We start from the raw sequence: 57,671 nt of genomic DNA on the forward strand, positions 1-57,671 counted from the left end.
TAATGAGGGGAGACTTGTCGTCGAAAGGGACGGCGTTCTTGTTGACGGTGATGCCAGCCAGGTCGAGGGCTTCCTGTGCATCCTTGCCGGTGACATTCTTGTTGCGCAGATCGATCAGCATCAGATGGTTGTCTGTCCCGCCGGAGATGATATTGAAGCCCTGTTTCACGAGCGCAGCAGCGAGCGCCTGGGCGTTCCTGATGACCGCCTTCGAGTACTCGATGAATGGGGGCTGAAGGTTCTCGTTGAAAGCGACGGCCTTCGCGGCGATGACGTGCATCAGCGGTCCCCCCTGAATTCCGGGGATGACCATCGAATCGAGCAGTTCCGACATCATCTTTGTCCGGCCGGATTTCGGGGCCACCAGTCCGAACGGATTTTCAAAATCTTTGCCCATCAGGATGAGTCCGCCGCGTGGACCCCGCAGGGTCTTGTGCGTCGTGGACGTGACGACGTGGCAGTGCGGAATCGGGTCGTTCAACAACTTGCTGGCGATGAGGCCGGCAGGGTGGGCAATGTCCGCGAACAGAAATGCGCCGACCTGGTCCGCAATTGCGCGGAAGGCCTTGTAGTCGATGTTCCGCGAATACGCGCTCGCGCCGACGGTGATCATCTTCGGGCGTTCGCGTTTGGCGACGGTTTCAACATCGTTATAGTCGATGATCCCTGTTTCTTTCGAAACACCGTACGACGAAAAGTTGTACAGCTGTCCAGAGAAGTTCACGGGAGAGCCATGCGTAAGGTGGCCTCCATGAGAGAGGTTCATCCCAAGGACTTTGTCCCCGGGTTTGAGGAACGTAAAGTAGACCGCCATGTTCGCCTGGGAACCCGCATGAGGCTGAACGTTTGCGTAATCGGCCCCGAACAGTTTCTTGGCCCTGTCGCGGGCGAGATTCTCTGCAACATCGACATACTCGCACCCCCCGTAGTACCGCTTGCCGGGATATCCTTCGGCATACTTGTTCGTGAGTACGGAACCGAGTGCTTCCAGCACTGCGTAGCTGACGAAGTTCTCTGATGCGATCAGCTCGAGCTTGGAATTCTGCCGGTTCACTTCACTCTGGATGGCATTGAAGACTTCGATATCGCTTGATTGGAGATGTCGCATAGGTTCTGCTCGTTATTCAAAGATGGTGTGTCGTGAACGAACTGTTCGGGGAAGCCCGGCTCCGGCGGGTGTATGCTCAAACGATTGTGCTGCCGGCGTGTCGCGATGCGGGGTGATCCGTCAAAGATCTGTTAACGTGTGAATCTTGTCCACTCTTCGTGCGTGGCGGCCCCCCTCGAACGATGTCGAGACGAAGACCTTGACGATATCTGCGACCGCTTCCCAGCCGGTGAGGCGCTCGCCGATCGTCAGAACGTTTGCGTTATTATGCTGACGTGCCAGCCGTGCTGCGGAAACGGATTCGCACACTGCCGCCCTGACCCCCTTGTGCTTATTCGCCACGATGGACATGCCGATACCCGTGCCGCACACGAGAATGCCGCGTTCGCATTCGCCGCGGCTTACGGCCTGGGCGGCAAGATGCCCCCATTCCGGATAATCAGTTGCATCGTTCGTGGCCGGTCCGAAGTCAGCGTACGGAAGCTTCAGCTCATCCAAGAGCTTCTTGATGCTTTCTTTGTACTCAAATCCGGCGTGATCGCTCGCAAGGGCAATCATGGTGGTTTCCTTACCCTGAGGAGTTCCTATTCGTCTTCGACTTTCATGAACCACACTTCGCTGGCGCTTACCCCCACGGTGAGCCGCACGATGGTGTCCCGCTGCAAATTGTTGGAGGTCGTCCCCCGTGTTCCGAGATGCAGGTTCACATCGAGCCTCGCCTCGGGACCGATGGGAATCCCCAGGCCGCCCGTCACGAACATTTCGTTGATCGGCGTGCCGTTGAAGACATACGAGGTCGCGTTGTAGTACATGCCGCCCCTGTACGCAACTCTCTTCCAGAATGATTCGAGATTGCCACCGGGCAGAGCTTCGAATCCGGCGCCGATCCGGGTCGTGTTTCTGAATCCCGGCAGCGTGTTCCCCTGGAATTTCGCGTTCTGCCATTGCTGGTGATACACATCTGCCGTGAAGACAAACCGGTTCGCGATCGAGTAGGAAAGCCCCAGTCCGTAGGCAATGGGAAGATCGGTCGTGCCGGCGGCCGCATAGGTGGTGTCGGTTGACGACGATGACGTGAGCACGCTTTCGTGGTTGACAGAGAGCGTTGTCGGGGTCGAGAGAATGAACCCAAGCGTGAGAGGCTGCAACGCCGACGAGCCGAGGAGATCTCCGATTCCTTCATAGATTCCCCCGAGGACAACATTGAATCCGGAGTAGAAATCCGATCGTTGAATCTCGCTGTTCGTGAACGACGCATCGAGAAACTGAAAGTTGCCTGTCTGACGAATTCGGCCGTAGATATAATTGAGTTTCGCTCCAAGCGTCAGCTTGTTCACCGGCGAAACGCTTCCGCCGAACGAGAGAACCGAGAGACCGCCTGTGCCGTAGAAGTCCTGCTGTACCACTGAGTCCTGCGTCTGCGTCGCGTAGTTGACCGTGGAATAAGGGGAGGCCTCGATAAGAGTGGCAATCTCGTATTCCTTGTCTATCGGGATGCCGAACGAAGCTCCCTTGAATGCTCCCCGCGCAAAACGCCCGTTGCCTAAAGCGTCCGTGGAACTGAAATTCATGAACTCATACCCGCCTGCGAACCGAGTGTATTTGATCTTTCCAATGCCCGCCGGGTTCAAGAGGTTGAGGAACCCATCACCCGTGAGTGCGATCCCCGCGCCGCCCATCCCATCCAGTCGGCTGCCGCCATAGCGGACAAGATCTCCGACCCCGAACCGGGAATAGGTAGAGCCCCCTGCCACGGCCTGACTCACGACGGCTGCCGAGGCAAGCAGGGCAAACAGGGAGAGGTTTCTCAACGTTCGTAATTTCTTCATTCAATATCCCTCATTGAAGGATCGAGTAGATAATTGTAAGCTTGGGCTTGATGGCCTTGGTCGATTGAGCGCCATAGAACGAGAAGAGATCAAGGGCGAAGCTCTCATCATAGCCCGCAATTGCGATACGTTTCACTTTTGCTCCACGGACCCAGCGCTGAACGAACGATCCGACGGGGAACTGATAGATCTTCGAAGCGCCGGACTGCACCGGGGAGCCGATCTCGGCGATGTAGGAGAGCGTGATCCCATCGTCCCCCGTGAAGAAGGCAAAGACCGAATCGGCTGTGAAATAGTTGAACTTTGAACGCGTCGCGTCGAGCGTCAATTCCAGAGTGGCTTTGTGAATCGCAGCATGGGCCGGGAGGGTGCTGACATCGAATTCGACGTACCCGCGGCTGGCCCCGCCCTCCTGCACCCAAAGATGTGTGCTGTCAGACGCCCAGCCCGCATTGATCCCTGTCGTCACAGTCCGGTGCGTGCCAGTGATGACCTTCAGCGTATCGATGTTCCCGGCTTTGTTCCTGAGCCGAAGGAGGAGTTGGGGGCCGAAGGAAGCATCTGAGGTTGTGAATGAACCAAAGCCCTTCACGACGCGGCTGTTGGTAGGCCGAAGAAGAACGCCGAAATTACTGATGACCGAATCGCCATAGGCTCCCCAGGATCGGATCATCGCCGTGTCGAGGGGGATGCTCAGCGTCGAAGTATCGCCGATCGAGCTGGAATTCCAGACTCCGCTCGAAGCCGTATTGTAGAAGCCGGCGGCTCTGAGTGTATCGATCGTCAGGGAATCGCTTGCCCAGTTCATGAGAATCTGATGAACCGACATGGAGAAGGGGGCGAGCGAGTCGCCGAAGTGATAGATGGTTCGCAAGTTCAATTCCGCACTCACGATCGGAAGCGTCTTGATCGAATCGGGAAGAAGGGCGAACCGGTACAGGCCCCAGCACTGGAGATTGTCGACGTTTCCGATAAGCACTCTCGGAGCGCTGGATGTCGCGACAATGACGGGTCCGTTGAAGCTCCTGGTGCAGGAAACGACGGCCGTGTCGAGGCGCAGAAAATCATCCTGGGGAAGGAGCTTGGCTCCCACCGTGGTCGGGGTTTCCGTGCAACCGGCGAGGAACAGGAGAACAAGGACTGCGAGAAGCGGAATGGCAATATGAGATCTCAACTCTTCAACTCCATACTTGATCATGAGCCATGCAGACGCGCGTGATGGCGCTGCGACAGCACTTCTTTTATTTGAAGCCAGGCTTCGTAGGCGTCACTGGCAACGAAATCGGGAGCGTTGGAATCTCCGCAGTCTCCCCGTTCAACGGATCCGTACCCTGTGAGCACGAGTGCCGTCTTGCAGCCTGCTGCCTTGCCGGCCAGCATATCGATACACCGGTCGCCGATGACATACGAACGGGAAAGCTTGATGCCGAATTCTTCTGCCGCCTTCTTGAACATCCCGGGTTTTGGTTTTCTGCAATCGCAATCCTTCTTGTACGGCGTCTGCCCGTATTCCGGATGATGGGGGCAGTAGTAGATTGCATCAACCCGGGCTCCCTCGTGGGCGAGCATGGTTATTAGACGCTTGTGGATGCCTGCAAGGTCCATCTCCGTAAACAGCCCCCGTGCGATTCCGGATTGGTTTGTGATGATAAAAACCTTGACTCCGAACTCGTTTGCCTCTCGAATGGCCCGGGCGGCATTGGGGATGAGGTGAAGCTCTTCAGGACGGGATAAGAAATCCAGCTCGGTGTTCAGAGTGCCGTCGCGGTCGAAGAAAAGTCCAACCTGTTCAACCTTCACGCGCTTATTGCTTAAGAAGTTCTTTGTAGAGGTTTACGTAGTGTTTGGCCGAATGCTCCCAGGAGAAATCCTTGGCCATACCATTCCGCATCAACTTCTTCCACTCCTCTGGTTGCTGATACACCTTGAGGGCCCGTTGAATCGCCTTGAGCAATTCCTTCGCATCATACTTCTCGAACTTGAACCCGGTCCCTTTTCCACTGCCCGAATAGTCCTCTACGGTATCCTCGAGCCCGCCGGTAGCCCGGACCACCGGGATCGTTCCGTATCGCATGCTGTACATTTGATTCAGGCCGCATGGCTCGTACCGCGAAGGCATGACAAAGATGTCACTTCCCGCCTCAATCAAGTGCGCCAGCTCCTGGTCAAACCCGAAATACACGCCGATATGCTCCGGGTATTTCTTCTGCAGGGCCTCGAAATTCTTCTCCGTGGCCTTGTCGCCGTCTCCGAGCAGGACAAATTGCACGTTCAGCTTCACCAGCTCATCCATGATCTCAATGACGAGGTCGAATCCCTTCTGTTCTACGAGGCGCGAGATGGCCCCAATTACCGGAGCCGTTTCCTTGAATGGAAGCTTCAGCTTCGCCATCAGTGCGCGCTTGTTGTCGATCTTCGCGTCCAGCGACTTCATATCGTACTTTCGGTAGATGAGGTCGTCCGCCGCTGGATTCCAGATATTATAGTCAATTCCATTCAATATCCCGTGGAGGTCCTTCTTCCGCTTGGCGAGAAGGCCGGTCAGCCCTGCGCCGAATTCCTCCGAAGTCGAGATCTCTTCCGCATAGCGCCGGCTGACCGTCGTCACGGAATCTGAGAACTGGAGGCCGGTCTTCAGGAAATTGAACTTGCCGTACGCTTCCACGCCTTCAACATTGAAGAGGTTCTTCGGCAGGCCCGTTTTCGGGAATGCATCGGGAGGAAAGGCTCCCTGGTACGCCATGTTGTGGATGGTGAAAACGGTCTTGATAGGTTTCAGAAACTGGTCGTTGCTGTAAAGCGTTTTCAGATAGGCAGGCACAATTCCCGTTTGCCAGTCGTTGCAATGGATGATGTCTGGCTGCCACCCCAGACGCTTCAGGGTTTCGAGAACACCGCGGCAGAAGAAGATGAACCGCTCATCGTTGTCCTTGTAGTCCTTCCGGCCGACCGGGCTCTGGTAGATGCCATCGCGGCCAAAGTAGTTTGCATTATCAAGGAAGTAAACCTGGACCTTTTCTTTGAGGTTGCTGATGAAGGACGACTTGACGTTGGCGAGTTCGGTCTGTTTTCCGACCGGGATGGGAATCTCTTTGAGACGTATGATGTCGTGGAGTTTGTATCGCCGCTCGCTTATAAACCGGTAGCGGGGCATCATGATGCGTATTTCATGCCCCAGCTCTTTGATAGCCTGAGGCAGCGCACTGGATACGTCGGCTAAGCCTCCGGTTTTTGCAAAGGGGTCGACCTCACTCGACAAAAACAAGACGTTTAGCGGTTTAGACATTGAGCCCCATTTTCAAAAAATTGATGAAATCCAAGTAAATTTACACAAGTTTTAGCTGTTACGCAATCAAAAAAAAGTGCTTGTGATGAGTGTACGGGTTCCATAACGTTTTTCGCAAAGTCAGCACGTCCTGAACTCGTGACCGCAATCAATTGAGAGATCGTCCAATGTGACGAACGGGAGCATTGCCAATGTACATTCCGTGACACGAGAATTCTCATTCGAGTTGCGCGCACTGATAATGAGGAGATCAGGTCGCACGTCCTGCAATTGGATACGTCCCAATCACACCGCTTGAGTTTGACGTGCGGCACACAGAGCCAAAAAACACTTGACTCTCGTGCCAGAGGTCTCTATATTGCACTGTCGAATTTATCAAGTAAGGGAGAGTTCTATAGCGGATTTGTTAAAGGTTAGTTTCTGAGCAGGCATCGAAGAAGGTCCTTGCTCCGAATCTAAAGTTGTGCAAGACCACAAGCCTTTATCAAATCCGGTGTTCTCCATCAACAGTGTAGCCGGATGAGATGGCTTTTTCCTATCTCGTTCGGCTTTTTCTATTTATATGAGATACATCAAAACACTCCTGATAATTTTGCTTCTTGCCGTACCGGCGTCTGCTCAGCAGGCGAAGGACCTCCGCGTTCTTAGCGAAACGCCTACGTCCATCGTTGTCGAATTTACTCCTTCGTTTGCGCACCGTGTTGTCCCGGGTAGTGACGGGAAGCGATACACTATCTACGATTTCAGCGGCTCGGTCTCGGACCAGGGCACGCCAGGCTCGCCCCTGTCTCCATACCGGCCGGTGATCATCAATATGCCCGCCCGGCGATTCTCCCTCCAGATCATCGCTCAGGATTACGACGATCTTTCCGGAGTCAATCCTGCCAGCCACCCCTATTGGAAACCGCTCAAAGAGTTCGGATTGAGCCCTGTCTACTCAGCGCTGAATCCTCGATTTATGACAACCGAGCGTGTGCCCGGGCAGGTCGCAGGACTCGCCAACATCCGTCAGGCGCGGGGCACGACCTTGGGGACCCTGAAGATCTCTCCCGTTCAGATCATTCCGGGGAAGAACGAAGTGCGCCTCTATCGACGTATCGTTGTACAGATCGATTTTGCGGCAGCAAGCCCGGGCGGGTTCCCGATCTCCGCGTTCTTCAAGGGGCCGTTTCCGTCGGCCCTACAGTCGGGTGCCGTCTCGAAGGGGCAGAATGTCGCCGGTGATTCCCCGCTTGCGCAGGGCGACTGGTATAGAATGGATGTGAACGAGACGGGGATCTACAAGATCGATCAGTCATTCCTGTCGAAGGCCAGTATCTCGCTCAGTTCGATAGGGAACATCAACTCGATCAGGATTTTCGGGAATGGCGGCTTCGAACTTCCGGAGGACCTGAATGAAACGAGGCCGAACGGTTTGGAGGAGATTCCGCGGCTGGTCGTGGATAGAAACTCCAACGGTGTCTTCGACTCAGATGATTACGTGCTTTTCTATGGCAAATCGGTGAGGGGGTGGAAATACTCCCCGGCGGAAAAGACGTTCCGCCACTATCTTAACCACTACACCGAGACCAGCGTCTATTTTATGACATATGGCGGCACGGGACGCGGAAGAACCATGGATCCCCTGGTTTCGACGAGCATCGCGGGCGCATACAAGCCGGCAGATTTTCCGGAAAGGACATTCCTCGAGCGTGAATTGGCTCAGCTTGGGAATCCCAGTATCAATTCCGGCCGGGAATGGGCTGGCGAGTCATTTAATCAGGCAAGCAGCGCACTCACTTTCATGACGAGCCTGCCGGGACTCGTCCCGACCAAACCCATGCAGTACCGGTGTGCCTTCTTCAGCAGTTCCACGTCGATCGACTCCTTTGTCGTCCAGGAAAATGGAAGCACATTGGGCTCGATTCCAATGTACAACATCGACGTCGGGTCCATCACGGACGTGAAGGCCTATCGCGCGCCGGTTGCTGAATTCAAGCGCACCGGCTCGATACCGAGCGACAGGAGCGTCCTTCGGATGCAGTTCGTCACGCGCAATTCCGCTGCAGAGGGACGGCTCGATTGGTTCGAGATTCTCTATCCGCGCCGGTTCGAAGCGGACAATGATTCGCTTCTCTTCACGTCGCCCGATACCACCGCAGTTGTCGAGTATACCATCTCGAAATTTTCGTCGCGCGACATCAGCGTGTTTGATGTGACTGATCATAAGAACGTGAAGCAGGTCACGAACCTTGCGTTCGACCCGGTGGACGCGTCGCTCGCCCGATTCCAGGCTGCGCAGACCGCCGGTGGTGTGAGCGAATTCGTTGCCGTCGGTCCGAAGGCTTTCAGGACGGCCGCGAACCTCAAGCGCGTCGCGAACTCGAACCTTCATGGCTTGAGCGGAGGAGCGGATTTTGTCATTCTCGCGCCGGCCGAATTCCTTGCCGATGCCGAGCGTCTCCGCTCACACAGACAAACGAGCGATCAACTCAGGTCGTTGGTGGTCGACCTTGGGCAGGTCTACAATGAGTTCTCTTCGGGAATGCTCGATCCCGTCGCAATCCGCGATTTCCTGAAATACACTCAATCTGCCTGGTCCGTCAAGCCGCAATACGTCCTCCTGTTCGGAGCGGGAAGTTACGACTACAAGAATATCAGAAAGCTGAGCGATCGCATCTGGGTCCCGCCGTATGAGACGCTGGAGTCAAACGTACAAATCAGCACGCTCGCCAGCGATGACTTCTTTGTCATTCTCGATCCGTCGAGCCGGCAGATATCAATTCCCATCGGACGGCTGCCCCTGCGCTCGACTGACGATGCGAGAAATGTGGTGGACAAGATCATCGCGTACGATACGTCCCGGTCCTACGATACGTGGCACAACCGGATTACCTTCGCGGCTGATGACGGTCTGACAACGACAGGGGACGATCAGGAGATACACACAAGCCAATCCGAGAGGCTGGCTCAGGATTATACCCCCGATACGTTCAACAAAGAGAAGATCTTCATCGTCCAGTATCCCACAGTGAACACATCCACGGGTCGCACAAAACCGACTGCCAATGTTGCGATTGTCGATGCCATCAACCAGGGGTCGGTCATTCTGAACTGGACAGGTCATGGCAACACGCAGCAATGGGCGCACGAGAACGTGTTTTCAGTTTCTCAGGATTTTCCGCTCATTAGCAACAAAGGGAAGCTGTTCTTCCTGGTCGCCGCCACGTGCGATTTTGCGCGGTACGACTATGACAAGGAAACCAGCGCCGGCGAGCAGTTGATCCTGATGCAGGGGCGGGGTGCGGTGGGTGCAGTAACGCCTGACCGCGTCGTATTCTCGCAGGATAATGCGTACCTGAACCAGAGATTCTATGCTCACTTGTTTCAGACTGACAACCAGGGAAAGCCTGTTCGGCTTGGCGACGCGATGTGGCAGACGAAACAGGAATTGTACGGTGAGAACGACCTGAAGCATCATCTCCTTGCTGATCCTACTATGCGGCTGGCGATTCCCCGGGCCAACGTCACCGTCGACAGCATCAATGGCGAGAATCAGTTTGCGCTCGTGATCGTCGGGGCTCTGGGCAAGGTGAGGGTGCGCGGAACTCTCAGAAAGTCCACCGGCACGGCGCTGAGTTCCATGCAGGGACGAGCGATACTGGAAGCGTATGATTCAAAAAGGAAGGTGCCAGTCCCGGAATGGGGCGGCTACACCTTCGTGACAAATGGGAGCTTGATCTACCGCGGGGAAGTGTCCGTGCGGAATGGTGCGGTGCAGGGGACATTCCCGATTCCGAAGGACGTATCGTATGGCGAGAACCGGTCACGGATCAATATCTATGCATGGAATGATTCCACCGACGCAGCCGGGTTCACGGAGAACCTCTCCATCTCAGGTACGTCCACCGCGACGATCGATACTGTCGGTCCTGCGATTCGCGTATTTCTCCAGGATGAATCCTTCCGCCCGGGAGATGTCGTCAGCCCTGATGCGCCGTTGATTGTCGATCTTGCAGATAGCAGCGGCATCAATACCTCCACAGCGGGGATTGGACACAAACTGGAGGCGATCCTGGACGGGTCGCAACGATCGATTGATCTGACGGATTACTATCGCGGAAAACTCGACACGTACCAAAGCGGACAAGTGAAGTATCAATTCACAAATCTGGCAGAGGGGCGGCACACGCTGGATGTCAAGGCGTGGGACATCTTCAATAATGCCGCGAGCGCTGAAACGTATTTCGAGGTGCGTGCGGCGTCGCAGCTTTCGATCTACAACGTCGTCAATTTCCCGAATCCTTTCGCCCGCTCGACGACGTTCACGTTCCAACGCTCGTCCACGGACCCGGTTGATGTCGAAATAAAAATCTACACGGTCGCGGGACGACTGATCCAAACGCTGGAGGTGCTGTCGGTTTCTGACCGGTTTGTCCAGATCCCATGGGACGGCAGAGATCGAGATGGATCGGAGATGGCCAACGGTGTCTATTTATACCGGGTGATCGCGAAGTCGTTCGACAAATCGTCAACAAGTGAGGCGCTCGGAAAGATTGCTATCCTTCGATAATCAAGTGCAATGCTGCAATCGACCCACGTTTGGATAGTCAAGGAGAGATCAAATGAATACCATGCGCCGTGCATCGATGATGTTACTTTCGCTCGTTGCCGCAACAGGCTTGGCTTTCGCACAGATGCCAGATGATAAGACCTATCCCGAGTTCAAACAATTTGAGTCGGTGATAAGTGCTTTCATCGAGGCAAAAGATCTGACTCCAGTCAGAAGCATGATTCTCCCGGAAGCATACATTGTGCACGGGAACTCATACGAGAGTTTGTTCAACTTCTTTGGCAAGGCCTCTCGCGAGAAGTTGTTTGGAGGTTCGAAACGGACCATGAGTTTCTTCGCAGCGTCGATGAATGACGAGAAGTCTTCAGCGTACGTAGTCGTGAAGACTCAGGCTGAGGATAAGTCAAATCCCCGATACGAGACCATCATCTTTGTCAAATCTCATTCGAAAGGCTGGCAACTCTGCCACTGGAACGCTGGGGCTTGAGTTCGAACATCGGTATGCATTCAAACCGCTCGATGTACTGCCGTGGCAGGTGTTTGGCAAGTCGAAAGGGTTGAATATCACTCAAAAAAGCGGTTATTTTAATTCTGTCGGTAGTTCCATTTCCTAGGAGGATGTCTGTCATGGTAAAGAAAATCTTTGGGTTAGCAATCGTGTTGCTCGTGGTTTCTGTGCAGTTGACGAATGCCCAAGTCTCAACGTCAGCGGTTCCGTTCCTGCTTATCGCTCCAAACTCCCGCGCCAGCGGCATGGGAGAAGGCGGCACAGCTCTCGCCGACGACGCGTCTGCGTTGTACTGGAACCCGGGCGGACTTGCATTCCAGGATGGGCAGGAAGTTAGCATCTCGCACGCGAACTGGCTGCCGGCCTTCAACCTGTCCGATCTCTATATCGATTATCTCGTCTACCGGCGACCAATGCCGCAGCTCGATGGAAATCTGGCCGCGAGCATCACGTTCCTGAACCTGGGATCGTTCACGCGCACGGCCAACGATCCGACGCCGCTCGAGACATTCAACGCCTATGAGTTCGGCATCACCGTCGGGTATTCCACGAAGCTCACCGAGGAACTTGGCCTTGGCATCAACGGCAGGTTCATCCACAGCCGCCTGGCTCCGTTCGGCACGGCGGAAGAGCAGGGGACGGGTATCGCCTCCGGGTTCTCCTTCGACATCGGCATGCTCTACAAGCCGAAGTCTCTGGAAATTCCCTTCACCGGGCTCGATATCGGCGAGCACTTCACTGCGGGCTTCAATCTCTCCAACATCGGACCTGCGATCAGTTACATCGACCGGGCCCAGGCTGATCCTCTGCCAACCAGCCTCCGCCTCGGTCTTGGTTACAAGGTTATCAACGATCCGTTCAACAAGCTCACTGTTATTGTGGACGCGAGCAAACTGCTTACCCGGAAGCACACCGACGGAACGAGCGATCCGTTCTATAAGGCGTTCTTCACGTCGTGGACAGACAAACCGTTCCGGGAAGAGCTGCGTCAATTTGATTCCTCCGTCGGACTCGAGTACTGGTACAGCAGCTGGATTGCTCTTCGCGCCGGTTACTTCTATGAAGACCCCGAGTACGGCAATCGGAAGTTCATGACGTTCGGCGCCGGAATCCGGTACGACATTTTTGGATTCGATTTCAGCTACATCAGCACCTTTGAACAACAACATCCTCTTGGCGAAACGTTGCGCTTCACCTTGCTTATTTCGTGGGGAGGTCCATCGTAAGAAGTATTGCCTCTCACTGAGCATTGTGGAGACTTATGCCGGCACGTAGCCTCGCTGTTTGGCTTATTATTTATTGCGCTGCAGCAGCAGCACAGGTGCGCCCGCCCTTCAGTGAGAAAGGCGCCCGCGCCCGTGCGGCCCTCGAGCACTCCCGCGTTGACCAGTCACTTGGCGCCCCGGTCTCCGTACCTTCTGCGGCCGGGGACACAGTGCGTATCCTTGCTCTGATGGTCGATTTTCAGACCAGCCAGAACTCTCAGACGACCGGCAACGGACGATTTCAGCTCGACGCGGCTTCTGCACAGAACATTATCGACCCGCCGCCGCATGATTCGGCGTACTTCGCCTACAAACTGCAATTCCTCGCGAACTATTTCCGTAAAGTCTCAAACGGAAAAGTAATTATCAAAGGCGATGTATTCGGGCAGATCGTTACACTCTCCAAAACGCTGTCACAGTACTCGCCGGCGAAGGACGGATCGAACGACAAGCCGCTCGGCAATCTCATCGTCGACGCATGGCATACCGCCGACTCGCTCTATCCGGCATTGCAGTTCAGCAGATACAACGCGTTTCTGATTTTCCATGCCGGAGTCGGCCGCGATATCAATCTCGTGGCAACTCTCGGCTACGATCCCGCTCCGTTCGATCTTCCCTCGATCACCTTTAACCTCCGGACGCTCAGAAACTACCTCGGCGATCAGTCCTACGCCGGAATTCCTGTGAGCAAAGGCTCCTTCCGTATTACCAATACGATGCTGCTGCCGGAGACGGAGACGCGTGTACTGACAGCGGGTACCGCGGTCGACACGTTGCAGGGAAGCATCAACGGACTTCTCGCGAACTCATTCGGCAGCTACCTGGGCTTGCCCGATCTGTTCAATACGAAAACCGGAGAATCGGCAATCGGCCAGTTCGGTCTGATGGACATTGGCGGTGGATTCATTTTCTACTCCGGGCTGTTTCCCCCGGAGCCGTCGGCGTGGGAAAAAGTGTTCCTCGGATGGGTTACCCCCATCACCGTAGCTCCCGGCTCGTCAGCGATTTCCCTTCCCGCAGTCGGCCTGAAGACAGGCGCGGATACTGTGTACAAGATTCCGATCACCGATCGCGAGTACTTCCTCGTTGAAAACCGGAGCCGCGATCCAAAGCAGGATGGTCAGCGGCTCACCATCCGCTCCCGGGGGGCGACAATCACGCGATATTTCTCCAAGGACACGACGGGGTTCGATTTCCAGGATACCAGGACTATCGCCGGTTCCGTTATCGATGTGGACGATTTCGACTGGGCTCTCCCGGCCCTCACGTCCATCGAAGACTCGAACTACGTCGGTGGCGGCATCCTCATCTGGCATATCGATGAGGACGTCATCGCTCAGAATCTCGCAACCAATTCTGTCAACGCCGACGCCTCGCGTCGCGGTGTCGATCTCGAAGAGGCGGACGGAAGCCAGGATCTCGGACGATCATACGATGCGATTTCTGAACCGGGTTCGGGAACTGAGTGGGGATATGAGCAGGACTTCTGGTACAGCGGCAATCCTATCCAGGTGTATATAAATGTCTTTGACAAGAACTCGAAGCCGAATAGCCGGAGCAATTCCGGAGCTCTCAGTCTTGTGACGGTGAGAGACTTCAGCCCTAGATCGGCAAGAATGACTGCTATCGTTAGTGTCGGCGGTGATCGCATCTTCAGGTTACCTCAATTCACGCACGCTATACCCGCACAACGATTCGTCACCGCGCCGAGTGCATCAGGTTCTGCCATCATGCTGGGTGTGGACGGGAAGATCTTCGCCTTTGACACATTCTATCAATCCGGACGCAGCAAGACACACGACACGACAGGACTGCTATATCCAAATGGCGGTGGTTTTACCCCTGCCGTACTGGAGTCGACGGACAGGTGGCTGATCGCCGGTGTTCAGGATAGTTCTCTCTACATTCTTGACGCTATTGATCGAAAAAGGGACGGAGTCATTGATAGTCTTGTAAGGATCCCGACCGTTGAAGCCGGTGCAACGGCCCAACCTGTTCATATCGGTGATCGCATCACGACTCCGGCGATGTTTGCAGAACTATCCGTAATTCCTCAGATCATCGTTGGCACATTGCGCGGAAGCGTATGGTCGTTTTCCACCACGGGTGTTCTTCAGAAAAAGCTTTCCGTATCATCCAGTCCGGTAACGTCTTTGGCCCAACTGCCAACGCCGTCTCTTTCGAAGCCGGCAGAGCTGTTCTTTACATGCGGAGGCCGACTCTACGGGGAGCAGTCATCCGTTTCCCTGAGCGATTCGTCGCTTCCCTGGACGGCGGTAGGTGTCACAAGCGCGTCAGGCAACTTTGTCGTGGTCGGCCAGATTGGAGGGCGAAGGGTCGTTGGTTTCAGCCGTGATCTTGGCCGTGTACTTTTCGATATCACAATAGCAGGCGGGGGCATCTCTTCCATTGCAGCCGGAGATATCGACCGCGATGGGCAGAAGGACATCGTCGTAGTGGCTGGTGATCGAGTGTGTGCGCTCAACAGATCGGGGTCCTACCTGTCCGGATTTCCGGTTGTCCTGCACGACGGGGTCTCATACGCTGGAGATCCCATCATCGGAGATCTCAACGGGGATGGATCACAGGAGATCGCACTTTGCATGACCAACGGTGAACTCGCTGTATACGATCAGGCCGGCCGCATCATAGCTGGTTTCCCCATTCAACTGACCTCCAGCGGACAACCCGCGATCGCTGCCTTCTGGAATGGCTCGAAGGGCACCATAGGGATAGTTGGGGTGCCCACCATGCCATCGTCTGAACCGATTCAGCGACCAGCTGAAACGAGTGCTTCTACCTCAGGGAGCGCATCGGGTATGAGAGCGATCGAATTGACTACCGGATACGCGCCCTATTTGATCTCTGGATGGACGCAGTACCTGATGAATTCCCGGCATTCGAATTACGACGCTTCAGCCGATGCACCGAAGTCGTATTCATCGGAATTCCTTCCTCGATCGCGTGTCTATAACTGGCCGAATCCTGTGTCCGGATCAACGACCCAGATCAGGTACTACACCTCGGAAGATGCATCAATCTCCATCCAGATCCTTGATCTCGCCGGAGCGAAGGTTGCAGAACTCAATGCGACTTCCCGGGGAGGAATGGACGGTGAGGTAGTATGGGATGTCTCGAACGTGCAGAGCGGCGTCTATCTCGCCCGGATTGAGGCAAAGGGGGCGAGCTTCAGCGAAGTGGCAGTCATCAAGATCGCAATCGTCAAGTGAGGATGGAATTCTTGAAAGCTTCTGCGGCGAAGCTGATCTGCCTTGTTGCGCTGGCAAGCGTCACGGGGTGCGAGCGCGAATTGCCGTTCATGGCGCAAGTCGATCAGTCTATCGATGGCTATCGGATCGAGGGGTATGTCACCGACAAACTCGGCATTCCTGTCAAGGGGCTGAAGATCGCTCTCTGGTACAGCCTCGAGTTCGTCGACAATATTCCTCCTGTTCGCCAGTTCAACGTCGATGACCCGACGAAGGTGGCGCGCGTTGTGGTGCTTGATCAACAGAACAGGGTACGCCGCGTATTGTTCCAAGGCCGAGCGAATCCCGGTATTCTTGGCTTCGAGTTCGACCTGCGCGATTCCGCCGGAGCGTTGTTACCGACCGGGATCTATACGGTCCGCTTTAGCATGGACGGAGTGACGAAAGGCGCATATACGCAAGTCATCAACGGAGCGGTCACGGCGGTAACCGATTCTCTCGGCCACTATGCGATCCCGAACGAATCCCTCCCGATCGGTTTCTCTCCCGCTCCAATCTATTCGGGCGATTCGGCAAAGTTCATAGGCAACTACAGGGTTTCGTCATACCCTATTCTCGAATTCTATCTGCCCGTCCATCGCTCGGCGTCGGTCAGCCTAACTCAGAATCAACTCACCCGATTTGACTACCGGATTTGAATGTTCAAAGCGAAACAACTCCTGATACTCTTCTTCTTGCTGGTCGTCTCTCCGAGCTTTCTCTTTTCTCAGGACGATGATTTTCCGCGTCCCGATCTGAACTGGCAGACTATCGAAACGCCTCACTTTCTCACTCATTTCCACACCGGGGCGGAACGTACCGCACGGGAGATCGCCGCGATAGCGGAAGATGTGTATGGTCCCATCACCCGGCTCTACCAGCACGAACCCGATAGCAAGGTGAGCCTCGTCATCAGGGATCACGATGACTACTCGAACGGTGCCGCGTATTTCTATGATAACAAGATCGAGCTCTGGGCCCCCGCGCTCGACTTTGAACTCCGGGGATCTCATAGCTGGCTGAAAGACGTCGTCTCTCATGAGTTCACGCACATCGTCCAGATCCAGACCGCGATGAAACTTGGCCGGACAATTCCGGCAGTGTACTTCCAGTGGCTGGGATATGAAGCTGAACGCCGGACGGATGTGCTGTACGGGTATCCGAATACCATCGTCTCGTATCCTCTCTCCGCCTTTGTTGTCCCGACGTGGTTTGCCGAAGGGGTCGCTCAATACAATCACCCAACCTTGACATATGACTATTGGGACGCCCATCGGGACATGATCCTGAGGATGTATATGCTCGAGGGGAAACCGCTGACGTGGGAGGAGATGGCGGTCTTCGGCAAGAACAGCCTTGGGAATGAATCCTCCTACAACGCGGGATTCTCAATTGTTTCCTACATCGCCGAGCACTACGGGGCAGAGAAACTTGTTGCCATTTCACGTGCGCTGAGTCGTTTGCCGCGGGTGACCATTGACGGCGCCATTGCCGACGTCCTCGGGATCTCGGGGGAAGAGCTCTATGAAGAATGGAAGAGGGCGAAGACCGCTCAGTATCTGTCGGTCGGAACAACGATCGCGGCAGAACGAACGGAGGGGGAGCTGATTGAGAAAGAGGGATTCGGCAATTTCTATCCTGCATTCACTCCTGACGGAAAAAAGATCGCCTACGTTTCGAACAAAGGGAAAGATTACTTTGGGCTCAGCGTCGTCTGCATCTACGACATTCAGACAAAGACGACCCGGACGCTCGATGTTCAGGCGCGGTCCACGCTTTCGTTCTCCCCTGATGGCAGGTATTTGTACTATTCGAAGACCAGCCGGAAGAACGGCTTCTGGGCGAAGCTGTTCGACCTCTACCGGTACGATCTGACGACCGGTGACGAGGAACGGCTTACTCGGGGACTCAGAGGATGGAACCCAAAACTCTCTCCTGACGGGACGAAGCTGGTCTTCGCGTATGGCAGCGACGGGACGGTCAATGTCGGGATCTGCGATGCTGACGGAAAAAACGTACGGCAGGTGACGAAATTCACTCAAGGCGAACAAGTCTATACTCCCGAGTGGTCTCCGGATGGGAAAGTCATTGCCTTCGGATACTCCGCTGACGACAAGCAGTCCGTGGCGGTAATCAATGAAGACGGATCGGATTTCAGGATACTTGTGCAGGGAGTTGATGCGCGCAATCCGGTGTTTTCGTGCGATGGTTTGTCGATTCTCTACTCCGCGGCGGAAGGGGGGATATTCAATGTCTTCCGACTGAACCTTGCGGCTGGCTCCAGGCATCAACTCACCAATGTCCTTGGAGGAGCGTTCCTCCCGACCGTCAATGCTGAAGGTGACCTCGCGTTTGCTTCATACACCGCCGGCGGATACAAGATCGCGTACGTGCCTCAGACGAAACCCCTCGTGCTGGCCGCGAAGCTGCAAACGCCTGATTGGATTCTGAGGAAATATGACCGTGTGGACGGCTCAATTGCGTCCGTGGCAACGAATGCCGCTGGCGGAAGCGCGGCGCCGCCCGGGAGCGATACGACGCTTGGCAATGTCGGATCTCCAAAGCCGTATCGCAATACGTATTCGAGTATCTCGATTATTCCGATTGTCCGTGTCGACAACTACAACCCGCGGAACAAAGGGATCGATGTCATTCGTCCCGGTTTCTATTTCACGTCGAGCGACGTGTTGGACAGGCTTTCGTTGTTCGGCGGAGCGGTGATCAACAAGCGGTGGGAGAGAGATATTTTCGGAATTTTCGAATACCGGGGTGCCATCCCGCTTCTGTATGGTTTGGGGCTTTCGCCCACGCTCGCGCTCGAGGTGTACAACATCTCGCGCAAAACCGATGTTTCGTTCTCGATCTTCACGGATCGCGAGTACACCGTCTCAACCGATGTCACGTACAACTTGTTTGAATTTGACGTAAGTCTAAAGCACAAGATCTTTGACGATGCAACGCAGCTCAAAGTCGGCTACTCGCTCAGCCGCTACAATGCCGACATCGGTTCGTTTCTCGTGCCCGGATCGGGCCTCTCGCAGGGATTTCTGAACCTCTACCTTATCGGAAACATGGTGTCCGCGCAATTGACCCATAACGGAATCGTCCCGTCGGTCGATAAGGACATCAATCCGGTTGGAAGAACGATCACGCTCCGATACAACTACGAGTTTGACAAGTTCAATCCGGAAGGCGTGTACAACATTGAGAATGGCGTCCTCGTGCCGGAGTACACGAAGCCGAGCTTCCATCGGATGGAAATTCTCTGGAACGAGCACCTGAAGCTTCCGATGCCGAAAACCACGCTTTCGCTTTCGATCCACGGAGCGAGCACACTCGGGAAGCGTGTGGACGATTTCTTCGATTCGTACGCGGGGGGTTTCATCGGGATGCGCGGATATCCGTTCTATGCTCTCGGTGGAAATGATATCGCCGTCATAGGAGCTGCATACAGATTCCCGATCTGGACCGCGATCAACATCCGGTTTCTCCAGTTCTATTTTACGAAGCTCTACGGATCGGTTTTTGCCGACTTTGGAGATGCGTGGACAGGTGCCGCACCAGCGTTGAGCGATTGGAAGCGGGATGCCGGCTTTGAGCTTCGTCTGGAAGCATTCTCTTTCTACCAGTACCCGACGCGCATTTTCTTTTCGGGAGCGTACGGTCTCGATCGTTTCAGCCGCACTTTCAACAGCCAGGAAGTCACATACGGGAAGGAATGGCGGTTCTATCTCGGAATTCTCTTTGATTTTGAAATGAATACAATCAGTAATTCGCTTCACTCATTATCAACGAGAGCGAGGTAAGCAGATGGGAAGCAGGGTGGCGGCGATTGTGGTGAGCCTCATGGTTTGTGCGACGGCGAGCGTCTGCCAGATGATGAGAGCTCCTGACGCGGGAAAACATGGCACGATCTCGTTCACGGGCAACGCTCGGGCGGATCTCATCTCACACTTTGAGAGCTTGGCCGCTCTGGATTCCTCTGCCCTGCGTGTGACCGAAAACCATCCGGGGAGGAAGTCTTCTTTGTTGGCCGGCGGCATGTCGTTGCTGATACCGGGAGCCGGCGAATTCTATACCAAGAGCTACTGGCGGGCAGGAGGTTTTCTGCTCGCAGAAGCCGGGCTCTGGGTGTTCTACGCTTCGTACTATTCGAAGGGGAACACCCAAACGGATCTCTTCCAGAATTTCGCTGACGACCATTGGTCCGTCGTGCGCTACGCTCAGTGGATACAGGACAATGTCACGAAATTGAACCCGGATGTGCCAGCATTCGCCGGATATCTCATCCCCGGCACGGAGAACCGTCCGCCGTGGGAGCGTGTGGATTGGGCGAAGATCAACGCTGTGGAGAATGCGATCGCTCAGAGAGCCGGCAACGGATTCACTCATCAGCTGCCGCACAGGCCTGAGCAGCAGTACTTCGAACTGATAGGCAAGTATCCGCAATTTGCCGCAGGATGGGATGACGCAGGGGTGATGACGCCGGAACGAATTCTCAGCAGCGATGTGTCGGCGCGGTTTCTGGATTACTCAAAGATGCGCGGAAAGGCAAACGATTTCTATAATATCGCCACCACCGGTTCTGTTCTTCTGGTGATCAACCATCTGCTCTCCGCAATCGATGCGGCATGGAGTGCGTCGCAATTCAATCACCAGCTCACAGTTGAAGCTCACCTCCAACCAACGGTCCGGTCGTACGATTTCGTCGAATTCGTACCGACTGCACGCGTGACGATTGCCTTTTAGAAAAGCGCACACTGATGACAGAGACGAAGCACAAGATACTCACAGATTGATCGATCTGTGGGATCCCTGTAATATCCGTGTGTTCAGTGTGCTGCCCCTGATTCAGGGATCGCCACCCCAGTTGTTGTCCGACAGTTTAACTGTCGGACGTGGGCCTTCTTCGACAGTTCAACTGTCGAAGAACAGCCTTGATTGAAAGAGGCACGTTGAAGATAGCGATGGTCCGGATTCGCAATCTGCGGAAATCTTGATGCCCTCTGACTCCTATCCAAGGTGGCTTTCTCTTGCTGATTCTTGGCGGCCTTGGCGGTTTGACTCTTTTTCTCCTCCCTCCAACTCATCAATCGTCTTCGGCCAATCATCGTGTAACAGCCTCGCGAGCGAGCGGTCCGAGAGCATCCTCCCGCCGGTTTGGCACCGCGGACAGTAGTTGCATTCGTTCTCGGCATACACAATTCTCTGTACCTTCGATCCGCAGACAGGGCAGAGCTGTCCGAACTTTCCGTGCACAGCCATCTCGTCGTGAAATGCGGTCACTTTTTCCGGAAATCCCGCTCCTGTTTTGTTGCGGAGCCGCTCAATCCATTCCTTCATCACGTCGACGGTTGATCGATGAAGCCCCGCAATCTCTTCGTCATCCAATTTACGCGTCAGTTTCAAAGGAGAGAGCTTCGCGCGGTGAAGGATCTCATCCGAGTACGCGTTTCCGATGGCGCTGAACAGCCTGGGGTCCGTCAGGGCGCGTTTCAATGTTCGGTTCTCCCGGACAAGTGTTTCCCGGAAGGAACCGAGGCTCGAGTCCAGAACCTCAAATCCGCCCCGACCGAACTGCGAAAGCTCCCCGCGGCCTCGTACCAGGTGGATGGACGCTCTCTTCTTCGAGCTCGCTTCAGTGAGGAGAAGCGTCCCCGCTGAGAAATCGAATCCGGCATGAACAATTCTTCCCCCGATTTTGGCCTTCGGCTTCTTCCAGTGAAATCGACCAGCAATCATCAGGTGGATGATGATGAACAAATCGTCCTGAAGTTCGAACACGACGCGCTTTCCGATTCGCGACACGTTGTTCAGCGTCTTCCCGATCGCGCTGCTGATCGGAGGATCGAACGTGCGAAGAATAAAAGGGTTGCCGAGACGTACGTTCTCAATACGCTCACCCGCAATCCGTGACTGCAGGCTCTCTATGTAAATGGTGAGATCGGGAAGTTCGGGCATGTCAGCGGTGCGTTGAATACTACGTTCGTACGGGAATTCTGAAACCCAGGGTCGAGAGAATGGAGTTACTGTACGCCGAAATTGTACGCGAACCCTACCCAGGGGATGAAAGGAAATCCGTCGGATGTGAATTTGGACGGGCGGATGAGACCAAGATCGGCGGCGAGCCGTTCACCGAAAAAGCGCAGTCCGAACGACCATATCACGAGGTCGGTGCCGGGCGGGATCCAGTTTTCTGTGATGAACTTGACACTGCGTGCAATCCTGTACTCCCCGCCGATGAGCAGGATGGGTTTGTTCGCCATTTCGCCGGATGAAAATCCCCACCCGAGTCCTACTGTCAGAGCGCGGTCGTTGGTACCATACGTTCCTACCCCGTAGACGATCCCGACTCCGGAGGAGCTGGCGGCTGTACCATTGATGTACAGAAGTCCGGCCGAGATGTCGATGTTGTTCAGATGAACTGGTGTGATTTTCGGGGCCAGGTAATATATCTGACTCTCGGCTCCGGGGACGATCGACATGCCCCCCGCGAGAGTCACGGCGTCGCCGATCCCCACTGCCACGAACGGGAGAAACAGTTCGTAGGTCGAGAAATACCCCTGCGCGTTCTTCAGAGGACGGCCCGTCGGCGCGAAGAAAAGGCGTGTGTAGTTAGGGTCAGATTGCATGAATTCGCCCTGCACGATTGTCCCGGAGAGTTTCTCCAGAGACTTGATCTGAGTCCGCGGGATTTCCATGGTGACCATGGAAACGGACATGAAACCGATCTTGCTCGAGTCTGACGATTGAATCGTCCCGATGATTTCCGAGCGATCCTTCAGGATCACTCTGTAGACCGTCGGAACCTGAACGGTATCGTGCTGAGCGTATGCCCAATCGCAGTTCGCAAGGAGAATGACGAGCGATATGAGAATCGGAGAACGCACTGGGCGAGTAAGGAGTGTGTCGCTAATGTATGCACCTCGATGGACAAAGGCAAGCATATCGAGAGGAGACGCACCCGCGGGGAAGATGCAACTGAATCGGGAATTTTCGAATTGATTTTGCCGTTATGGACGAGTAAGTTGAATGAATCGGAAAAACAGGAATACAGAAGGCAAAATTCAGGAGCCAGAATTGATATTGTAGACCGAAATTCATTTCGGAATGGGTGGGCAAAGTGAATGGAAATGGTGAACAGTAAACCGAGAGAAGTTCGCAGGGAATAGACTTGACTCAACTCAACTTTGAACTTCAAACTCCAAACTCAAAACGCATCGGACGAATTGCCTAAGAAGAAGCCAATCATAGCGTCGAAGGTCCCCGCAGCCACTGTTTCCGCTGGAGCCGAGGCAGCAGCCGTGCCTGAAGCGGCCAAGCGGGGGCGCCTCACTTCCATCATTATCCGGGGAGCGCGGGTTCACAACCTGAAGAACGTGAGCCTCGAGTTCCCCCGCAACAAGCTGGTGGTTATGACGGGTGTCAGCGGCTCCGGCAAATCGAGCCTCGCATTCGACACGATCTACGCCGAAGGGCAGCGACGGTACGTGGAGAGCCTCTCATCCTATGCCAGGCAGTTCCTCGAACGCATGGACAAGCCTGACGTCGACCTGATTCAGGGCATCAGTCCCTCCATCGCCATCGAACAAAAGACTTCGACACGGAATCCGCGATCCACGGTTGCCACGTCGACGGAGATCTACGATTATCTCCGCCTGCTCTTCGGCCGCATCGGGCAGACGTATTGCCGGGAATGCGGTGAATTGGTGAAGCGCGACACTGTCTCATCAGTGGTCGACCGGTTGCAACTCGAACCGGACGGTACGAAAGCATACGTCACCTTCCCGCTGCACGATCACGAGGGGCACCCGCTCAAAGAGGAGCTCGAGGCGCTGAAGAAACGGGGGTTCTTCAGAATCGTCGTCAACGGAGAGCTTGTCGACTTGAACGAGACGGAGTTCAAGGCAAAGAGCAAGAAGGGGATCCTGGTGCTCGTCGACCGACTCGTGGTTCGGAAGAGTGACGAAGAGAGCGAGAAGCGGCTTGCGGACTCCGTCGGGACTGCGTTCACGGAGGGGGATGGTTACGCGCACGCGTATCTTCTAGATTCGAAAGAGCTTCTGAGGTTCTCGCAGCACTACGAATGTCAGAATGATGGAATCCGGTACGAAGATCCTGATCCGCGCATGTTCTCGTTCAACAATCCGGTGGGGGCGTGCCCCAAGTGCCAGGGGTTCGGGCGTTCCATGGGAATCGACATGGATCTCGTCGTGCCGGACCCGAACAAGACCATCCGGCAGGGAGCGATCCATCCGTGGAACTCTCCGAAGTGGCGCGTGAATCTCAAGGACCTCCTCAGCGTTTCGCGCGAGGCGGGGATTCCCGTGGACGTCCCGTTCAAACAGCTGACTCCCAAGCAGCTCGACATCATTCTCAATGGGTTCGGCAGGTTCGAGGGATTGCATAAGTTCTTCAAGTTCATCGAGCGCAAGTCCTACAAGATACACTATCGGGTCTTGCTGAGCAGGTACCGCGGATACACGACATGTGATGAATGCAACGGCGCCCGCTTGCGGAGCGACGCATTGAACATCAAGGTAGCGGGAGTCACGATCCATGACGTCGTCAGGATGAATATCGCTGATGCGAACGAGTTCTTCCTCCGCATCAAGCTTACCAGGTTTGAACTGGAAGTCGCGAAGAGAATCCTCGAGGAGATCAGGAAGCGGCTCAAGTTCCTCAACGATGTCGGTATCGCATACCTGACGCTCGACCGACTCACCATGACCCTTTCCGGCGGCGAATCGCAGCGCATCAATCTTGCGACGTCTCTTGGCTCATCCCTGGTCGGGTCGCTCTATGTCCTCGATGAGCCGAGCATCGGGCTGCATCCGCGCGACAATCACAGGCTGATTACAATCCTCAAATCGCTCAGGGATGTCGGCAATAGTGTGCTTGTCGTCGAACACGACGAGGAAATGATCCGCTCGGCGGACATCGTTGTCGACATGGGGCCGAAGGCCGGCGAGCACGGCGGAGAGGTCATCTGCTGCTGTACCGTTGATGAAATGTTGAAGCATCCCACATCTCTTACTGCCCAGTATCTGAACGGGAAACTCCGCATCCAGACTCCGCGCAAGCGTCGTCGCGACATGGAACAGTCGATCCTGATCAAAGGAGCTGCCGAACACAATCTCAAGGGAATCGATGTTCGCATCCCGCTTGGCATGTTCGTGTGCGTCACCGGTGTGAGCGGCTCGGGCAAGAGCACTCTGGTGCACGAGATTCTCTACGCGGGAATTCAGAAGATGAAGGGAGGGTTCGAGGGAAGCGTTGGGAGATTCGGATCGATCGCGGGAGCCGATCACGTCGAGCGCGTCGAACTCGTGGATCAATCCCCCATCGGTCGTTCACCCCGGTCAAATCCGGTAACGTATCTCAAAATCTTTGACCTCATTCGGGACCTCCTGGCTCACACCCAGGCTTCCAGGATTCGCGGTTATATGCCGGGCCACTTTTCGTTCAACGTGCCGGGGGGCAGATGCGATGTGTGCGAGGGAGATGGGTTCCAGAAGATCGAAATGCAGTTCCTGGCCGATCTCTATCTGACGTGCGAGTCGTGCAAAGGGAGAAGGTTCAAGCAGGAGGTACTCGAGGTCCGCTATCACGGGAAAAACGTCGATGACCTGCTCCGTATGACGATCACGGAAGCGATCGAGTTCTTCTCTCAGCATCCCGACGGACGAAGGGTTGCAAACCGGCTTAAAGTGCTCGATGATGTCGGACTCGGGTACGTTCGTTTGGGCCAGCCTGCAACGACGCTTTCAGGAGGAGAGGCACAGCGGATCAAGCTGGCAAACCATCTTACGGCATCCAGCTCGGAAGGGCGGGCGTTGTTCATTTTCGACGAGCCGACGACCGGGCTTCATTTTGATGACATCGCCAAACTGCTGAAGTGCTTCAATGCGCTCGTTGAGGCCGGGCATTCGCTTGTCGTCATCGAACATAACATGGATGTCATCAAGTGTGCAGATTTCATCATAGATCTGGGGCCTGAAGGGGGAGACGGAGGGGGGCAGATTGTCGCAACAGGGACGCCGGAAGAACTGGCGAAGGTCGCCGCTTCTCATACCGGAAGGTATCTCAAAGAGCATCTTAGAGCGTAGAACGAAATTGATTTTGCTCTGAAGGTTTCCTGTCCCTGATTTCATCTCGATAGGAAGCCTCCAGCTCCAGGTGTGCAGGTGACTCGTGTCACACCGTTCTGTCAGCGAATCTCTTATCGTAAGACTGAAATTCTGAAGCACTTCGACGATCTGTAGAGCACAGGGGAGGCTCTGCGGATTGTGAAGTGCTTCAGTGCTTTATGCCCCAGCGCAACTTGGCGGCACAAAAAAAAGCGCACCGCGGTGCGCTTTTTCTGTCCTTGCTCATACGACAGACTAGTAGAGTGAGCCAAAATTCAACGTGATGAAGAATCCGCCGAAGCGTTTAATCAACGTCCCCTGCAAACTTTCGATTCCCGGCGCGTACGGCACAAAATAGTAACGAATGCTGATCCCTGACAACGTTCCCTTGTCGAGACCAAAGTACGCCCCGGCCCCGATGTAGCCGCTGACCGCATACCTGAACTGTCCCTTCTTGAGACTCGCGAAAAAGTCTATCTGGTTGTAGTACGTGAGTCTGCTGCCATCCGGGCCGATCAACGTCTCAGGATTAGAATACGGAGCGACAAAAATCATCGATGGACCAAACCCTGCGCTGAGGTACGGGCGGAAGTTGTCCACGATCTCGTCCTTGAACAGGCGGTACTGCATCCCGAATGTGACCGGAATCAGAAGAAGGCGATTGATTTTGTAAGGAGTATAAGACTGACCGGTGTAGGGATTGATGTACTCAACCTCCCCGTCGTCTTTGACATCCGAGATAGCAATCTGTGCGAAACCGGACAGCACGTCGGTAAACTCATGCCGGTAAAACCCTCCGGCTCCAAAACCGTTGTTCGACAGGAGGATATCCACCCCCCAGGCATTGTGGAACGGCTCATAAGAGGTCTTCTGGATCAGGTTGGGATTGGAGGGGGTGAAGACCATCGTGGAATCGCGCCGCGGGTATTCTTGTGCCAAAGAAATTGATGGCACCATCGCCGCAAGTATCAGGGCGGCCAGCAGAACAGAACTGCGTTTCATCGTTTTCATCTCCCGTGTTCTTTCATCAAAACGATGCGTAGAGAATTATAGTTCCGCACTCGACCAGAAGCGATCGTTACAGGACGGCGAAAACGCCGAACTTAAGGTATGCAGTTTCGGGCATTGCCGGAAGCGTCGGGTGATCCGAAGCCGCTCCTCTCCATTCAAGCATCTGGAGCGAACGATGGGCGATTCTCGCTCCGGCCTCAATTGACTCAATGAACGACTCGGCAGTGACGTGATGCGAGCAGGAAGCGGTCACCAGTATCCCGCCTGGGTTGATCAGCTTCAGGGCTCCGGCGTTAATCTCCTTGTAGCCCTTGAGTGCCGTCGCAACTGTTTTCTTGTTCCTGCTGAAGGAGGGGGGATCCAGTATGACAACGTCAAATCGTTCCCCTTCCTCAAAGAGCTTCGGCAGCCGGTCGAAGACGTCAGCGTTCTCGAATTGCACTTGCTGAACCTCGTTGATCGTCGCGTTCACCTTGGCATTCGCTATCGCGGTTTCGGAACTGTCCAGAGCGTGCACGCGTGCCGCTCCTCCGAGCGCCGCATAGAGGGCGAACCCGCCTTCATTGCAGAAGCAGTCCAGGACGGACGCGTTCTTGACATATCGCTGCACAGCCAGCCGGTTTTCCCGCTGGTCGAGGAAAAACCCCGTTTTCTGCCCTTCAAGAAGATCGACCTTGAACTTGACGCCGTTCTCTGAAATGATCGTCTGCCCGATTGTGCCGCGGACGACGTCCTTCTTCAGCGGAAGCTGCTCGAGGGCGCGTAGAGGAGATTCGTTGCGCTCGATGATTGCCTTGGGATGGAATATCGATTCGAGTACCTCACAGAGCAGCGACATGCGCCGGTCCATACCAACGGACAGGGTTTGGAGGGAGAGATACTCATTGTATTTATCGATAACCAGGCCGGGAAGGAAATCGGCCTCGCCGTGGACTAACCGGAACGATTCGGCATCCGGGTAGAGCCGTTTGCGCAGATGGAGCGCTCTCGTGATCCGCTGCTCGAAGAACTCGAACGTCACGGGCTCCTGCTCGCGGCTCAACAGCCTGAACGCGATAAGAGAGTGAGGATTGTAAAATCCTACACCGAGAAATTTCTCGTCAGAGCGGAGCAGATCCACAACATCACCGGCTTCGGGGTTTCCATGAATAATCTTGACCTCATTGCTGAAAACCCACTGGTGTCCGGCAAGAATCCGGTGCTCTTCGTTCTTCCTGAGTATAATTTGTTTTTTCACATCACCAAAGTAGAGAGAATTGGAACGAGAAGCAATTGAGTGCGGGAGGCGTCAGCCTCAATGCAAGCGTATGCATGGAGGGAACGCGTCGCGCTGCTGGCCTTGCATCCTGATTGCAAGACAGACAAAGGATTGGTATATTTGATTTTACAGAGCATAACGAACCGCGAGGCGGGAATGCCATTTCGACATACTCGAGATTCTCGTGTCGTGCGGTATCCACGACTTTCCGGTGTTCCGCTCTCTGTTGGGAGCACTATCCGGATAGCCTCTGAAGGAGTATCACAACGTGAGCAATGCGAGGCGTCAATCACTCCGCAGCGCGGTTGTGCAGAGTCGAACATGGCGCCTCGTGCGGTTTCACGATGCCCAGGCATTGCATCAGCATCGTTGTGTGTGACAACGCAAGAGCGGTATTTGAAGCAAAGGACTGCATGGCCAGGTTGAAGTGCGTTATTTTTGACATGGATGGTACTCTGACTCAGACGAATCGCCTGATCTTCGATTCATTCAATTATATGGCGATGAAGTATCAAGGGAAGAAATACTCCGAGCCGGAAATCACGGCGATGTTTGGACCTCCTGAAGAAGGGGCTCTCGTGAACATCGTGGGGCACGAAAACATCCGGCAGGCCATGAAGGAATACCTTGAATTCTACAGCGCGAACCACAATACGCTGGCCCGGCTCTATCCCGGAATCAAGGACGTAGTCGCTGATTTGAAAACAAGAAATGTCCATGTCGCTCTCTTTACTGGAAAAGGGATCGATACGACGACGATTACAATGGACAAGTTCGGATTGACCCCGTACTTCGACTATGTGGTGACCGGAAGCGACGTCGTGAACCACAAACCTTCGGCAGACGGTATCCGGAAAATAATGCACCACTTTAGACTTCAGCCGGACGAAGTGCTGATGGTCGGTGACGCAGTGCCCGACGTCAGGGCGTCGCACGAAGCAGGTGTAAGAATCGCTGCCGTGCTCTGGGATTCCTACGGCAAAGAGAAGGTTCTCCAGATGAAAACGGACTACGTTTTCCACGATGTAAAAGAATTCGCGGAATGGTTGAGGGGGCAGTTTGGCTGAGGATCAGGAACGGCAACTGAAACGCCAGTGGTTGATGTGGCGCCTCGTGCTTCAATACGGAATCGGCGCTATTGTCTTGGTCTTTTTCGTGACAACGAGCCTCCACTTTCGTTATACGCCGGACGAAACGTACATCTATTTGCAGTACGGAAGGAACATTGCCCGGGGAGAGGGGTTTTCGTTTAACGCGGGGACGCTGAGCTACGGCGTCGCGAGCCCGCTGTGGGCCCTCCTGATTGCAGCCGGCACGAAGCTCAGTCTCGATCCGTATTTCGTTGCGAAAACGCTGGACATCGTTTTCGCGAGTTTCTCGATCATTGGCGTCATGGCCTTTGCATTTGTACTCATCCGTGATCGCATCTATGCGTTGGCCGCGGCGTTGATGTTCTCGTTTGATGCGTGGTTCCTGCGCTGGTCGGGCTCCGGCGTTGAGACTTCGCTTGCACTGCTTCTTGTCATGCTGACTCTCTGGTACGCCTACAAAAAGGAGTACCTGACCTCCGCGCTTGTTGCCGGCCTCCTGACACTTGTGCGGCCCGAGGGCGCGTTGTTGTTTATTGCCGTACTGGTTGACTGTGCATTGAACACGAAGGAACGTGCGACGGTCGCGAGGAGTCTCCTGGGCTCCTCGCTCATTTTCTGCGTCGTTGCGGGGTCATGGTTGCTGTACGCATATGTTCAGTTTGGCTCGATTGTTCCAAATCCGTTTCATGCTCACTCAGCGGAAGCCTTTTCGGTGTGGCGGCTGTGGCGGTCCATCGTGGTAGATCTCACGATTATCGGGGCAACGCAGCTCGTGCTGTCCATGTTTCTCGTAGCAGGAATCGTCATTGCCGTCAGAAAATCCGGGTGGCGGGCTCTCAAGGAAGATGGATTCCCGCTTCTCTGGCTGCTTCTGCTGCCAGTGGCCTATGCGGTAATGAATATTCAGGTTGTTTCGAGGTACCTGCTTCTGATTCTCCCGGTTGTCGTGATCTATGGTGTGTGGGGGATCAAGCGACTTGAGATTGCTTCGGTTGTCCCGGCGCGTCGGGGACTGTTTATACTTCTTGTCGTTGCGGCGGTTTCTCTGGCACAGAACCAGTTTGTGTACAGAAAATGGATCGTCCCGCATATGGCAATGTTTGAACTTGGCTCGGAGGAGTGCCTCAAGCCGATCGCATACTGGTTGCGCTCCAATACTCCGGCGGGCTCGTCCGTGCTCACACCGCACATCGGAGTGCTGGGATACATATCCGAACGCACTATCTATGATACGCAGGGGCTTGTGTCGCCCGATGTGATGCGGGCATTTGATGGCATGGACTACGATGGCGCGATGAAAGGCCGTCGCTATCAACCGGCAGTGCATCCCGACTTTGTTGTCGATCGTTCGCCTGTTCCGGATCGGCTCGCCTCGGATAGTCTCATGTCGGTGATGACGAGACCGTTTTCCGGCTTCGGATTGGCGAAGCCCGATTGGGAGTACTTCACACTCTACAAGGTAATGAAATGAGGAAGCGAATTCTCTGTTCGTTGTTCCTTCTTGCTCCCGCATTGGGGGCGCAGGAAATTCTCTCGGAACGCGTCAAAGGACTCCGAGTCTATGGATCGGATCAGGCAGGTCTTCCTGTCGCGGGCATGCAGTCCCGTCCGATTACCATCGAGTTCGATGTCGTGGAAGAATCGGCCCCCGACGTCCGCCTCCGTGTGCTGCATTGCGACCGCGACTGGAATGTCACGCAGAACAACTTCATCAACGACAACATGCAAAACAAGTCGAAAGAGGCTCTCCGCTATGAGCCGGCCCCGGCCGGGACGCAGTTCTATCGGTTCCACTACGTGGTGAGCATACCGGGGATCTCGGGCCTTGACCGCTTCACACAATCGGGGAATTACATTTTCGAGATTACCGACAGAGAATGGGTCAACGTCCTCGCACGCGGCAGGTTTTTCGTCACGGAGGGAGTTATCGCTCCCTCGATGAAGGTGACCAATCGGTCGCTTCCTTCTGAGATTAACCCGTACAACCAGGTCAACAGGATCGAGATCGCGTTCGTCATTCCCCCCCGCGCGGACGATCAGAGCGAGATACTGTTTCCGATCAACTTCAGGACGGTCGACCTGTACAGAAATCGCCAGCTCTACACGCCGTGGCGAATCGATGCTGACGACAGCAGCCCGAACACGTTCATCGACGGATTTGGCACATCGAAAATGAAATTTATCGTGGATAATGTCACGCCAGGCACCAGTTATCGTCGCATCGATGTGAGGAACGTGGATGAATATCCGGAAGGATCCCAGCTCCGTGCCCGGCGCGGCGCCGACGTCAGCCGGTTTCAGCTTCCGGCCAAAGGCGACAGTCACGGTACGTCAACGCTCACCCAGGGATCGCGCTATGCAGACTACGTCCCGTTTCGGTTTGAGCTCGCGTCGGAGACCCGCCAGTTCGAGTCCGTCTACGTTGTCGGGGATTTCAACGGCTGGAGACTGTCACCGGATTGTCTCATGGTCTATGACGTCGAGACAGGCCGCTACATCTGGCAGACGACAATCCGGCGTGGTGCATACGACTATCAATACGTGGTTGGCCCCAATGATTGGATCAGTCTCGAAGGAAACGATTGGAGGACGATCAACCTGTACTCAGCCCTTGTGTACTATCGCGACAGCCGCTACGGCGGATTCGACCGCATCATAGGATTCATCCAACGGTCGAGCCCCGGCGGGAATCAACCAACATCAGACTAATGCCTTCTGAGGGATACCAACCTATGGAAAAAATCAAAGTCGGAGTCGTGGGGACGGGCCATCTCGGCAACCTCCATGCGAAAATGTACTCTCAGATTTCCACCGCCGACCTTGTCGGTGTGTATGATGCTGACTTCGCGAAAGCAGAGCGCGTTGCGGCAGAACACGGCACGAAAGCGTACTCTGATCTCGGAAAGCTCCTGGAGCAGGTGCAGGCTGTCAACATTGCCACAACCACAACCGCCCACTACGAAGTGGCAATGCAGTCGCTGCAGCGGGGTATCCACACGTTCATCGAAAAGCCGATTACAGAGACGATCGACCAGGCCAAAGAGCTTGTGGCGCTTGCGGGGGCGAAGAAACTCGCTCTCCAAGTAGGGCACATCGAACGCTTCAATCCGGCTATCCTCGCGCTGGAACAATACAAGATCCGTCCGTTGTTCATAGAATCACACCGGCTCGCCCAGTTCAATCCACGCGGGTCTGAAGTCGCCGTCGTTCTGGATCTCATGATCCACGATATCGATCTGATCCTGAGCCTCGTGAAGTCCCGCGTCGTGCGGATGGATGCAAACGGAGTGGCAGTGGTGTCGGGAAGCGAGGATATTGCAAACGCGCGGCTTCAATTTGAAAATGGGTGTGTGGCCAATGTCACTGCGAGCCGCATCTCGCAGAACAAAATGCGCAAGATGAGGCTCTTCCAGAATGACGCATACATCTCCATTGATTTCTCCCAGGGCCTTGCAGAAGTCTTTCGACTCGTCGATGAAGGGGATCCCAACGTCAAACCAACCATGATGCTGGGCAAAATTGATCTGGGACAGAAGAAGCGTCTCATCGTGTACGAGCAGCCGGAAGTCAAGGAAGTGAATGCGTTGAAATATGAACTGGAACTCTTTCTGAAGTCCGTGATGGATGGGACCGAACCGCCGGTGACAGGGCAGGACGGGCTGCAGGCCCTCGAAGTGGCACGGGAAATCCTTTCCATCATTTCTCAGAGCACGGCGCGTCTCCTGGCGCAAAGTTAGAAAGTACTATCAGTCATCTCATGCTGGATCATCTTGACATACAGGAACCGCTCCTGCGGCGCATCGGTGACATTGCAGACGGCGCTTTAGTCCAGGCATTCGTTGTCGGCGGCTTCGTGCGCGATCTCCTGCTGGGGAAGCAGGTCCGGGACATCGACATTGTTGTGGTCGGGCAGGGGGTGAGCTTCGGCGAACGTGTGGCGCGTGAACTTGGAGGCACCAACCTCGTCGTATTTGAGAAATTTGGCACGGCGATGGTGCAGCTTGATGAATGGAAACTGGAGTTCGTCGGCGCGAGGAAGGAAAGCTACGCCAAAGATTCGCGCAAGCCCGCAGTCGAAGTTGGAACGATCGGTGATGATCTCGCTCGCCGCGATTTCACCGTGAATGCGATGGCCGTCTCACTCAATGCCGCCGATTTCGGACGTCTGCTCGATCCGTTCAACGGACAGCAGGCGCTGCAGGAGGGAATCCTGCAAACGCCTCTCGAGCCCGAAGCGACATTTGACGACGATCCGCTCCGCATCATGAGGGCCTTTCGGTTCGCGTCGCAGCTCGGATTCTCAGTTGATCCCGTTGTCTTGGAGGCGGCTGCGAAAATGGCGCCTCGCCTGAAGATCGTCTCCCAGGAGAGGATCACAGATGAATTCATGAAAATTCTCGCCAGCGCCAAACCATCCGTTGGGCTGCAGTTGATGCACATCACCGGCGTGATGAAAATCGTGTTTCCCGAGGTTGCGCACATGGGCGGTATCGACCAGCGGCAAGATTTTCATCACAAAGATGTCCTACAGCATACATTCAGGGTTGTCGACAATGTTGCTGAAGCCTCAACGGACGTCTGGTTGAGGCTTGCCGCTCTTCTGCATGATATCGCGAAACCCAGAACGAAAGCGTTCAGAGAGGATGTCGGTTGGACTTTCCACGGGCACGAGGAACTGGGCGCAAGAATGGTGAAGCAGATATTCCGGAAGATGCGTTTCCCATTTGACCGCATGAGTTATGTGGAAAAGCTCGTCCGCCTGCATCTTCGCCCCATGGCGTTGGTCGATGAGGGAGTGACGGACTCTGCGGTCCGGCGTCTTCTGTTTGAAGCAGGGGTGGATGTCGACGATCTTATGACGTTGTGTCGCGCAGATATCACATCAAAGAACCCAAAGCTCGTCGTGCAGGTGCGGCGGAACTATGATCTTGTTGCACAGAAGATGGTGGAGGTCGAAGAAAAGGACAAGATCAGGAATTGGCAGCCGCCATTAAGAGGCGATGAAATAATGCAAGTCTGCGGGATCGGGCCAGGACCGCTTGTTGGCAGGCTGAAGGATGCCATTACCGACGCTATTCTTGATGGGGATATTCCCAATGAACATGATGCCGCGTTGTCGCTTCTGATGAAGCTAAAAGGCAGCATACTCGGCGAGGAATCGCCATAACCCAGCCTTCGCCATGAACAAATCGTCGTTTTGACTCCGATTTAGACCTCTTTTTGGAGTCAGTCTGGCGTCATTCCGAAGAAGGTTAGAAATTGCCAAATCACTCGTATTGCCAAGGGTTTATCGAAACTTTCGGTGTTTTTCGCCGTCTATTAGGAGCGTAACTGCAATAATCAACTGTGTCGATGTTTCTCTTCCCACCATAACTGGAGATTTGTCTATGAAGAAGTTGGCTCTGATCCTTCTCACCGGGATCGTTTTCGCAGGCCTAGCGCTTGCTCAAGGTTCGACTCAACAGACCAAAGTGCTCACGCTTGACAAAGCGATTTCAGTTGCTCTGGAGCAAAACATTAATATCCGGCAAGCTCTCAACAACGCCAACTCCGCACAGAGTGGGGTTCTGGCCGCCTATGGCTCTTATCTTCCCACTGCCTCCGCCAGTGGCGGTTGGACACGGACTGCATCTGACAGGCCGGCGAGCGTGCAATTGCTCTCTGGAGTGCCGATCCAAGTTCCCGCGGCTGTCTCGACAAGTAACAACTTCTCGACCGGCATCTCTCTCGGATATACAATTTTCAACGGCTTTGCCCGCGAGGCGAATTTCAGCCAGGCAGTCTCCGCAGCGACATCTGCCGAGGAGACGGCGGTAAGGACCACTCAGGCGATCGTGTTTCAGGTCCAGGCTGCATACCTGACGGTACTGAGGAATAGGCAGCTCGTGAAGGTGAGTGAAGAAAACCTCAAGCGAGATCAGCGACAACTCGAGCGCATTACTGAATCGAATCGCGTGGGTGCGCTTTCGATCGGCGATGTCTATCGGCAGCAGTCGCAGGTCGCCGGGGATGAAGTCAGTCTCATCTCTGCTGAAAACACGTATGACAAATCTATTGCTGATCTTGTGTCGCTCGTCGGCGCAGACGTCAGCGATGCCTATGACATTTCGGACCCCTCGGTGCCGAGTGATCTCTCTGAAGCAGACTTCAGCGCAACGGCCTCCAAAGTCAGCAGTTTCGAGACTATGCGTCAACGTGCGATCGCTGCCCGGCCCGACTATGTGAGTGCCAAAGAGGGTTTTGCGTCTGCCCAGTCTGGTGTCACCTCGGCCTCGAGCAACTATTTCCCAAGCGTCTCAGCTTCTGCAGGATACAACCTTTCAAACACGGAATTCTCCAAGCTGTCCGACAGCAAAGGAATGAACTGGGGTGTGAACCTTCGGTGGACGATTTTCGACGGATTCCAGACAAACAGGTCGGTCCAAACAGCGATCGCCCAGAGAAGAAATGCTGAACTCACTGTCTTGCAGACCGAGCGGAACATCAGCGTCGATGTGAAGAAGGCCCTTTTGGACCTCGACGCAGCGAAGAAGCAGTACGATGCAAGCTTGAAGGGACTGCAGTCAGCAACACAGGACAGGAGAGTGGCAGAAGAGAAGTACAATCTTGGGTCAGGCACGTTGGTCGATCTCCTGACGGCGAATGCCGGGCTGGTCAATGCCCAGGCGAACAAGGTCAATGCAACGTACAATTACATCACAGCAGGTCGGAACCTTGACTATGTGATCGGCGAGAAGAAGTATTAACGGTCGATCAACTCAAGGTCATCCAAACTTTCTAAAGGAGTTTTTCTCCATGGCAACGAACGGCAAGAAGTCCAAAAAGAAACTCATCATATTCTCCGTCATTGGTATTGTTCTGGTGGTGCTCGTCCTCCTGGTCATCCTGGGCGGCAAGCGTGACACCGTGCTGACGATCCAGACAGAGAAGATCCAGCGCCGGACAATCACGCAGATTGTCTCTGCGACGGGGAAGATTCAACCGGAAGTCCAGGTGAAGATCAACGCCGAGGTGAGCGGCGAAATTATTGCTCTCGCAGTCCGCGAAGGTCAGCGCGTGTCAAAAGGCCAGCTCCTCGTCCGCATCAAGCCGGACGCGTATGAAGCCGGTATGGATCGGGCTAATGCATCACTGGCCATGAGTGAGGCTAACCTGCTCAAAGCCGAAGCGGAGTTCAAGCGCGTGTCTGAGCTGTTCTCCAAGAAGCTCGTGGCACAGTCTGAAATGGACATTGCCAAGGCAACGTACCAGAGTGCGAAGGCTTCGAACGATCAATCAGTGGCGTCATTGAAGGATGCCAAGGTCACGTACTCCAAGACGACGATCTATGCCCCGATGGATGGAATTGTCAGTCAGTTGATTTCCGAGCTCGGCGAACGCGTAAGCGGAAGCACCTTCACGCAGGGGACTCAGATCATGACGATTGCAGACCTTTCGCGAATGGAAGCACGCGTCGACGTCGGTGAAAATGATGTCGTTCTCGTGACCGTGGGTGACACCGCCAAGGTCGAGGTTGATTCTTATCCCGACAGGAAATTCATCGGCACGGTCAGCCAGATCGCGAACACTGCGAAGTCACGGGGCCTTGGAACGCAGGATGAAGTGACAAACTTCGAAGTGAGGATTCGGATCGTAACACCTCCGGGCGTAAGTTTCCGTCCTGGGATGTCCATGGCAGCTGATATCGAGACCGAAACTCACGCTAATGTTCTTGCGGTCCCGATCCAGTCAGTGACAGTTCGCATGCCCAAGGATGATAAAAAAGTTGAGGGCCCCAAGGAAGGCGAAGCTCAGCTGGATGTGAGCAAAGCGAAGAAGAAGGAAGAGGATAAGCTTGAAGAGGTCGTTTTCGTGGTTGCCGATGGAAAGGCCAAAACAATCGTCGTGAAGCGCGGGTTGAGTGATGACACGTACGTCGAGGTCAAGGGAGAAAACCTCGAGGGGACAGAGGTTGTTTCCGGTCCGTTCAAAGCAATCAACAAGGACCTCGAAACCGGCTCCATCGTGAAAGTGGAAAACAAGGCTGCAAAGCGGACGGGCGGCTCCGTTGAAGGCGAGAAGAAATAGAGGCCGCTCCTGATGAAATCACTTGGCTGGTTGTTCTTGATCGTCATGATGACCTGCTCCTCGCCGGCTCAATCGCTGGAAGACGGCCTTGCCCTCTTCAACAAGGGAAAACTTGGTGAAGCCAAGGCAGTATTTGAGGCTCTCCTCAAGCAGAACGAGAACGGCGCTGAAGCACACTACCGGCTCGGATTGATTCTCCTGAGTCGGCAGTTCCGGAATGAGGACGATGCTGTCGATCACATGGAACGGGCTGTTGAGATCAATGCAATCAGTGCAGACTATCAATATGGTCTCGGCGCTGCCTTGGGAACCAAAGCTCAGAATGCCGGAGTGTTCAAGCAGGCTTTTCTGGCTCCTCGGATCAGGAAGGCCTTCGAGAAGGCGGTGGAACTCAATCCAAAACTCGTCGAAGCCCACTTTGGGCTGGCCCAGTATTATTGGAAGGCTCCGGGCATCATGGGTGGAGACATGGAGAAGGCGTGGAAGGAAGCCGACGCGGTGATCCAATTGGATGAAGTCCGTGGCCGTGCATTTAAAGCCGGTATCCTGATTTCGGAGAAGAAGAACAACGAAGCGGTCCAGGAGATCAAGACGATGACCGCGAATAAATCGAATGACTGGCGGGCGTGGCGCGCGGCAGGATCCTTCTACTTGCAGAATCAAATGACGGGTGACGCGGTGGCATCGTTCGAGAAGTATGCTGCGATGAGGCCCGACACCGCACAGTCCTTCCATCTTCTCGCCCAGGGTTACCTTCAGAAGAAGGACGCGGAGAAGGCGCTGGAGTTGGCGAAGAAAGCCCTCTCGCTCGACAACAACTACGGTCCCGCAATAAATGTCACCGCACAGGCGTATGAACTCAAAGGCCAGAAGAAAGAAGCGCGGGAACATTATCAGCGTCTTTTGACCATGGAGCTGTCGCAGGACCAGAGAAAGAACATCGAGAAAAAGGTCAACGAGCTTCAATAATTTCATTATCAACGAGGAAGAGCGGAATGTCCACAATCATCAGGTTCAACAATATCACGAAGATCTATCACGTCGGTTCGGAAGACGTGCACGCCCTTGCGGGAGTCAGCCTCGAACTCAAGAAGAATGAGTACGTGGCGATCATGGGTCCGTCCGGATCCGGCAAATCGACGCTGATGAACATTATCGGGTGCCTGGACACGCCGACGTCGGGGTTGTACGAGCTCAACACGCTGAACGTGAGCGAGATGAACGATAACGAACTCGCTCGTGTCCGCAACAAGGAAATCGGTTTCGTGTTCCAGACGTTCAACCTCCTGGCCCGGTCTGATGTTCTCCACAACGTTGAGCTTCCCTTGATCTACGGCGGCATCAGCTCAAGCGAGCGGAAGAGACTGGCCCGCGAAGCTATCGGAAGGGTTGGCCTGACCGAGCGTATTCATCACAAGCCGAACGAGCTTTCCGGCGGCCAGCGTCAAAGAGTCGCCATCGCCCGTGCCCTCGTAACGCAGCCATCGATCCTGCTTGCGGACGAACCGACGGGTAACCTGGACAGTAAGACCGGCGACGAAATCATGGCGCTGTTCGACACGCTTCAAAAAGAAGGAAACACGATCGTGTTGGTCACACACGAAGAGTACATTGCCGAGCACGCAGACCGCATTATCCGTCTCCGTGATGGCTTGATCGAATCCGATCTGGCCGTAAAGAACAAGAGAGTCGCAGAACTCTCACAAACACAGAGCTGAGAATGAGACAATCGTTGGGAGAGTTTCGTGAGGGGTTGGCGATCGCGTTCAATGCGATTCGCGCCAACAAGATGCGTTCAGTTCTTACTGCGCTTGGCATCATCATCGGCATCGTGTCGGTGACGTTGATGGGAACCGCCATCGAGGGTTTGAACCGGGCCTTCAACAAGAGCATTGCCGCGATTGGTGCCGACGTGCTCTACGTTCAGAAATGGCCATGGGGTGGAGGTCAGGATTGGTGGAAAATCCGGAATCGGCGCGAATTGGCACTCAAGCAAGCCAAAACTCTTGAGAAACAGGCTGAGCTTGCTCGGTCAGTTTCGCCCGTGATGGGAGCCGGCAGAAATGTGCGCTATGCACGGAAACTGCTCGAAGGGATCACCGTCATCGGGACGAACTCGGACTTTCTTTTGACATCCGGTGTCAACGTGGCATTCGGCCGGTTTTTTACTCCTGCCGAATCAGACGGTGGCAGGCCGGTGTGCACTATCGGGTCAGAGGTCGCAATGGAGTTGTTCCCCAACGAAAGCCCTCTCGGTAAAACCATCAAAGTCGGCAGTTACAACTACAAGGTCGTAGGCGTACTGGAAAAACAGGGAAGCTTCCTTGGCATGGAGAGCCTCGACAACCGGCTCTACCTTCCCATCAATCGATTCATCAAGGAGTTTGCCTCTCGTCGGAGCAATGTCACGATTATGGTGAAGGCGATTTCATTGAAGGAAATCGAGGAGGCGAAGGAAGAGGCGCGGGGTATCCTGCGAAAAGCCAGGGGGGTTCGCCCGAAGCAGCCTGATGATTTCGCGATCAATCAACAGGAAATCCTCATTCAAACCTTCAACACGATTGGCGTTGTTATCGCCGGTGTGGGCCTCTTCATCACCGGCCTTTCGTTGTTTGTCGGTGGCATCGGGATCATGAATATCATGTTTGTCTCTGTCACAGAACGGACGCGCGAGATCGGCATTCGCATGGCTATCGGCGCGCCGCGAAGAACCATCCTGCTGCAATTCCTCATGGAGTCTGCGGCGCTGTGCCTGATGGGAGGCCTTATAGGAATCGCCATCGCTTTTCCCCTGAGCCTGATCATCGACACGATTCTGCCGACGGCGATGCCTCTGAGCATTGTCGCCGTCGCCATACTCGTTTCGCTGTTCGTTGGAGTTGTCTCCGGGTTCCTGCCGGCATACCGGGCCTCCAGGCTCGATCCGGTTGATGCATTACGTTACGAGTGACCATATCCATTCATTGAGGGCGGAAGGCTAACGTGCTAATAGGCGAGATTATCAAAATGGCGCTCAACGCCATCCGGATGAATAAACTCCGCTCGGCGTTGACATTGCTGGGAGTTGTCGTGGGGGTGTTTTCAATTATCGGTGTGATGACTGCGCTCCAGGTTTTGCAGAACAGCATCGAGAGCGGCTTGAGCGAATTGGGTTCGAATACATTTCAGATCCAGAAATTCCCGGCGATGTTCGTGGGCGGACACCGCGCGTGGGAGAAATACCGCCATCGCAAGGACATCACCTTGACCCAGGCGGAGTACGTGCTCAGTAAGCTCACGACCGCGCAATACGCCGCGATCGAAGCCAGCACCTGGGGTCAAACGATCCAGACTCTGTCGGGTCTCAAGACAAATCCCAATGTTGCCGTGATGGGAGAAGTGCCGCAGGGAATCCCCACGAACAACTGGACCATCAAAGAGGGACGATCCATGGTCGACAATGAAGAGACGTACGGCAGTAACGTCGTCATTCTCGGTCAGGAGGTCGTCAAGAAGCTCTTCCCTCGTGGAAGTGCTGTAGGGCAGGATGTCAAGATCGGCAACGACAGGTATACGGTGATTGGCGTGTTCGAGCCGAAGGGATCTGCGATGGGCGGAAACAGCGACAATTTTGTTGTGATCCCGCTGAGCAAGTTCCTCAATGAGTTCGGAAAGCAGCGCTCTCTGAACATCATGATCAAGGCCAAAGCGCCGGAAGTTTACGATCAGACGATGGAGGATGCGCGCATGGCGCTCCGGACCGTGCGGAAAGTAGATCCCGGGAAGGAAGACGATTTCGAGATCTTCTCGAATGAATCGCTCATCTCCACGTTCAACGACTTCACCAAATACGTCAAGATGGGAGTCGGCTTCATCAGCTTCATCTCGCTTCTTGCCGCGGGCGTCGGAATTATGAATATCATGCTTGTGTCGGTGACCGAGCGGACGAAAGAGATTGGACTGAGAAAATCTGTCGGTGCGAGAAAAGGGAATATCCTCAGCCAGTTCATAACCGAAGCGGTTGTCCTCTGTCAGATCGGAGGTCTCGTGGGCATCGGTTTGGGCATCTTGGGGGGAAATCTGGCGGCGATCGCGTTTTCGCTCCCGGCGGTCTTCCCGCTGGATTGGGCGCTTATCGGGTTCGCCCTCTGCGCATTCATCGGAGTTGTGTTCGGCGTGTATCCTGCCTGGAAGGCTGCAAACCTTGATCCCATCGAGGCGCTGCGGTACGAGTAGTTTCAGAACGCTGCAAGAAATGAAAAAGGCCGGACGTCATCGACGTCCGGCCTTTTGTGTGTACTGGGGTTCTTCCCTACGCTTTCCGTGGCATCAATTCCCGGACCTTCTCGTGCAATTCCTCCACGTCAAACGGCTTGGTTATATAACCCGAAGCCCCGAGCTCTTTTGCTCTCTCCACCGACGACCGGTCATCCATGATAGTGAGGAAAACAAATGGGATCTTGCTGGCCTCGGGCAGTTTCTGGAGGGCTTCATAGAACTCGAAGCCGTCCATCCGCGCCATTTTTACGTCGGACACGATCACGTCAGGCTTGAAGTCCCGAACTGCCTTGAGTCCTTCTTCGCCGTTCAACGCGATCCGTACCTCGTAGCCCTCGTCCCGGAAGTATGTCTGGACGATGCTGACAAGTTCCTCTTCGTCCTCAACGAGCAACAGCTTATGTGCCGTCTCCATAGAGTATCCCTTCCCGATAGGTGTTACGCCTTCATGCGCTTTCCTTTTTCTTCGTCGGAGAAGATCCAGCCGACCAGCTTGCCAGGATCGATTTCTTTGAAGGAGTCCCAGTATGCGCTGTTGCGCATCTGGCGCGAAGAAGTGTCTCCCTCCGGCGTCTGCTCGACCTGATCCTTGATGATTCCGAAGCGGCGCTTCCAATGCTCCATGTTTTTCGCACGCAAATCAACCCAGCCGTCATGCGCCCATGCGTTGAGCGATTGGTCCGTGACCTTGAGCTCGTTTTCTCCCCTGTACGGAGGGATCTTGATGTCCGGTCCGCGGAGAAGAGTCTTTCCGTCCGGCAGGAGTATCGGAATGCCGATCGAAATAATCTGCGATCGCACCTGGATGTTCTCCCTGATGAGTGCTTCGAGTTTTGCTGCAATCGCTTTGGCCGGAGTCTTGGCTACCTCGCGAACTCCGCCGTAGGCGAGCTTGAGAAGATACGATTCGTACAGCAGTTTCGACAACCGGGGAGGTCCAAGGAACTCGAACGCGATGCTGTCGGTCTGATGCTTCTGCTCGAGCCGCTTCATTTCGCGCGTCGCCGCTTCGAACATAAACCCTGCCCGGTATGTCGGTGCAAGGGTCGCATTATCCAGAGCGTTGATGATGTCGTGCCCGGTATTACCCCCCTTGATTTCGTAGAGTACCGACTCTGCTATCTCCTCTGGTGTCACGAACTCCATCTGACCCGGAGTGGAAATCGCTTCGAATTCCCCTCTGGAGAAGACGCCGTTTTCACCTGTGTCGATGAATACAGAACGCAGCGTCTGGTGCGTGGGTTCCGGGTGCACATCCTCGTCCCGCAGCTTCAGCGTGCCCGCTAGCTTGCGCCCCTTCTCGGGTGGACAATCAATAAGCTCAATGGACTTTCCGCGCTTTCTGATCTCGCCGAAACCGATTTTCTTCCAGGCGATGGCGGCCGTCGGCTTGATCTCTTTCGTGATGGGGGCGTCGGGCGTCCTGCCCATGAGGAACAGGAGCATCGTATGAGCGCCCGCGACAGCCGACTTGCCCAGCAGCACGCTGGACGGACGCTCTTCGCTGTGTGTATAGGGAATGTTCAGTCCCATGCCGCCTGTACCGCTGGTCCCGATCTTGACATACGTGGTGGTTCCCACTATCTGCATGCTGCGGTAAAAAATCTGCACGTGACGGATCAGTTGCGGAATGTAGAGAGTAGCGATCAATCGCTCTGTCTGATCGATGAGCGAAGATTCCTTGCCCGATTTGGAATTGCGGATGGCCTTTCGGACCTCGCGCGCCGAATGGAAAATGTCCTGGTACGCGATTCCGGTGGCGGAGTTGATGCAGTCTACGACAATATCCGGCTTGTACCGATCCAGGAGCTGCCAGATCGATGAACGCTCCAGGACCGGTTTCGTGAGTTCATCCAGGAGATCGTCAATCAGCATCTCTCGTAAAGGGGCCTTCTGAAGGATTTCGTCTCGTGGAGTATCCTTGAGGGCGTGACGGACGAAGATATTGCCCCACCATGGAATGAAGTAGTTCTTCCCGGCTTCAGGGTATTCCCGGCGGAACGTTTCAACCGCTTCTTTTGCTTCGTGCTCAAAAAGGGAAGTGACGATGATGCGCTTGGGTTTCTCAGGCATCATCTGGCGGCAGACAGCAGCGCCGACAAGGCCCCAGCCTCCAAGAACAAGAACGGTTTTATTTTGGATGTCCATAGGATTTCGTTGGTATAGTGTTGGATCGGGATCGGTTTTAGGTGATTCAAGTTCTCTCTACAACACAGGCGGTTCCATAGGCCAGGACTTCGGAAACCCCAGCCATGATCTCGGTGGCGTCATAACGAAATCCGATCACTGCATTCGCGCCGATTGCCTGGGCATGTTGGATCATGAGTTCAAACGCGTCCCGTCGTGTCTGTTCACAGAGTTCTGTGTAGAGGGTAATGTTTCCCCCAAACAGGATCTGGAACCCGGCCCCGATGTTCCCAAAGACCGAGCGGGAGCGGACGACGATTCCGCGCACAACGCCGAGGTTTTTCACGATGCGATAGCCGTCGAGCTGGAAGTTGGTGGTCACAAAGGAATGATCCATAGTCTGTGCCCTCGGGTTGTCTGATTGTGATGGTCGGATGGAGAGTAATGAGTGCTCCTCACCGATGAGTCGTTTTGGACTTCAAAAGTTTCTGAACCGTTTCATAGTAGAGATTCACTTCATTTTGGTATTCTTCTCCTGTGCCCGGCCCCTTGAATCCTTCGTGGATCTGTTGAACGACTCCGTTCCGGTCCACGAAAAGCGTCGTCGGATACGCAAAGAAATTGTTCAATTGTGAACGCGTGCGGGCTTCGACATTCGCGTTATCGAGCGACCCGCAGTACAATACGGGGAATGTAATTCCGTACCTCTCCTCATACAGGAGCAAGTTCTTCCTCGCTGCGTTGAAATCTCCGGTCAACTCGAACGAAAGCCCGACGACTTCGAGCCCTTGGCCGTTGAACTCAGTGAAGAGTTTCTGAAGAAGTGGGGAAGCGTCCATGCAGTTGTGGCACCAGGTGCCCATGATGTCGATGAGTACGACTTTCCCCTTGTACCTTGTATCGAGGTTGGTGACCGTGTCGCCCAGGACCGTCGTTCCGGTGAACGCGAAGGGCTTTCGCGAATCCTTCATCGTCGTCTGCCGGGCACTCCGGACATCCAACGATGCCGTCGGCCGCGGGACGAGTGTGAAAGATGTCGCCGGAGGCATGCGATAGTACAGGGTGCCGCTCCACTGATTCTGCGTCCTGGTAAGCTCCATCAACTGTCCTTGCCACCCCGAGAATCGCCCGAGCTGGACCGAGTTGCCCTCCTGTTTTCCGCACATCAATCCAAGGTCGCCGTCGGCTGCGATAAAAGTCCCGAAAACGGAATCACCGCGTGACCAGAACGTAGCGACCGATCCGCTGTCGATGCCTTCGCGGTTTTTCATGAACACCTGGTATTTGCCGACAAGAGGAATATCAGACGGGGCCTTCGCCTTCGTCGTTGCTTCTGGTGCGGTGGAGGGGCTTGCTTCAAAAGGGTTCGATACGGTGTCTTTCCTGAACCGCAGAAATGTGCCCGTCAGCTTGCCTCCCTTCCAGACAGATTGCATGGCGGCGCCGTACTCGGAAAAAACAAATGTGAGCGAATCGCCGGCGTGATGAATCTCCGGTATAGGCGTCTGCTCTGTTCCGTTGAGGAAATATCCGGACGGTGCGGGAGGAGTAAGGTCAAGATAGACAACGAAGGGGAGCTGTTTCTTGTCAGCCAGAGAGACGGTTCCCTTCCACACGGCCCTCTCAGGAGGAGGCTGCTGCTGGCAACCGGAATACATGCAGAGCGAAACCATGAGCACTACAGCTGAAGCCAGAACCTTCATGCGATCGACTTTCTAAATGAGTCCGGGGTGCTTCCCGGGTCCGAAGAGCGAAAGAAACAAGATCAGGAAAAGGACCACCGTTTGCACGAAATAGAAAAGGGTTATTTGAGAATTGTACGAACGCATCAACACCTCGGCGTTGGCCGGAGCAGTCTGTGCGGAGAATTCTTTCACGAGCTTTGTCCGGCCGCGGGTCAGCCGCGGACCGTAGACCATTCCGTTAAAGACCAGAACAACAAAGAGGATGATCTTCGCCGCGAGCCATCCCTCGTCGAACCAGGAGAGGGGCGAACCGGAATACCGGGTGTGAATATTCCCGATGCCCGTTGCGAGCATGATCACCGCGGCAACAGGGGAGAGGAGGCCGATCGTCCTGGCGATACCGGAAGTAATCAGTTTCAGGTTGTAGTCCGTCTGTGCTCTGAACTTCCTGTCAAGGATGAAGCCGGCCAGGAGCGATGTACAAAGCACTCCAAAGCCGATCAGGTGGAGCAAAAAGACAATCGATACTCTCATGTGGCAACAGTTGAGATCAGTGAATCGCCGTGATTGGGTTCACTGCCTGTCAGGAAGGTGCACCTCACGAACGTGGATTAAGATAAGAAAATGATTTCGAAAAAGGGAAGTGAGTTTGCCACAATTGGGAAGCACGCGAAAGGGAAGTGCAAGCGAATGAACCGACGTCCCTTTCGCGCCTCCAATGCAATCAATCGCTCATTATTATCGTGGTTCCGCCGCCTCCCTGATTCCCGAACCTGGAATTGACGATGTTATTGAAGATCGACCCGAATGAATAGCTCATGCCGAATGAGCCCCAATAGGAGTAGTTCTTGGCAAGCTCTCTTCGCTGTTGGTAGACTTCCTCGGGCGTAAGGGAACTTTTCGGGAGTGAGAGTTGGTCGTGCACGGCGCTGTAACCGCCGTAAATGTTGAACGATAACCCCTCGAAGACGCGGATCGACATGTTCCCCGAGATGCTGAAATTGTTCTTGCTCAGATCGTGCAGATACTGCGAGCCGGAGAGCGTGACCGATGTTGATCCCCAAGCCTGCTGAAGCGAGAGTGACGCAGAAAGTGAATGATCGAAGTGAGTTTCTGATTTCTTGAAGTAGATGGTCGTGTCGATGTAGCGCCGCGTGGCAAGGCCTATTTGATAGCCGATCCGGAGCTGCCGGCGTGTCGATTCTGAATAGGGAAAAACATTGTACTCGATGCCGGGCTGTACATGCGCGGCAATGTCGATATTACTGTAGGTTGCAGTATTGAGGTATGTGAACAATCCTACTGACCAGTGGCTCGTGAGGCTTTTAACAATAAACCCGTTGAACGACTGACTCCTGCTGATGGATCTGCTCACGACCGTGGTGGTATCGTCTATCTGGAACTCGTATTTGTTTTCGTTGTAGCTCAAGTTCGTCGCGAAACGGAACTTCCAGTCCTCGGTCACCCTGCTGGCAGTGAAACCGCCCCAGACCTGGCTCGATTTGTACTGAGATTCGCCGTTGAACCAACTGTTGAAATTCGTCGTGAAGACCCAGTAGTCCCACTTATCCGCGACCTTGGCTCCTGCCGTGGGTTTGTTATAGGAGACTGTGAAATATTCGGAGAGCGGGGTGTGAATCACATAGCGAACTAGTCCCGTCTTAAGGACCTTGACGAGCCCTTTCCTGGTCATGTCCTGCGTATCGGTCTTGTTGGCGATGTACTTCAAAGTATCGTCCACACCATCGAAGCTCTGCCCTCCGAGGAGTGTGAGTGTGTACTCTGTCCCCCCTCCACCTGTGTTCATCTGCATGATCATCACGTGCACGTCAGCCTGTTTCCTGTCCCTGACGTAATTGACGAATGGGATTTCTGTCCGGATGTAGTCCTGATCGCACATGCTGCAGTCGATGAACACTTTCGGCGCAAGCTTCTGGAGATTGTCTGTGCTATCAGCTGCGGCCTGGGTCTGGGCCTTCAAATCGGGTGCGAGGGCGAGGAAGAGGAGGCAGGCAACAAAGAGAACGAGTCGATAGGACATGGTTACTCCTTGAACTGGTTTCGTTGAGAGCGACGAAGAGTGTGAAAGCACCGTATTTCGATCTGGATTCTGTTGCGCCAGGACCACGGGATGCTGCAGCGGCTCGGGAAATCACCTACCATTAGACGACACATGCCGTGGAAAGTTGCCCTCCGGCCCCCGGATTGATCGGAGTCACGGTTCTTGCGGCTTCGTGCAGGTATTGGTATATTTTCTCGCTTCTGGTTTTGCCAGAACTTTCGCTCCCTGCTTCGTGTTGGTTGCTGAAACAATAGAAAGGTCTTTTGATGGCGCGCAGGTTTCTCCCGTTCTTGGTCCTTCCCTTAGTCTTTGCATCAGCCTTCTCACAACCCCAATCCCCGCGATCCGTCAACGCCGCCGAGCTCAGACTTGCATTGAAGAAGCTCACAGTGCTTGGCTCGGTTCTGTATGTGGCGGCGCACCCGGATGACGACAATACTGCGTTTCTCGGATACATGGCAAAAGGTCGATTGATGCGCTCCGCGTATCTCTCGATGACCCGGGGCGAGGGGGGGCAGAACCTCATCGGCCCCGAACAGGGTGAACTGCTCGGCGTGATCCGCACTCAGGAGCTCCTCGCTTCGCGTCGCATCGACGGAGCAGAGCAATATTTCACACGCGCGATCGATTTCGGATTTTCAAAAACGCTCGACGAGACGATGAGTTTCTGGGGGAGGGAGAAAATCCTCTCCGACGCAGTCTGGTTGATCAGATCCTATCGGCCGGATGTTGTCGTGACGCGCTTCACTCCTACTCAGGGAGGACACGGAAATCATACCGCCTCTGCAGAATTAGCGTATCAGGCGTATGCGGCGGCAGGGGATCCGGGTCGATTTCCCGACCAATTGAAGTACGTCCAGCCCTGGAAACCAAAACGTTTGGTATGGAATGTATTCCGCTTCCAGCAGACCGATCGCCCTTCCGTCCCCGAGCACTCTGTGTCCATCGATCTGGGAATGTATAGTACAGTCCTTGGTGAATCGTTCACTGAGATGGCGGGAAGAAGCAGGTCCATGAACAAGAGCCAGGGGACTGGCGGGGGACAGAACCGCGGAGAGTTCGTGAACTATTTCCAGCATATCGCAGGCGACACGGCGACGAAGGACTTGTTCGATGGCGTGAATACGGCATGGTCGCGCGTGCCCGGCGGGGCGGCAGTGGGAACGACGCTGGAGAATGTCTATCGAGCGTACGATGAGGAGAATCCGGAGAAATCCATTCCCGCTCTTCTCCGCGCATACGCTGAACTCGGAAAGCTGAAGGAAGACCCGTGGATAGCCCTCAAGAAACGCGATTTGCAGGAAGCTATCAGACTCAGCGCCGGATTGTGGGTGGACGTACTTTCTTCCGAAAACAACGCGAGCCCGGGTTCGGACATCAAACTCACAGTCTCGGCGATCAACCGGTCGTCGTATCCGTTTCGCCTCGAGCGAATCGTCGCCCCCCTGTTGAAGGCAGATTCCGCTCTCAATGTACTGCTGCGGAACAATCAGCCCCTGCAGGCAGTGTTCGGTATCAAAATTCCGTTGGATTTTCCATACTCGCAGCCGTACTGGCTCGCAGAGCCGTCAGAACTCGGATCGTACCGGGTGGCGAACCAGCAGTACATCGGTCAGCCCGAAAACGCCCCGCAGCTCGTGGTCAAGGTAAGGATCGCTTCCGATGACGGGGCGATGGAACTCGAAGTGCCGGTGCGATTCAGGATGGTGGATCCTGTGGAAGGAGAACAATACAGGCCGTTTGCAGTTATCCCGCCTGTCAGCGTGAATCTGCCCGAAAAAGTGTACGTCTTCCCCGATGGTATGGCCAAGACAGTAATGGTGAACATTCGAAATGAGGGGGGAAAAATATCCGGGTCAGTCGCTTTGGGAGTCCCGCAAGGATGGAAGGTGACGCCTGCTGGGGTCCCGTTCGAGTTTTCCCAGAAGGACGAAAACCAGTCGGTGAGTTTTTCAGTCCAGCCTGGTCCAGGTGCCGGCTCGGGCGAGTTCCAGGTTAAAGCGTCTGTCGGAGGGCGCGTTGTGGGGCAGGATGTAGTAACGATTCGCTATCCGCATATTCCTCTTCAGACGTTGTTTCCGCTGACTGCGGGCCGACTGCTCAGATTTGAATTGAAGACAATCTCGAAGCGCATCGGGTACATCATGGGCCCGGGAGATGAGATCCCGACGGCGCTCAGACAGATGGGGTATCCGGTGACGATGTTGACAGACGATGATCTGAAGAACGGTTCACTGGGCCTGTATGACGTTATTATTGCCGGTGTCCGCTCCTACAACATGCGGCCCGTCCTGAGAGCCAATCAGCGAAAGCTCATGGAGTTCGTGGAAAAGGGGGGAACGTACATCGTCCAGTACATGACACCCCGGCGGGCAGAAACCGAAAACCTGGGCCCGTATCCATTCTCGGTGACGGGCGATCGGGTGTCCGTCGAGGATGCTCCGGTGAGGTTTCTCGCTGAGCGACATCCGGTGCTTAATATGCCAAACAAGATCACGCAGGAGGATTTCAAGGGTTGGATCCAGGAGCGCGGGCTCTATTTCTCCGATAAGTGGGATTCGCACTACACGCCGGTCCTTGGAAGCAATGATCCGGGCGAGCCGTCGAGGGATGGCGGACTTCTCGTGACTCAATATGGAACAGGACACTACGTTTTCACCGGTTACGCGTTCTTCCGGCAACTTCCCGGCGGAGTTGCAGGGGCGTACAGGTTGTTCGCTAACCTGGTAGCGTTGGGAAAATAGTTCCAGGTTCAAAGTCGCAGGTTCGAAGTTCAGGTGTCGTCGAACTCGAAACTCTCAACTCGAAACTCTCAATTTGAAACTCAAAACTCAAGACTCAAAACCTTCTTTGGAACCAGCCGAACCATCTTTGCCCTGGCCCCGTCTCTACGCCTTGGTCCTTGGTGAACTCGCGTTGCTGGTTCTGCTGTTCTACCTGTTTACGCGGGTATTCGAATGAGAACGTTTGACTGGGTCGTCCTCGGCGCAACACTCTGCTCGATCGTCCTCTACGGCGTTTATAAAGGGAGGGGAAGCAACAGCCTCAGCGGGTACCTCCTCGCCGACAGGAAAATGCGATGGTATACGGTGGCACTCTCCATCATGGCAACGCAGGCGAGCGCAGTCACGTTTACGTCGACGCCGGGGCAAGCGTACGTCGACGGAATGCGGTTTGTCCAGTTCTATTTCGGCTTGCCCATCGCCATGGTTATTCTCTCGATCAGTGCGGTACCTATTTTTCACAAGCTGGGAGTTTACACCGCATATGAATATCTCGAGCACAGGTTCGACCTCAAGACCCGGACACTCACCGCCATCATCTTCCTCGTCCAGCGCGGACTCGGCGTCGGCATTACAATTTATGCTCCTTCTCTTGTCCTCTCAATCATGTTGGGGTGGGACATTCGACTGACTTCGACGTTGATTGGAGGCGTCATCATCATCTATACTACCTCCGGCGGAGTTAAGGCGGTCAACTGGACGGACTTTCAGCAGATGTTGATCATCTTCTTCGGGATGACCATGGCATTCGTCATGACCATCGTGTTGCTGCCGAAGGGAGTGGGATTCGTCGATGCGCTGCAGGTGGCAGGTGGAATGGGAAAACTCAATGCCGTTGATTTCACGTTCGATCTGAAGAACAGGTACAATTTCTGGTCGGGTTTGATCGGCGGGCTGTTTGTGGCGTTGGCCTACTTCGGAACCGACCAATCCCAGGTGCAGCGATATCTGACAGGCGCATCGGTGACGCAGAGCCGCCTTGGACTTCTGTTCAACGGGCTGGCCAAAGTTCCGATGCAGTTCTTCATCCTCCTCATAGGCGCCATGGTTTTTGTGTTCTTTCAGTTTGAACGACCGCCCCTCTTTTTCAATCCGGTCGAAGTCGAAAAAGTAAGGCACAGCGCTTATGCGGAGCGATACCAGGTGGTCGAACAACGGTACGCTGCTGCCGCAGATGAGAAATCAGCGGCCGCCAGAGAGTACATCGAATCGAAAAAAGAGGGGAATCCCGAGACCGTAGCTCAGGCCCGCGCAAAGCTCATGTCTGCTTCTGCACAGGCAGAGGGTCTGCGAGCAGAGGGTATCAAGGTATTGCAGGCGAACGATCCGGCTGTCGATCCAAACGACACAAACTACATTTTTCTGTCATTCGTGATGAAGTATCTGCCGATCGGTCTTGTCGGACTCGTGTTCGCATGCATTTTCGCCGCGTCCATGTCTTCGACATCGGGAGAACTGAGCGCGTTGGCAACCTGTTCGATCGTCGATATCTACAAGCGGCATATCAGGCAGGATAGTGAGGACAAACACTACGTGAAGGTCTCCCGGCTTTCGATGGCGCTTTGGGGGATCTACGCGATCGCTTTCGCTCAATACGCGAGCAGGCTGGGATCGCTCATCGAAGCGGTCAATATCCTTGGTTCGCTCTTCTATGGAACAATGCTTGCGATCTTTCTCATTGCGTTCTACTTGAAGTGGATCGGGGGCACTGCGACATTCTGGGCTGCATTTGCAGGTGAGATTGTGGTGCTGAGCTGCTACTTCTTTACAGCAGTTTCCTGGCTCTGGTACAACGTGATCGGGTGCGGTGTTGTGGTCGGAGTGGCAATTGTCCTGCAGTTCTTCTTCCGCAGCGCAAACGTTGAAACGGCAACCTCTCCGGGTTGACGGTCGGATCCGGCTGACAATGAAAAAGCCTCACCAATTGCCGGGTGAGGCTTTTCTTTGCTGCTGACACCAACGGGTGCTACATCTTCTTCTTCAGGTCAGTGATGAGTTTGCTGAGTGCCTGACCGCCTCGGGAGCCTTCAAACTTCGCATCCTTGGATTTCCCGAGAGCCATCGCTTCTTCCGCCAGGGCAATCGCCTCTTTGACTTTTCCGCCTGCTGCGAGGAGTTCTGCCTTCGTTCCCATGTTCGTGGGATTCTTGTCCATCGCGATCGACCGATCGGCCCAGCTCATCGCCTCAGCGTTGAACACCTTCTCCGTGAGCGCATACCGGGCCGCACTATTCAGTATTTGCCAGGTCCCGACAGAGGATCCAATTTTCCCGACTGCATTGAATTCCATCTTGAAACCGATTTTGACCTTTTCCCAAGCCAGCTCCACACGGGCGGAAGAGGGGGTCAAATCGGTGAAGGAGAATGACATCCACTCCTCGTGCGGTGCAGTTTCCGGCTTCACCGTGAATTTCAAGACGTCATATTGAGCATCGTACATCGTTCCCCAGTTCTTCACTTCGGAATTGAAGATCACTGTCCATTGGGTCTTCCCCGGGAAGGTAACCATTCTGTAGGTTCCCGCAGAAAGTTTCTTTCCTTCGATGGTGACTTCGTCGCTGAAGGTGAAAAGGGTCGGCTCGTTTGCGCCTGCGCGCCAGAGTGAGTCGAAGGGAAGAAGTCCGCCCCATATTTCACGTCCTTTGACTCCGGGGCGATGGTAGTAAATTGTCACTTCGCTCAGGCCAATGACCTGTGTGATCTTCGCTCCCTGGCTGAGCCGCGGGATGCGCAGCAGCGGCAGCTGCGGAGATTGTGGCGTTTGTGCAAAGGCATCCTGGCCCGCCACGATGACAGTGAGGATGACGATGAACAACACCGTGAGAAATCGTTTCATGGCACATCTCCTTGATGATTGGTTGATAGTGAGAATCTGGTACGTTTCTAGCTCTTCGGCAAACCCTTCTTCGCCACGCCGTCCATCACATCCACGAAGCGGTCGAGCTCCTTCAGCGTCGTATAGACGCTGGGTGTCACTCGTATGCCCTTGAACTCATCGTGGATGATAGCGGTTGTCAGTATCTTGTGCTTGTCCATGAGGTATGTGCTCAGGACGCCCGGATCGATACCGACAATTTCCACATTCGCAATGCCGCACGATTGATTCGGTTCCCACGAAGTATGGAACCTGACATTCGGGAGGTCCTTCAGCTTGGTCATCCAATAGCGCGAAAGGTAGCGGAGGCGCTCCTCTTTGCGCTTTGCGCCGATCCCGTTATGATAGAGGATCGCTTCGCCGATCGCGAGCCGGGGAGCTGCCGGATGTGTGCCGATTTCCTCGAATTTTCTGATGTCGGTCTTCTGGCTCTTGTCGGCTGCCATCAGGGGCCATAACTTCTCGATCTTGTCTCTTTTTACGTAGAGAAGGCCTGTCCCCTTCGGAGCAAACAACCACTTGTGAAGACTGGTTCCGTAGTAGTCGCATCCAATGTCCGGCTGCTTGAATTCAAAATGCGCGAACGCGTGCGCGCCATCGACGACAACTTCAATCCCTTTGGATTTCGCAAGATTGCAGATCGATTTCACCGGCATCATCTGCCCCGTGATGTTGATGACGTGTGAAATCAGGATGACCCGCGTTTTCGGGGTGATGGCCTTCTCAATTTCGGCCGTGATGTCGTCAAGGTGACTTGGTGCGATGGGCACCTTGATCATCCTGAGGACGAGGCCCTCGCGTTGCTCCCGCTGGCGGAGCGTCGTCAGCATCCGCGGATAGTCCTGGGTCGTTGTCAGGATCTCATCGCCTGATTTCAGGTTAAGTCCCATCAGGATGATCTCCAGCGATTCCGACGCGTTGCGGGTGATCGCGATTTCCTCCCGGTCGCAGCCAAAGATGTCCGCCAGCCCGGTGCGCACAGTCTCAGATTGTGGCTCGAGAATCGACCACAACGTATGTGCGGTCACATCCTCCTGTTGCCAGATGTACCGGCACAGCGCTTCTGTCACGAGACGCGGAGACGGGGAGACGCCCCCGTTATTGAGGTTGGTAATTCCCCGAGACGTCGAGAACGAGCGTTGTATCTCGAACCAGTAGTCTTCATTCATTGCGGCGTCCGCCGGGGAAAGATGCGCAACCGTCCTTGTGGCCGCGTGGACATCTTCGAGCAGCGAGGCCACCGTGGCGGAGGACAGCGCCGCGAGTCCGACACCCTTGCCGACCAGGGAGAGAAAGTTCCGGCGATTGATGTCACTTCTGAGTTGAGGATCTGGGGTGCTCATGCTGGTTCTCCTTCGTTGGATAGGACAACAATAACGTGATTGGATTTGTGCGTACGTTCGTGGCGACTCACGGCGAAGCGATCGGAAGTGCTCCGAAACGCAGGAGCGTTACCGGGGTTCTGTGCCGTCTGGAATGAACTTCAGCAAGTATTGGAAGAGAGTGAACGATTCTGATCTTGAAAAGTAGAGAAACAACGTCAGGACGATGAGCGTGGAGTTTTGAAGAACTTTCATCCAGCCTATCTTTCCGGTTGCCGGGTCCTGCGTGAAACACCCGCAGGAAATATCCAGGCCCCGCCCGAGAGCTACAACGACTGCCATCGTGAAAATGACAAGCATGGCCGTGAGAAGCAGCGAACTCCCGCGTGCCAACGCTCCGAACAGTACCGAAAACCCGCATAGGAGTTCCAGCCATGGCAGAATCGTGGCGATGAGGGGAGGCAGCCACTCCGGGAGCATCTTGTAGTTTGCGATGGACTGGGCAAAAACACCTGGATCGGCGATCTTCTCGACGCTGCTCACGATAAACAGCAGTCCGATGAACACGCGGACTACCAGTACCAAGTGTGGATTTTGGAGCAGGTTCTTCATGGTCGTTTCTCGACCGGCAACTTCGCGTCAACCCATTCGCGCCATCCGCCGAAGAATATCTTCACATTTCGGTAGCCGTCTTTCATGAGTTTCACGGAGAGTTCGATGCTTGAATTACATTCTGCTCCGTCACAGTAAGCGATAAGAATTCGGGCCTTCGGGATTTCGCTCAGGGCGGCTTTTTTCAGATCGTAGTCCTTCAACGGTACGTTGATCGCTCCTTTGATATGGCCGAGATCGTAATCAAAATTGTGCCGGGTATCGATGAACGTTGCAGCGCCGGATTCAAACAATGACCGGGCTTCGTCCCGCGAAATCATGGAAGGGGCGGGGACGTCCGCGCGCAGCGCTGGTTTCGACCGGGGGCCGCGGGCAAAAAGACCCTTCTGTGTGGCAGAGGTATAGATGAGCCCGAGCGCTCCGGCGACAAGGATCAGAATGCCAGCTTCTCGCAACGCCTGTTTGAACCGGGTCAATTCGGGGTTACTCCGATAAGTGTGACGCGCACGGGGACTTGCGTCTGCTTCTTGCTGTCTGTTTCAAGAATAAGGAGTTCGTTGAAATAATCTGTCTTCCTCGGTGTGACCTTCACAAGAAGGCGGAGAGTGTCCGCTGGGAGTACGGTCCGTTTGCCGAAAGAAACCAACACATCGGGTGATGAGGAATTGTACCCGGTGATCGTTAGAACTTTCCCCGAGACGTTTTTGAATGCGACGGTTTGCTCCACCTGTTTGTCCTTCGGAACGCTTCCGAACCAGAGCACGGAGCCATTGTTTATCGGCTGGAGCTCTTCGATGACGTCTCCCACCAGTGTGACATATGTGGTAGGCGAAGCAGGATCGTTCGTCATGATATTTACGTGCTTCTCGATCTTCCCGCGGAACCCGGTTGAGTTGAAATCAACCTCCACCGCGTCGGACTCACCCGTTTTCAAGAATGCTCTCGGTTGACGCACCGTCGTGCATCCGCAGGAGGTCGTCACGCCAAGGATCCGGAGTGTGTCCCGGCCGATGTTCTTGATCACCACGCGCGCCTTTTTCGTGGCCCCGTTATAAATGACTCCCATGTCGATACTGGTTTTGTCCACAGTGAGCTTAGGCTGCGCAACGCCGATCCCGGCGAGAACAACAAGGAGAAGACCCACTGTCCAGAAACGCATGCATCCCCCGCTGAATACTGATCTCATCGCTTTCTCTTCTTCGGTACTTGTTTCGTTTGGAGTGCTTCGGGATCTATTCTCTCGTAGCCTGAAGGAATACGAAAGAGCGATTCGGTGAGCGACTTCTTTGTCACGCTTGTGACGTCAAATCGGCCGCTTTCTTCGCCTGTTGCATCCCGGGCGATGAACCGCATGGGGAAGTATCCCATTTCCAGTATCTTCCACATCCATGCGGATACCCGTTCTAAAAGGAATGAACCCGCCGTGCCAAGTCCTTTGGTTGCCCAGATTTCAAATTCGAGCGTGTCAACAGTCACGAGGAACTGATCGCATTCATAATCCTCGATCGTATCGGTAGAATCTGTCTTTTGTACGTTGATCCGCGGCGGGGACGCTGGCTGCTTCGCTGGCATAGCTATGACAGGGAGCTCGATGTACTGTTCCCGTCCGGAGATGATGACATAACTCTTCTTCAGTGCGTAGTCGGTCAGCACGGCATTGCCGCCGGCTTGTTCGCTTCCTTCAAGTCTCAATCGCCCCCGCTTCATGAATACCGTCATCGTTTCGATGCTTTGCACGTCGCGGATTTGATAGCTGACAACTCCCTCAAATGATTTCTTCTCGAGGACCTCCTGTGCAAGTCCAAGGGCATGCGTTCCAAGGATAAGTCCCGACGTGAGAATCACAATGCGGAGGATGCGGGATGTCATACGGAAAGCCTTTCATCATTGTGTGCCTGAGTCCTGCGCCACCACGTGCCGCTCACAGCCATCTGTTTCAGCAGGGGGGCAATGCAATAGCGGTCCTCGCCGAGATCCCCGTGGAGCGCTTTGAGAACAGCATGCACATGTTCAAGTCCGATCCTGTCGGCCCACTCGATCGGTCCCAGCGGATAGCGCGCCCCGGTCTTCATCGCCGCGTCGATGTCCTGCGGTGCCGCGATTTCCTCCTGCAAAGCGAAAGCTGCCTCATTGATCATCTGGCACACGATCCGGGGAAAAACCATCCCGACCCTATCCTGTACCAGCTCGATCTCCTTCCCGATGGACCGGAAGAACCGTTGAACAACGCTTACTGTTCCGGTCGGCGTAAATGCAGTCGGCGCAATCTCTATCAGTGGCTTGAAGCTGATCGAAGGGAGCGCCGCACACCCGACTAGCCGACCCTTGTGCGTGATCCACGATGACTGCTCGGTGGCGGAAACGGTGACGGAGGAACTCGCGATAGCCGTCGTGGGAAGCAGAGTCTTGTCGAGAAGCGTGAGGTTTTTTCGCTTTTGTTCAAGGTCGAGGTTTGTGAGCTCAAGTGCAAATGAGATGTCCCGGGGGATCTGGGCCGATTTCCTGCTGAGTTCGGGATCAAAGGCCGGTGCGTTGTCCGGAACAGTATTGAAATCAAAATAAACGAAAAACCCGTTGGAAATACAGAGGGGAACA

At 54.7% G+C, this 57,671-nt stretch carries 44 protein-coding genes (2 of these 44 running past the window's edge); 21 read left to right on the forward strand and 23 right to left on the reverse strand.

What is annotated here, in order from left to right:
• The 6 genes from NTU47_06485 to glgA form a co-directional block, all read right to left on the reverse strand.
• On the reverse strand, positions 1–1,108 hold the 5' portion of the coding sequence (locus NTU47_06485) for a serine hydroxymethyltransferase (GenBank protein ID MCX6133446.1). 197 nt of this gene lie to the left of the window's left edge; the window shows 1,108 of its 1,305 coding nt (coding positions 1–1,108); its start codon is at positions 1,106–1,108; its stop codon lies off the left edge, out of view.
• 120 nt (positions 1,109–1,228) lie between these two features.
• Positions 1,229–1,666, reverse strand: a complete 438-nt coding sequence (rpiB, locus tag NTU47_06490) for a ribose 5-phosphate isomerase B (GenBank protein ID MCX6133447.1) — start codon at positions 1,664–1,666, stop codon at positions 1,229–1,231.
• A gap of 26 nt (positions 1,667–1,692) precedes the next feature.
• Positions 1,693–2,937 carry a hypothetical protein gene (locus NTU47_06495; protein MCX6133448.1) on the reverse strand — a complete coding sequence of 415 codons (1,245 nt, stop codon included), beginning with the start codon at positions 2,935–2,937 and terminating at the stop codon, positions 1,693–1,695.
• Between the two features lie 10 nt (positions 2,938–2,947).
• The gene (locus NTU47_06500) at positions 2,948–4,111 is read right to left on the reverse strand and encodes a hypothetical protein (GenBank protein MCX6133449.1); all 1,164 of its coding nucleotides are present in this window, start codon (positions 4,109–4,111) and stop codon (positions 2,948–2,950) included.
• Between the two features lie 20 nt (positions 4,112–4,131).
• Complete coding sequence (locus tag NTU47_06505; GenBank protein MCX6133450.1) at positions 4,132–4,737, reverse strand: HAD family hydrolase; 606 nt, start codon at positions 4,735–4,737, stop codon at positions 4,132–4,134.
• 4 nt (positions 4,738–4,741) lie between these two features.
• Entirely contained in the window at positions 4,742–6,223 is a 1,482-nt protein-coding gene (glgA, locus tag NTU47_06510; protein ID MCX6133451.1) for a glycogen synthase GlgA, read from the reverse strand.
• 562 nt (positions 6,224–6,785) lie between these two features.
• On the opposite strand from glgA, the gene porU reads away from it, so the two are divergent.
• The 7 genes from porU to NTU47_06545 all read left to right on the forward strand — a co-directional run bounded on the left by porU (position 6,786) and on the right by NTU47_06545 (position 20,545).
• Positions 6,786–10,775: a type IX secretion system sortase PorU gene (gene porU, locus NTU47_06515; protein MCX6133452.1), complete on the forward strand. Its 3,990-nt coding sequence runs from the start codon at positions 6,786–6,788 to the stop codon at positions 10,773–10,775.
• 52 nt (positions 10,776–10,827) lie between these two features.
• Positions 10,828–11,262: a hypothetical protein gene (locus tag NTU47_06520; protein MCX6133453.1), complete on the forward strand. Its 435-nt coding sequence runs from the start codon at positions 10,828–10,830 to the stop codon at positions 11,260–11,262.
• Positions 11,263–11,402: 140 nt separating this feature from the next.
• A complete protein-coding gene (porV, locus tag NTU47_06525; protein ID MCX6133454.1) occupies positions 11,403–12,509 on the forward strand; it encodes a type IX secretion system outer membrane channel protein PorV in 1,107 nt (368 codons plus the stop codon).
• A gap of 35 nt (positions 12,510–12,544) precedes the next feature.
• Positions 12,545–15,778: a T9SS type A sorting domain-containing protein gene (locus tag NTU47_06530; GenBank protein ID MCX6133455.1), complete on the forward strand. Its 3,234-nt coding sequence runs from the start codon at positions 12,545–12,547 to the stop codon at positions 15,776–15,778.
• 11 nt (positions 15,779–15,789) lie between these two features.
• Positions 15,790–16,455: a hypothetical protein gene (locus tag NTU47_06535; GenBank protein MCX6133456.1), complete on the forward strand. Its 666-nt coding sequence runs from the start codon at positions 15,790–15,792 to the stop codon at positions 16,453–16,455.
• Positions 16,456–19,602: a biopolymer transporter Tol gene (locus NTU47_06540; GenBank protein MCX6133457.1), complete on the forward strand. Its 3,147-nt coding sequence runs from the start codon at positions 16,456–16,458 to the stop codon at positions 19,600–19,602.
• Positions 19,603–19,606: 4 nt separating this feature from the next.
• A complete protein-coding gene (locus tag NTU47_06545) occupies positions 19,607–20,545 on the forward strand; it encodes a hypothetical protein (GenBank protein MCX6133458.1) in 939 nt (312 codons plus the stop codon).
• A 264-nt stretch (positions 20,546–20,809) separates the two neighbouring features.
• On the opposite strand, the gene NTU47_06550 is transcribed toward NTU47_06545, so the two are convergent.
• Together NTU47_06550 and NTU47_06555 are read right to left on the reverse strand one after the other, a co-directional pair.
• Positions 20,810–21,757 (reverse strand): hypothetical protein, encoded by a 948-nt coding sequence (locus tag NTU47_06550; protein MCX6133459.1) that lies wholly within the window; start codon positions 21,755–21,757, stop codon positions 20,810–20,812.
• Positions 21,758–21,822: 65 nt separating this feature from the next.
• Positions 21,823–22,686, reverse strand: coding sequence for a hypothetical protein (locus tag NTU47_06555; GenBank protein MCX6133460.1), 864 nt, complete (start codon positions 22,684–22,686; stop codon positions 21,823–21,825).
• 339 nt (positions 22,687–23,025) lie between these two features.
• Between NTU47_06555 and uvrA the strand changes: the two genes are divergently transcribed.
• Positions 23,026–25,905 carry an excinuclease ABC subunit UvrA gene (uvrA, locus tag NTU47_06560; protein ID MCX6133461.1) on the forward strand — a complete coding sequence of 960 codons (2,880 nt, stop codon included), beginning with the start codon at positions 23,026–23,028 and terminating at the stop codon, positions 25,903–25,905.
• A 276-nt stretch (positions 25,906–26,181) separates the two neighbouring features.
• Here uvrA and NTU47_06565 read toward each other — a convergent pair whose 3' ends face one another.
• Positions 26,182–26,937 carry a hypothetical protein gene (locus NTU47_06565; protein ID MCX6133462.1) on the reverse strand — a complete coding sequence of 252 codons (756 nt, stop codon included), beginning with the start codon at positions 26,935–26,937 and terminating at the stop codon, positions 26,182–26,184.
• Between the two features lie 67 nt (positions 26,938–27,004).
• Entirely contained in the window at positions 27,005–28,174 is a 1,170-nt protein-coding gene (locus NTU47_06570; protein MCX6133463.1) for a class I SAM-dependent rRNA methyltransferase, read from the reverse strand.
• Between the two features lie 434 nt (positions 28,175–28,608).
• Here NTU47_06570 and NTU47_06575 point away from each other — a divergent pair, with 434 nt between their 5' ends.
• From NTU47_06575 to NTU47_06625, 11 genes are all read left to right on the forward strand, one after another.
• On the forward strand, positions 28,609–29,262 hold the full coding sequence (locus NTU47_06575; protein ID MCX6133464.1) for an HAD-IA family hydrolase: 654 nt from the start codon (positions 28,609–28,611) through the stop codon (positions 29,260–29,262).
• Positions 29,255–30,757 carry a hypothetical protein gene (locus NTU47_06580; GenBank protein MCX6133465.1) on the forward strand — a complete coding sequence of 501 codons (1,503 nt, stop codon included), beginning with the start codon at positions 29,255–29,257 and terminating at the stop codon, positions 30,755–30,757. The genes NTU47_06575 and NTU47_06580 overlap by 8 nt, the downstream gene beginning before the upstream one ends.
• Positions 30,754–31,995, forward strand: coding sequence for a DUF5103 domain-containing protein (locus NTU47_06585; protein ID MCX6133466.1), 1,242 nt, complete (start codon positions 30,754–30,756; stop codon positions 31,993–31,995). Before NTU47_06580 ends, NTU47_06585 begins: the two co-directional genes overlap by 4 nt.
• A 23-nt stretch (positions 31,996–32,018) precedes the next feature.
• Positions 32,019–33,023, forward strand: a complete 1,005-nt coding sequence (locus tag NTU47_06590) for a Gfo/Idh/MocA family oxidoreductase (GenBank protein MCX6133467.1) — start codon at positions 32,019–32,021, stop codon at positions 33,021–33,023.
• A 20-nt stretch (positions 33,024–33,043) separates the two neighbouring features.
• Positions 33,044–34,453, forward strand: coding sequence for an HD domain-containing protein (locus NTU47_06595; protein MCX6133468.1), 1,410 nt, complete (start codon positions 33,044–33,046; stop codon positions 34,451–34,453).
• Positions 34,454–34,673: 220 nt separating this feature from the next.
• Positions 34,674–36,032: a TolC family protein gene (locus NTU47_06600; GenBank protein MCX6133469.1), complete on the forward strand. Its 1,359-nt coding sequence runs from the start codon at positions 34,674–34,676 to the stop codon at positions 36,030–36,032.
• A 49-nt stretch (positions 36,033–36,081) separates the two neighbouring features.
• On the forward strand, positions 36,082–37,353 hold the full coding sequence (locus NTU47_06605; GenBank protein MCX6133470.1) for an efflux RND transporter periplasmic adaptor subunit: 1,272 nt from the start codon (positions 36,082–36,084) through the stop codon (positions 37,351–37,353).
• A 12-nt stretch (positions 37,354–37,365) separates the two neighbouring features.
• Entirely contained in the window at positions 37,366–38,322 is a 957-nt protein-coding gene (locus NTU47_06610) for a tetratricopeptide repeat protein (GenBank protein ID MCX6133471.1), read from the forward strand.
• A 26-nt stretch (positions 38,323–38,348) separates the two neighbouring features.
• Positions 38,349–39,071 (forward strand): ABC transporter ATP-binding protein, encoded by a 723-nt coding sequence (locus NTU47_06615; GenBank protein MCX6133472.1) that lies wholly within the window; start codon positions 38,349–38,351, stop codon positions 39,069–39,071.
• A 2-nt stretch (positions 39,072–39,073) separates the two neighbouring features.
• On the forward strand, positions 39,074–40,303 hold the full coding sequence (locus NTU47_06620) for an ABC transporter permease (GenBank protein MCX6133473.1): 1,230 nt from the start codon (positions 39,074–39,076) through the stop codon (positions 40,301–40,303).
• 32 nt (positions 40,304–40,335) lie between these two features.
• Complete coding sequence (locus NTU47_06625; GenBank protein MCX6133474.1) at positions 40,336–41,568, forward strand: ABC transporter permease; 1,233 nt, start codon at positions 40,336–40,338, stop codon at positions 41,566–41,568.
• 76 nt (positions 41,569–41,644) lie between these two features.
• Here the strand turns inward: NTU47_06625 and NTU47_06630 are convergent, their stop codons facing one another.
• The 6 genes from NTU47_06630 to NTU47_06655 form a co-directional block, all read right to left on the reverse strand.
• The gene (locus NTU47_06630; GenBank protein MCX6133475.1) at positions 41,645–42,025 is read right to left on the reverse strand and encodes a response regulator; all 381 of its coding nucleotides are present in this window, start codon (positions 42,023–42,025) and stop codon (positions 41,645–41,647) included.
• A gap of 23 nt (positions 42,026–42,048) precedes the next feature.
• Positions 42,049–43,758 carry a short-chain dehydrogenase gene (locus NTU47_06635; GenBank protein MCX6133476.1) on the reverse strand — a complete coding sequence of 570 codons (1,710 nt, stop codon included), beginning with the start codon at positions 43,756–43,758 and terminating at the stop codon, positions 42,049–42,051.
• 46 nt (positions 43,759–43,804) lie between these two features.
• Positions 43,805–44,134, reverse strand: a complete 330-nt coding sequence (locus tag NTU47_06640; GenBank protein MCX6133477.1) for a YbjQ family protein — start codon at positions 44,132–44,134, stop codon at positions 43,805–43,807.
• A 58-nt stretch (positions 44,135–44,192) separates the two neighbouring features.
• Positions 44,193–45,440 carry a TlpA disulfide reductase family protein gene (locus NTU47_06645; protein MCX6133478.1) on the reverse strand — a complete coding sequence of 416 codons (1,248 nt, stop codon included), beginning with the start codon at positions 45,438–45,440 and terminating at the stop codon, positions 44,193–44,195.
• A 12-nt stretch (positions 45,441–45,452) separates the two neighbouring features.
• A complete protein-coding gene (locus NTU47_06650) occupies positions 45,453–45,956 on the reverse strand; it encodes a hypothetical protein (protein MCX6133479.1) in 504 nt (167 codons plus the stop codon).
• Positions 45,957–46,146: 190 nt separating this feature from the next.
• Positions 46,147–47,463, reverse strand: coding sequence for a hypothetical protein (locus tag NTU47_06655; GenBank protein MCX6133480.1), 1,317 nt, complete (start codon positions 47,461–47,463; stop codon positions 46,147–46,149).
• Positions 47,464–47,750: 287 nt separating this feature from the next.
• On the opposite strand from NTU47_06655, the gene NTU47_06660 reads away from it, so the two are divergent.
• Entirely contained in the window at positions 47,751–50,228 is a 2,478-nt protein-coding gene (locus NTU47_06660) for a PIG-L family deacetylase (GenBank protein ID MCX6133481.1), read from the forward strand.
• 213 nt (positions 50,229–50,441) lie between these two features.
• Positions 50,442–52,154: a sodium:solute symporter gene (locus NTU47_06665; protein MCX6133482.1), complete on the forward strand. Its 1,713-nt coding sequence runs from the start codon at positions 50,442–50,444 to the stop codon at positions 52,152–52,154.
• Between the two features lie 79 nt (positions 52,155–52,233).
• Here NTU47_06665 and NTU47_06670 read toward each other — a convergent pair whose 3' ends face one another.
• From NTU47_06670 to NTU47_06700, 7 genes are all read right to left on the reverse strand, one after another.
• On the reverse strand, positions 52,234–53,103 hold the full coding sequence (locus NTU47_06670) for a DUF2911 domain-containing protein (protein MCX6133483.1): 870 nt from the start codon (positions 53,101–53,103) through the stop codon (positions 52,234–52,236).
• 47 nt (positions 53,104–53,150) lie between these two features.
• Positions 53,151–54,485 (reverse strand): aminotransferase class V-fold PLP-dependent enzyme, encoded by a 1,335-nt coding sequence (locus NTU47_06675; protein ID MCX6133484.1) that lies wholly within the window; start codon positions 54,483–54,485, stop codon positions 53,151–53,153.
• Positions 54,486–54,593: 108 nt separating this feature from the next.
• Positions 54,594–55,076: a DoxX family membrane protein gene (locus NTU47_06680; protein MCX6133485.1), complete on the reverse strand. Its 483-nt coding sequence runs from the start codon at positions 55,074–55,076 to the stop codon at positions 54,594–54,596.
• Positions 55,073–55,552, reverse strand: coding sequence for a rhodanese-like domain-containing protein (locus tag NTU47_06685; protein MCX6133486.1), 480 nt, complete (start codon positions 55,550–55,552; stop codon positions 55,073–55,075). Before NTU47_06685 ends, NTU47_06680 begins: the two co-directional genes overlap by 4 nt.
• Entirely contained in the window at positions 55,549–56,262 is a 714-nt protein-coding gene (locus NTU47_06690) for a DUF1573 domain-containing protein (protein ID MCX6133487.1), read from the reverse strand. Before NTU47_06690 ends, NTU47_06685 begins: the two co-directional genes overlap by 4 nt.
• On the reverse strand, positions 56,259–56,945 hold the full coding sequence (locus NTU47_06695) for a DUF4412 domain-containing protein (GenBank protein ID MCX6133488.1): 687 nt from the start codon (positions 56,943–56,945) through the stop codon (positions 56,259–56,261). The genes NTU47_06690 and NTU47_06695 overlap by 4 nt, the downstream gene beginning before the upstream one ends.
• Positions 56,942–57,671, reverse strand: partial view of a 3-hydroxyacyl-CoA dehydrogenase family protein gene (locus NTU47_06700; GenBank protein ID MCX6133489.1) — the 3' portion only. Its footprint extends 101 nt past the window's final position; the window shows 730 of its 831 coding nt (coding positions 102–831); the start codon falls outside the window, past its right edge; the stop codon is at positions 56,942–56,944. The genes NTU47_06695 and NTU47_06700 overlap by 4 nt, the downstream gene beginning before the upstream one ends.

The organism is Ignavibacteriales bacterium (assembly GCA_026390595.1).
Taxonomy (GTDB): Bacteria; Bacteroidota; Ignavibacteria; order UBA10030; family UBA10030; genus UBA9647.

What these genes read in the sequence shown, in the direction of transcription:
- NTU47_06630 (MCX6133475.1), bottom strand. Translation starts at nt 42,025, where the DNA reads ATGGAGACGGCACATAAGCTGTTGCTCGTTGAGGACGAAGAGGAACTT.
- NTU47_06675 (MCX6133484.1), bottom strand. Translation starts at nt 54,485, where the DNA reads ATGAGCACCCCAGATCCTCAACTCAGAAGTGACATCAATCGCCGGAAC.
- NTU47_06645 (MCX6133478.1), bottom strand. Translation starts at nt 45,440, where the DNA reads ATGAAGGTTCTGGCTTCAGCTGTAGTGCTCATGGTTTCGCTCTGCATG.
- NTU47_06530 (MCX6133455.1), top strand. Translation starts at nt 12,545, where the DNA reads ATGCCGGCACGTAGCCTCGCTGTTTGGCTTATTATTTATTGCGCTGCA.
- NTU47_06655 (MCX6133480.1), bottom strand. Translation starts at nt 47,463, where the DNA reads ATGTCCTATCGACTCGTTCTCTTTGTTGCCTGCCTCCTCTTCCTCGCC.
- NTU47_06660 (MCX6133481.1), top strand. Translation starts at nt 47,751, where the DNA reads ATGGCGCGCAGGTTTCTCCCGTTCTTGGTCCTTCCCTTAGTCTTTGCA.
- NTU47_06495 (MCX6133448.1), bottom strand. Translation starts at nt 2,937, where the DNA reads ATGAAGAAATTACGAACGTTGAGAAACCTCTCCCTGTTTGCCCTGCTT.
- NTU47_06640 (MCX6133477.1), bottom strand. Translation starts at nt 44,134, where the DNA reads ATGGATCATTCCTTTGTGACCACCAACTTCCAGCTCGACGGCTATCGC.
- porU (MCX6133452.1), top strand. Translation starts at nt 6,786, where the DNA reads ATGAGATACATCAAAACACTCCTGATAATTTTGCTTCTTGCCGTACCG.
- NTU47_06545 (MCX6133458.1), top strand. Translation starts at nt 19,607, where the DNA reads ATGGGAAGCAGGGTGGCGGCGATTGTGGTGAGCCTCATGGTTTGTGCG.
- NTU47_06585 (MCX6133466.1), top strand. Translation starts at nt 30,754, where the DNA reads ATGAGGAAGCGAATTCTCTGTTCGTTGTTCCTTCTTGCTCCCGCATTG.
- NTU47_06575 (MCX6133464.1), top strand. Translation starts at nt 28,609, where the DNA reads ATGGCCAGGTTGAAGTGCGTTATTTTTGACATGGATGGTACTCTGACT.
- NTU47_06680 (MCX6133485.1), bottom strand. Translation starts at nt 55,076, where the DNA reads ATGAAGAACCTGCTCCAAAATCCACACTTGGTACTGGTAGTCCGCGTG.
- NTU47_06665 (MCX6133482.1), top strand. Translation starts at nt 50,442, where the DNA reads ATGAGAACGTTTGACTGGGTCGTCCTCGGCGCAACACTCTGCTCGATC.
- NTU47_06650 (MCX6133479.1), bottom strand. Translation starts at nt 45,956, where the DNA reads ATGAGAGTATCGATTGTCTTTTTGCTCCACCTGATCGGCTTTGGAGTG.
- NTU47_06615 (MCX6133472.1), top strand. Translation starts at nt 38,349, where the DNA reads ATGTCCACAATCATCAGGTTCAACAATATCACGAAGATCTATCACGTC.
- NTU47_06695 (MCX6133488.1), bottom strand. Translation starts at nt 56,945, where the DNA reads ATGACATCCCGCATCCTCCGCATTGTGATTCTCACGTCGGGACTTATC.
- NTU47_06595 (MCX6133468.1), top strand. Translation starts at nt 33,044, where the DNA reads ATGCTGGATCATCTTGACATACAGGAACCGCTCCTGCGGCGCATCGGT.
- NTU47_06550 (MCX6133459.1), bottom strand. Translation starts at nt 21,757, where the DNA reads ATGCCCGAACTTCCCGATCTCACCATTTACATAGAGAGCCTGCAGTCA.
- NTU47_06540 (MCX6133457.1), top strand. Translation starts at nt 16,456, where the DNA reads ATGTTCAAAGCGAAACAACTCCTGATACTCTTCTTCTTGCTGGTCGTC.
- NTU47_06635 (MCX6133476.1), bottom strand. Translation starts at nt 43,758, where the DNA reads ATGGACATCCAAAATAAAACCGTTCTTGTTCTTGGAGGCTGGGGCCTT.
- NTU47_06610 (MCX6133471.1), top strand. Translation starts at nt 37,366, where the DNA reads ATGAAATCACTTGGCTGGTTGTTCTTGATCGTCATGATGACCTGCTCC.
- rpiB (MCX6133447.1), bottom strand. Translation starts at nt 1,666, where the DNA reads ATGATTGCCCTTGCGAGCGATCACGCCGGATTTGAGTACAAAGAAAGC.
- glgA (MCX6133451.1), bottom strand. Translation starts at nt 6,223, where the DNA reads ATGTCTAAACCGCTAAACGTCTTGTTTTTGTCGAGTGAGGTCGACCCC.
- NTU47_06600 (MCX6133469.1), top strand. Translation starts at nt 34,674, where the DNA reads ATGAAGAAGTTGGCTCTGATCCTTCTCACCGGGATCGTTTTCGCAGGC.
- NTU47_06565 (MCX6133462.1), bottom strand. Translation starts at nt 26,937, where the DNA reads ATGAAAACGATGAAACGCAGTTCTGTTCTGCTGGCCGCCCTGATACTT.
- porV (MCX6133454.1), top strand. Translation starts at nt 11,403, where the DNA reads ATGGTAAAGAAAATCTTTGGGTTAGCAATCGTGTTGCTCGTGGTTTCT.
- NTU47_06590 (MCX6133467.1), top strand. Translation starts at nt 32,019, where the DNA reads ATGGAAAAAATCAAAGTCGGAGTCGTGGGGACGGGCCATCTCGGCAAC.
- NTU47_06670 (MCX6133483.1), bottom strand. Translation starts at nt 53,103, where the DNA reads ATGAAACGATTTCTCACGGTGTTGTTCATCGTCATCCTCACTGTCATC.
- NTU47_06690 (MCX6133487.1), bottom strand. Translation starts at nt 56,262, where the DNA reads ATGAGATCAGTATTCAGCGGGGGATGCATGCGTTTCTGGACAGTGGGT.
- NTU47_06605 (MCX6133470.1), top strand. Translation starts at nt 36,082, where the DNA reads ATGGCAACGAACGGCAAGAAGTCCAAAAAGAAACTCATCATATTCTCC.
- NTU47_06520 (MCX6133453.1), top strand. Translation starts at nt 10,828, where the DNA reads ATGAATACCATGCGCCGTGCATCGATGATGTTACTTTCGCTCGTTGCC.
- NTU47_06620 (MCX6133473.1), top strand. Translation starts at nt 39,074, where the DNA reads ATGAGACAATCGTTGGGAGAGTTTCGTGAGGGGTTGGCGATCGCGTTC.